This window comes from Paraburkholderia strydomiana (genome assembly GCF_031456815.1).
GTDB classification, from domain to species: domain Bacteria; phylum Pseudomonadota; class Gammaproteobacteria; order Burkholderiales; family Burkholderiaceae; genus Paraburkholderia; species Paraburkholderia caledonica.
Genome location: NZ_JAVDVL010000001.1, coordinates 627,136 through 683,369 on the forward strand (window position 1 = coordinate 627,136; position 56,234 = coordinate 683,369).

General features: G+C 63.1%; 55 protein-coding genes (2 of these 55 only partly in view). 31 read left to right on the plus strand and 24 right to left on the minus strand.

The features are described 5' to 3' along the window. The 8 genes from rpe to J2W46_RS02895 all read right to left on the minus strand — a co-directional run. Positions 1-280, minus strand: the start of a protein-coding gene (rpe, locus tag J2W46_RS02860; RefSeq protein WP_204521710.1) for a ribulose-phosphate 3-epimerase. It extends 431 nt beyond the left edge of the window; only the first 280 of its 711 coding nucleotides appear in the window; it begins with the start codon at positions 278-280; its stop codon lies off the left edge, out of view. A gap of 14 nt (positions 281-294) precedes the next feature. After that, positions 295-1,332 (minus strand): class II fructose-bisphosphate aldolase, encoded by a 1,038-nt coding sequence (fba, locus tag J2W46_RS02865; RefSeq protein WP_087753392.1) that lies wholly within the window; start codon positions 1,330-1,332, stop codon positions 295-297. A 32-nt stretch (positions 1,333-1,364) separates the two neighbouring features. Beyond that, positions 1,365-3,425, minus strand: a complete 2,061-nt coding sequence (gene tkt, locus J2W46_RS02870) for a transketolase (RefSeq protein ID WP_310351133.1) — start codon at positions 3,423-3,425, stop codon at positions 1,365-1,367. A 90-nt stretch (positions 3,426-3,515) separates the two neighbouring features. Then, positions 3,516-4,388, minus strand: coding sequence for a phosphoribulokinase (locus J2W46_RS02875; RefSeq protein WP_204521713.1), 873 nt, complete (start codon positions 4,386-4,388; stop codon positions 3,516-3,518). Between the two features lie 63 nt (positions 4,389-4,451). Continuing rightward, on the minus strand, positions 4,452-5,567 hold the full coding sequence (locus J2W46_RS02880) for a class 1 fructose-bisphosphatase (RefSeq protein ID WP_087753394.1): 1,116 nt from the start codon (positions 5,565-5,567) through the stop codon (positions 4,452-4,454). Between the two features lie 25 nt (positions 5,568-5,592). Beyond that, the gene (cbbX, locus tag J2W46_RS02885; RefSeq protein ID WP_310351135.1) at positions 5,593-6,681 is read right to left on the minus strand and encodes a CbbX protein; all 1,089 of its coding nucleotides are present in this window, start codon (positions 6,679-6,681) and stop codon (positions 5,593-5,595) included. A gap of 114 nt (positions 6,682-6,795) precedes the next feature. Further along, positions 6,796-7,224, minus strand: a complete 429-nt coding sequence (locus J2W46_RS02890) for a ribulose bisphosphate carboxylase small subunit (RefSeq protein WP_020066342.1) — start codon at positions 7,222-7,224, stop codon at positions 6,796-6,798. A 109-nt stretch (positions 7,225-7,333) separates the two neighbouring features. After that, on the minus strand, positions 7,334-8,833 hold the full coding sequence (locus tag J2W46_RS02895; RefSeq protein WP_088173950.1) for a ribulose-bisphosphate carboxylase large subunit: 1,500 nt from the start codon (positions 8,831-8,833) through the stop codon (positions 7,334-7,336). Between the two features lie 556 nt (positions 8,834-9,389). Here J2W46_RS02895 and pqqA point away from each other — a divergent pair. The 3 genes from pqqA to J2W46_RS02910 all read left to right on the plus strand — a co-directional run bounded on the left by pqqA (position 9,390) and on the right by J2W46_RS02910 (position 10,947). Continuing rightward, a complete protein-coding gene (pqqA, locus tag J2W46_RS02900) occupies positions 9,390-9,464 on the plus strand; it encodes a pyrroloquinoline quinone precursor peptide PqqA (protein ID WP_013342881.1) in 75 nt (24 codons plus the stop codon). Between the two features lie 100 nt (positions 9,465-9,564). Further along, entirely contained in the window at positions 9,565-10,149 is a 585-nt protein-coding gene (locus tag J2W46_RS02905; protein WP_020066344.1) for a DUF447 domain-containing protein, read from the plus strand. 54 nt (positions 10,150-10,203) lie between these two features. Then, the gene (locus tag J2W46_RS02910) at positions 10,204-10,947 is read left to right on the plus strand and encodes a (5-formylfuran-3-yl)methyl phosphate synthase (RefSeq protein WP_310351144.1); all 744 of its coding nucleotides are present in this window, start codon (positions 10,204-10,206) and stop codon (positions 10,945-10,947) included. A 94-nt stretch (positions 10,948-11,041) separates the two neighbouring features. Here the strand turns inward: J2W46_RS02910 and J2W46_RS02915 are convergent, their stop codons facing one another. From J2W46_RS02915 to J2W46_RS02925, 3 genes are all read right to left on the minus strand, one after another. Next, on the minus strand, positions 11,042-11,632 hold the full coding sequence (locus J2W46_RS02915) for an amino acid kinase family protein (RefSeq protein WP_020066346.1): 591 nt from the start codon (positions 11,630-11,632) through the stop codon (positions 11,042-11,044). Between the two features lie 104 nt (positions 11,633-11,736). Next, the gene (locus J2W46_RS02920; protein WP_310351146.1) at positions 11,737-12,861 is read right to left on the minus strand and encodes a hydantoinase/oxoprolinase family protein; all 1,125 of its coding nucleotides are present in this window, start codon (positions 12,859-12,861) and stop codon (positions 11,737-11,739) included. Then, a complete protein-coding gene (locus J2W46_RS02925) occupies positions 12,858-14,009 on the minus strand; it encodes an ATP-grasp domain-containing protein (protein WP_310351148.1) in 1,152 nt (383 codons plus the stop codon). Before J2W46_RS02925 ends, J2W46_RS02920 begins: the two co-directional genes overlap by 4 nt. A 13-nt stretch (positions 14,010-14,022) precedes the next feature. Here J2W46_RS02925 and J2W46_RS02930 point away from each other — a divergent pair, with 13 nt between their 5' ends. The 12 genes from J2W46_RS02930 to J2W46_RS02985 all read left to right on the plus strand — a co-directional run bounded on the left by J2W46_RS02930 (position 14,023) and on the right by J2W46_RS02985 (position 25,588). Continuing rightward, positions 14,023-14,769, plus strand: a complete 747-nt coding sequence (locus J2W46_RS02930; protein WP_204521719.1) for a HisA/HisF-related TIM barrel protein — start codon at positions 14,023-14,025, stop codon at positions 14,767-14,769. Between the two features lie 304 nt (positions 14,770-15,073). Further along, positions 15,074-16,492, plus strand: a complete 1,419-nt coding sequence (locus J2W46_RS02935) for a molybdopterin-binding domain-containing protein (RefSeq protein WP_310351151.1) — start codon at positions 15,074-15,076, stop codon at positions 16,490-16,492. Continuing rightward, entirely contained in the window at positions 16,489-18,189 is a 1,701-nt protein-coding gene (locus J2W46_RS02940) for a formylmethanofuran dehydrogenase subunit A (protein ID WP_088173957.1), read from the plus strand. The genes J2W46_RS02935 and J2W46_RS02940 overlap by 4 nt, the downstream gene beginning before the upstream one ends. Positions 18,190-18,220: 31 nt before the next feature. Then, the gene (gene fhcD, locus J2W46_RS02945; protein WP_131321015.1) at positions 18,221-19,180 is read left to right on the plus strand and encodes a formylmethanofuran--tetrahydromethanopterin N-formyltransferase; all 960 of its coding nucleotides are present in this window, start codon (positions 18,221-18,223) and stop codon (positions 19,178-19,180) included. Continuing rightward, complete coding sequence (locus J2W46_RS02950; RefSeq protein ID WP_310351154.1) at positions 19,177-20,031, plus strand: formylmethanofuran dehydrogenase subunit C; 855 nt, start codon at positions 19,177-19,179, stop codon at positions 20,029-20,031. Before fhcD ends, J2W46_RS02950 begins: the two co-directional genes overlap by 4 nt. Before the next feature lie 15 nt (positions 20,032-20,046). Then, positions 20,047-20,610, plus strand: coding sequence for a cytochrome b (locus J2W46_RS02955; RefSeq protein ID WP_020066354.1), 564 nt, complete (start codon positions 20,047-20,049; stop codon positions 20,608-20,610). A 35-nt stretch (positions 20,611-20,645) separates the two neighbouring features. Next, on the plus strand, positions 20,646-21,641 hold the full coding sequence (locus tag J2W46_RS02960; protein WP_310351157.1) for an alpha/beta fold hydrolase: 996 nt from the start codon (positions 20,646-20,648) through the stop codon (positions 21,639-21,641). Continuing rightward, a complete protein-coding gene (pqqB, locus tag J2W46_RS02965; RefSeq protein ID WP_310351160.1) occupies positions 21,638-22,558 on the plus strand; it encodes a pyrroloquinoline quinone biosynthesis protein PqqB in 921 nt (306 codons plus the stop codon). Before J2W46_RS02960 ends, pqqB begins: the two co-directional genes overlap by 4 nt. Positions 22,559-22,601: 43 nt before the next feature. Further along, positions 22,602-23,369 carry a pyrroloquinoline-quinone synthase PqqC gene (pqqC, locus tag J2W46_RS02970; protein WP_310351162.1) on the plus strand — a complete coding sequence of 256 codons (768 nt, stop codon included), beginning with the start codon at positions 22,602-22,604 and terminating at the stop codon, positions 23,367-23,369. Next, entirely contained in the window at positions 23,366-23,635 is a 270-nt protein-coding gene (gene pqqD, locus J2W46_RS02975; protein ID WP_310351163.1) for a pyrroloquinoline quinone biosynthesis peptide chaperone PqqD, read from the plus strand. Before pqqC ends, pqqD begins: the two co-directional genes overlap by 4 nt. Positions 23,636-23,639: 4 nt before the next feature. Further along, positions 23,640-24,842 carry a pyrroloquinoline quinone biosynthesis protein PqqE gene (gene pqqE, locus J2W46_RS02980; protein ID WP_288827229.1) on the plus strand — a complete coding sequence of 401 codons (1,203 nt, stop codon included), beginning with the start codon at positions 23,640-23,642 and terminating at the stop codon, positions 24,840-24,842. Positions 24,843-24,925: 83 nt separating this feature from the next. Continuing rightward, positions 24,926-25,588, plus strand: coding sequence for a response regulator (locus J2W46_RS02985; RefSeq protein WP_020066360.1), 663 nt, complete (start codon positions 24,926-24,928; stop codon positions 25,586-25,588). Here J2W46_RS02985 and J2W46_RS02990 read toward each other — a convergent pair. Then, positions 25,558-26,580, minus strand: a complete 1,023-nt coding sequence (locus J2W46_RS02990) for a histidine kinase (RefSeq protein ID WP_310351167.1) — start codon at positions 26,578-26,580, stop codon at positions 25,558-25,560. The genes J2W46_RS02985 and J2W46_RS02990 overlap by 31 nt on opposite strands. Positions 26,581-26,784: 204 nt before the next feature. On the opposite strand from J2W46_RS02990, the gene J2W46_RS02995 reads away from it, so the two are divergent. Further along, positions 26,785-29,148 (plus strand): TonB-dependent receptor, encoded by a 2,364-nt coding sequence (locus J2W46_RS02995; protein WP_310351170.1) that lies wholly within the window; start codon positions 26,785-26,787, stop codon positions 29,146-29,148. A 74-nt stretch (positions 29,149-29,222) separates the two neighbouring features. Here J2W46_RS02995 and J2W46_RS03000 read toward each other — a convergent pair whose 3' ends face one another. Continuing rightward, entirely contained in the window at positions 29,223-30,344 is a 1,122-nt protein-coding gene (locus J2W46_RS03000) for a YVTN family beta-propeller repeat protein (protein WP_310351172.1), read from the minus strand. Between the two features lie 261 nt (positions 30,345-30,605). On the opposite strand from J2W46_RS03000, the gene J2W46_RS03005 reads away from it, so the two are divergent. The 5 genes from J2W46_RS03005 (at position 30,606) to J2W46_RS03025 (ending at position 34,297) form a co-directional block, all read left to right on the plus strand. Continuing rightward, the gene (locus J2W46_RS03005) at positions 30,606-31,322 is read left to right on the plus strand and encodes a MotA/TolQ/ExbB proton channel family protein (protein ID WP_088173966.1); all 717 of its coding nucleotides are present in this window, start codon (positions 30,606-30,608) and stop codon (positions 31,320-31,322) included. 178 nt (positions 31,323-31,500) lie between these two features. After that, on the plus strand, positions 31,501-32,271 hold the full coding sequence (locus J2W46_RS03010) for an HAD family hydrolase (protein WP_310351176.1): 771 nt from the start codon (positions 31,501-31,503) through the stop codon (positions 32,269-32,271). Next, the gene (gene gph, locus J2W46_RS03015; RefSeq protein ID WP_310351179.1) at positions 32,268-32,960 is read left to right on the plus strand and encodes a phosphoglycolate phosphatase; all 693 of its coding nucleotides are present in this window, start codon (positions 32,268-32,270) and stop codon (positions 32,958-32,960) included. Before J2W46_RS03010 ends, gph begins: the two co-directional genes overlap by 4 nt. Before the next feature lie 220 nt (positions 32,961-33,180). Further along, the gene (locus tag J2W46_RS03020; protein ID WP_027804359.1) at positions 33,181-33,459 is read left to right on the plus strand and encodes a DUF1488 family protein; all 279 of its coding nucleotides are present in this window, start codon (positions 33,181-33,183) and stop codon (positions 33,457-33,459) included. A 46-nt stretch (positions 33,460-33,505) separates the two neighbouring features. After that, positions 33,506-34,297, plus strand: a complete 792-nt coding sequence (locus J2W46_RS03025; RefSeq protein ID WP_288827220.1) for a phosphate/phosphite/phosphonate ABC transporter substrate-binding protein — start codon at positions 33,506-33,508, stop codon at positions 34,295-34,297. A 40-nt stretch (positions 34,298-34,337) separates the two neighbouring features. Here J2W46_RS03025 and J2W46_RS03030 read toward each other — a convergent pair whose 3' ends face one another. The 4 genes from J2W46_RS03030 to J2W46_RS03045 form a co-directional block, all read right to left on the minus strand. Then, the gene (locus J2W46_RS03030) at positions 34,338-36,371 is read right to left on the minus strand and encodes an acetyl/propionyl/methylcrotonyl-CoA carboxylase subunit alpha (RefSeq protein ID WP_310351183.1); all 2,034 of its coding nucleotides are present in this window, start codon (positions 36,369-36,371) and stop codon (positions 34,338-34,340) included. A gap of 72 nt (positions 36,372-36,443) precedes the next feature. Beyond that, entirely contained in the window at positions 36,444-37,229 is a 786-nt protein-coding gene (locus J2W46_RS03035; RefSeq protein WP_310352016.1) for an enoyl-CoA hydratase/isomerase family protein, read from the minus strand. 28 nt (positions 37,230-37,257) lie between these two features. Beyond that, on the minus strand, positions 37,258-38,865 hold the full coding sequence (locus tag J2W46_RS03040) for a carboxyl transferase domain-containing protein (protein WP_020066372.1): 1,608 nt from the start codon (positions 38,863-38,865) through the stop codon (positions 37,258-37,260). A 97-nt stretch (positions 38,866-38,962) separates the two neighbouring features. Then, the gene (locus J2W46_RS03045) at positions 38,963-40,144 is read right to left on the minus strand and encodes an isovaleryl-CoA dehydrogenase (protein ID WP_131320556.1); all 1,182 of its coding nucleotides are present in this window, start codon (positions 40,142-40,144) and stop codon (positions 38,963-38,965) included. Positions 40,145-40,425: 281 nt separating this feature from the next. Here J2W46_RS03045 and J2W46_RS03050 point away from each other — a divergent pair, with 281 nt between their 5' ends. The 3 genes from J2W46_RS03050 (at position 40,426) to J2W46_RS03060 (ending at position 43,400) form a co-directional block, all read left to right on the plus strand. Then, on the plus strand, positions 40,426-41,181 hold the full coding sequence (locus tag J2W46_RS03050; RefSeq protein ID WP_204521735.1) for a TetR/AcrR family transcriptional regulator: 756 nt from the start codon (positions 40,426-40,428) through the stop codon (positions 41,179-41,181). 126 nt (positions 41,182-41,307) lie between these two features. Then, positions 41,308-42,165 (plus strand): DUF72 domain-containing protein, encoded by an 858-nt coding sequence (locus J2W46_RS03055; RefSeq protein WP_310351189.1) that lies wholly within the window; start codon positions 41,308-41,310, stop codon positions 42,163-42,165. Between the two features lie 116 nt (positions 42,166-42,281). Beyond that, the gene (locus J2W46_RS03060; RefSeq protein WP_027775961.1) at positions 42,282-43,400 is read left to right on the plus strand and encodes a 3-deoxy-7-phosphoheptulonate synthase; all 1,119 of its coding nucleotides are present in this window, start codon (positions 42,282-42,284) and stop codon (positions 43,398-43,400) included. Positions 43,401-43,571: 171 nt separating this feature from the next. On the opposite strand, the gene J2W46_RS03065 is transcribed toward J2W46_RS03060, so the two are convergent. Next, on the minus strand, positions 43,572-43,850 hold the full coding sequence (locus J2W46_RS03065; protein WP_006049832.1) for an HU family DNA-binding protein: 279 nt from the start codon (positions 43,848-43,850) through the stop codon (positions 43,572-43,574). A gap of 351 nt (positions 43,851-44,201) precedes the next feature. On the opposite strand from J2W46_RS03065, the gene J2W46_RS03070 reads away from it, so the two are divergent. Both J2W46_RS03070 and J2W46_RS03075 read left to right on the plus strand, forming a co-directional pair. After that, positions 44,202-44,585, plus strand: coding sequence for a hypothetical protein (locus J2W46_RS03070; RefSeq protein ID WP_088173973.1), 384 nt, complete (start codon positions 44,202-44,204; stop codon positions 44,583-44,585). 200 nt (positions 44,586-44,785) lie between these two features. Then, a complete protein-coding gene (locus tag J2W46_RS03075) occupies positions 44,786-46,759 on the plus strand; it encodes a putative bifunctional diguanylate cyclase/phosphodiesterase (protein ID WP_310351192.1) in 1,974 nt (657 codons plus the stop codon). 46 nt (positions 46,760-46,805) lie between these two features. Here the strand turns inward: J2W46_RS03075 and J2W46_RS03080 are convergent, their stop codons facing one another. Beyond that, positions 46,806-47,534 (minus strand): DUF899 family protein, encoded by a 729-nt coding sequence (locus J2W46_RS03080; RefSeq protein WP_310351194.1) that lies wholly within the window; start codon positions 47,532-47,534, stop codon positions 46,806-46,808. A 261-nt stretch (positions 47,535-47,795) separates the two neighbouring features. On the opposite strand from J2W46_RS03080, the gene J2W46_RS03085 reads away from it, so the two are divergent. Continuing rightward, positions 47,796-48,728, plus strand: coding sequence for a LysR substrate-binding domain-containing protein (locus J2W46_RS03085; protein WP_310351195.1), 933 nt, complete (start codon positions 47,796-47,798; stop codon positions 48,726-48,728). Positions 48,729-48,811: 83 nt separating this feature from the next. Continuing rightward, the gene (locus J2W46_RS03090; protein WP_310351196.1) at positions 48,812-50,062 is read left to right on the plus strand and encodes an MFS transporter; all 1,251 of its coding nucleotides are present in this window, start codon (positions 48,812-48,814) and stop codon (positions 50,060-50,062) included. Between the two features lie 23 nt (positions 50,063-50,085). Here the strand turns inward: J2W46_RS03090 and J2W46_RS03095 are convergent, their stop codons facing one another. Continuing rightward, positions 50,086-50,703, minus strand: a complete 618-nt coding sequence (locus J2W46_RS03095; RefSeq protein WP_310351199.1) for a peroxidase-related enzyme — start codon at positions 50,701-50,703, stop codon at positions 50,086-50,088. A gap of 168 nt (positions 50,704-50,871) precedes the next feature. Between J2W46_RS03095 and J2W46_RS03100 the strand changes: the two genes are divergently transcribed. Both J2W46_RS03100 and J2W46_RS03105 read left to right on the plus strand, forming a co-directional pair. Beyond that, positions 50,872-51,834 carry a LysR family transcriptional regulator gene (locus J2W46_RS03100; RefSeq protein WP_310351201.1) on the plus strand — a complete coding sequence of 321 codons (963 nt, stop codon included), beginning with the start codon at positions 50,872-50,874 and terminating at the stop codon, positions 51,832-51,834. A 102-nt stretch (positions 51,835-51,936) separates the two neighbouring features. Next, a complete protein-coding gene (locus J2W46_RS03105; protein WP_204521744.1) occupies positions 51,937-52,380 on the plus strand; it encodes a cupin domain-containing protein in 444 nt (147 codons plus the stop codon). 110 nt (positions 52,381-52,490) lie between these two features. Here J2W46_RS03105 and J2W46_RS03110 read toward each other — a convergent pair whose 3' ends face one another. After that, on the minus strand, positions 52,491-52,673 hold the full coding sequence (locus J2W46_RS03110; protein ID WP_033379476.1) for a hypothetical protein: 183 nt from the start codon (positions 52,671-52,673) through the stop codon (positions 52,491-52,493). Between the two features lie 419 nt (positions 52,674-53,092). Further along, complete coding sequence (locus J2W46_RS03115; RefSeq protein WP_087753423.1) at positions 53,093-53,707, minus strand: TetR/AcrR family transcriptional regulator; 615 nt, start codon at positions 53,705-53,707, stop codon at positions 53,093-53,095. An 83-nt stretch (positions 53,708-53,790) separates the two neighbouring features. On the opposite strand from J2W46_RS03115, the gene J2W46_RS03120 reads away from it, so the two are divergent. After that, positions 53,791-54,942: an MBL fold metallo-hydrolase gene (locus J2W46_RS03120; RefSeq protein ID WP_310351207.1), complete on the plus strand. Its 1,152-nt coding sequence runs from the start codon at positions 53,791-53,793 to the stop codon at positions 54,940-54,942. 42 nt (positions 54,943-54,984) lie between these two features. Here the strand turns inward: J2W46_RS03120 and J2W46_RS03125 are convergent, their stop codons facing one another. Both J2W46_RS03125 and J2W46_RS03130 read right to left on the minus strand, forming a co-directional pair. After that, the gene (locus J2W46_RS03125) at positions 54,985-56,070 is read right to left on the minus strand and encodes a porin (protein WP_374726800.1); all 1,086 of its coding nucleotides are present in this window, start codon (positions 56,068-56,070) and stop codon (positions 54,985-54,987) included. Between the two features lie 123 nt (positions 56,071-56,193). After that, positions 56,194-56,234 carry the 3' end of a dicarboxylate/amino acid:cation symporter gene (locus J2W46_RS03130; RefSeq protein ID WP_020066389.1) on the minus strand. Its footprint extends 1,261 nt past the window's final position, so 41 of the gene's 1,302 nt are visible here — the last part of the coding sequence; the start codon falls outside the window, past its right edge; its stop codon occupies positions 56,194-56,196.

Below are 56,234 nucleotides of genomic sequence, written 5' to 3' on the forward strand. Positions count from 1 at the left end.
CTTCCGGATGAAAACTGATCGTGTTCGCACCAGCTTCCGCAAAGCTGATGACGAGCGGATCGACCGGCATGGTCATCAGATGCACGTCGATCGGCACGCGCGTATGCGGCTGGATCGCCGCGCAAACCAGCGGCCCGACCGTGAGATTCGGCACGTAATGGTTGTCCATTACGTCGAGATGAATCCAGTCGGCGCCCGCTGCGGTGACGTCGCGAATCTCTTCGGCGAGACGCGCAAAGTCGGCAGACAGCAGCGAAGGAGCAATCAGAAAATCACGCATGCCGGTCTCCTTGCTCAGTGATATCGGCGCGCCATCGCGTCGAGCGGCAACGGCTTGATGCGCGGCGCCTGCCCCGCGCAGCCGAATGCCTCGAAGCGCTCCACGCAAACACCGCGCGCAGCCGCCGTTGCGGCCTTCAACGCGGCGCGCGGATCGAACTCGGCCCGCGCATTCGCCAGAGACTTGCGCATTGCGCCGCTCATTGCGAGCCGGATGTCGGTGTCGATATTCACCTTGCGCACTCCATGCGCAATCCCGCGCTGGATTTCTTCGACCGGTACGCCGTACGTGGTAGGAATCTCGCCGCCGTATTCACGGATTATCGCGAGCCATTCCTGTGGCACCGACGACGAACCGTGCATCACGAGATGCGTGTTCGGAATCCGCTCGTGAATTTCGACGATCCGGCCGATGGCGAGAATATCGCCGGTCGGTTCCCGGCTGAATTTATAGGCGCCGTGCGAGGTGCCGATGGCAATCGCCAATGCGTCGACGCCAGTGGATTCCACGAAAATCTGCGCCTCGCGCGGATCGGTGAGCAGATCGTCGCGCGTGAGCTGCCCTTGCGCACCGACGCCGTCTTCCTCGCCGGCCATGCCGGTTTCCAACGACCCGAGACAACCGAGTTCTCCTTCGACGGAAACACCCACCGCATGCGCTGCGTCCACTACGCGCCGGCTCACGTCGACGTTGTAGTCATAGGTTGCGGGTGTTTTCTGATCGGGCAGCAACGAGCCGTCCATCATCACGGATGTAAAGCCCGAACGGATTGCCTGCTGACACACCGCCGGACTCGCGCCGTGGTCCTGATGCAGCACGAGCGGAATGTCCGGATGCGCTTCGAGAGCGGCCAGCACGAGGTGGCGCAGATAAGGCTCGCCCGCATACTTGCGCGCGCCCGCCGACGCCTGCAATATCACCGGACTCGCGGTTTCTTCCGCAGCCTGCATGATCGCGTGAATCTGCTCCATGTTGTTGACGTTGAACGCGGGCACGCCGTAGCCGTGCTCGGCCGCGTGATCCAATAGTTGACGCAGTGCTATGAAGGCCATTGCAAACTCCTCGAAGACGAATCGGATTCTGTTCACCTAGCGTGCAGCACGACGCGACGGGCTTCGTCCACGACAGCCTGCGCGGTCAACTGGAAATGGTCGAACAGATCGGCGGCCGGGGCGGATTCGCCAAAGGTGTCGATACCTACCACGCCCCCTTCCAGACCCACGTACTGACGCCAGAACGCGCGCACGCCCGCTTCCACTGCGACGCGCGGCACGCCGGGAGGCAACACTGCATCGCGCCATGTATCGGACTGCCGGTCGAACACGCTCGTCGACGGCATCGACACGACGCGCGCAGCGATACCCAAGGCAGCGAGCGGCGCGAGCGCATCGAGCGCGAGCGAAACTTCGGAGCCCGTAGCGATCAGTATCAGCCGCGATTCCATGTGCGGATGCGCGGACTTCGACGCATCGTGCCAGTCCCGCAGCACATAACCGCCCCGCTCGATCGCGTCGATCTGCTCGCTCTCCCGTGCAACAAACGGCAGGTTCTGCCGGCTCAGCAGCAGGCACGACGGTCCCTCGCGCTCTACCGCGCTCGCCCACGCGCGCGCCGTCTCTACCGTGTCGCACGGACGCCAGACGTCGAGTCCGGGAATCAGCCGCAAGCTCGCTGCGTGTTCAACCGACTGATGAGTCGGCCCGTCTTCTCCAAGGCCGATCGAGTCGTGCGTGAACACGAAGATCGAGCGCGTCTTCATCAGCGCGGCCATGCGGAGCGCGTTGCGCGAGTAGTCGGAAAACGTGAGGAAAGTTCCGCCAAATGCTATTTGCCCGCGATGCAACGCGATACCGTTGATCGCCGCGCTCATGCCGAACTCGCGCACCCCGTAGTGCAGATAGTTGCCGCCTTGCAGGCCGGCTTCGTCGGTGTGAATGTCCACGGCGGCAGGCCAGTTGGTGAGATTCGAGCCGCTCAGATCGGCCGAGCCGCCCAGCAATTCCGGCAACGCGCGGGCGAGGACGGCGATGCTCTGCTGCGACGCCTTGCGCGTCGCGATGGATTGAGCCGCACTGTCAGCGTCGCGCAGCATCGCGCGAACCGTATCGCGCCAATGTGCAGGGAGCGCGCCTCGCGTTCTGCGCTCGAATTCGGCAGCTTCGTGCGGATAGTGCTCGCGATAAGCATCGAAGCGGCGCTTCCAGTCGGCCTCCGCGGCCTCGCCGCGCCCGCTCGCATCCCACTGCGCGCGGATCTCTTGCGGTGTCGCAAAGGGCGGATGCGGCCAGCCCAGTGCGCGCCGCGTTTTCTCGGCCTCTTCAGCGCCGAGCGGTGCGCCGTGCACGTCGTGCGTGCCCGCTTTTGACGGAGACCCTTTGCCTATCACCGTCCTACAACAGATCAACGTGGGCTTGCCAGCCGCGCGCGCGTCTTGCAGCGCGAGGTCGACAGCGTCGACGTCATGGCCGTCCACGTCGCGCACCACGTTCCAGCCGTATGCGGCGAAACGCGCGGGCGTGTCGTCGCTGAACCACTGCGCGACATGTCCGTCGATCGAGATGCCGTTGTCGTCGTAAAGCACCGTGAGCTTGCCGAGTTTCAGCGTTCCCGCGAGCGACGCCGCTTCGTGCGAGATACCTTCCATCAGGCAGCCGTCGCCGGCAAACACATACGTGCGATGATCGACGATCGTGTGACCGGGCCGATTGAATTCGCGCGCGAGCAGTGCCTCGGCGAGCGCCATGCCGACCGCGTTTGCGAGGCCCTGTCCGAGCGGGCCGGTCGTCGTCTCGACACCCGGCGTTACGCCAACCTCGGGGTGCCCCGGCGTCCTGCTATGCAATTGACGGAAGCGCTTGAGTTCCTCAATTGCAAGGTCGTAGCCCGTGAGATGCAGCAGCCCGTACAACAGCATCGAGCCATGTCCGTTCGACAGCACGAAGCGGTCGCGATCGGGCCATGCCGGATTGCGCGGATTGTGTTTCAAATGCCGGTCCCATAGCGCGACGGCGATCTCTGCCATGCCAAGCGGCATGCCGGGGTGGCCTGACTTTGCCGCTTCGACGGCGTCGATCGCGAGCATGCGCAGCGCGTTGGCCATCACGCGGGTCTCGGGATATGCAATGGATTGTGCGACGGCACTCATCGAATGTCTCCTTCAAAACCTGCACTGAATGTCTCGCTGCAAAGCCGGAGCGTGGAAGGCTCAGGCCCTTGCGGCTCATGCACCTTCGACTCATGCCCTCGATCGCCGGTCGATCAGCTGCAGAATCATCGGCGTGAAGATGAGTTGCATGGCGAGCCCCATCTTGCCGCCCGGAACGACGATCACGTTGGGGCGCGACATGAAGGAATCGTGCAGCATCGTCAGCAGGTACTGGAAGTCGATACCTTTGGGCCGCGCGAACCGGATCACGACAAAGCTCTCGTCGGGCTGAGGAATTTCGCGCGCGATAAACGGGTTCGACGTATCCACGGTCGGCACACGCTGAAAATTCACGTGCGTGCGCGAGAATTGCGGACATATGTAGTTCACGTAATCAGGCATACGCCGCAGGATCGTATCGACCACCGCCTCGTGCGAATAACCGCGCATGGTCTGATCGCGATGCAGTTTCTGAATCCATTCGAGATTGATGATCGGCACGACGCCGATCAGAAGATCCGCATGCCGCGCGATGTCGATACGATCGGTCACTGCCGCGCCGTGCAAGCCCTCGTAGAACATCAGATTCGTGCCGGGCTGCACGTCTTCCCACGGTGTAAATGTCCCGGCATCCTGCTTGTAGAGCCGCACTTCAGTTTCGTCGTGCACGTAGTGGCGAAACTTGCCGGTGCCGTTCTCGCCATAGCTCGCGAACAGCGCCTCCAGTTCTTCGAGCAAATTCGCTTCTGGTCCGAAATGGCTGAAGTTCGGTACGCCGTCGCGCTCGTGCTGCTTCATCGCTTCGCGCATGCCGTTGCGGTCGTAACGATGAAACGCGTCGCCTTCCACGATCTGCGCGTTGATCTTCTCGCGCCTGAAAATATGGGTGAAGCTCTTCATCACGGTCGTGGTGCCGGCGCCGCTCGAACCGGTCACCGCGATGATCGGGTGTTTGATTGACATGCGTTTGTCTCCGGATAGTAGTGTTCTGTTCGGCCGGTTCTGACTAGCCTGGGCGGCTCGCGCTCAGGCGGTGAAACCCGGCAGAAAAAGCGAGCGGCGGCCAAAGAGCGGCGACGTGAACGGCCGATCTTCGCCACGGTCGTATTCGCCGTGATAGCGGCCAATGCGCTCCACTTCGTTGCGCGAGCCGAGAATCACCGGTACGCGCCCATGCAGCGCATGCGGCACCACGTCGAGAATGCGCTCGCGGCCGGTGATGGAAAGGCCGCCAGCCTGCTCGACCAGAAAGCTCATCGGGTTGGCCTCATACAAGAGCCGCAGGCGTCCTTCCATGACCGGCGTTTTCGAGTCGCGCGGATACATGAACACGCCACCGCGCATCAGGATGCGATGCACCTCCGCGACCATCGAGGCAATCCAGCGCATGTTGAAGTCCTCCGTACGGCAACCCGTGCGGCCGTCCTTGCATTCCTGCACGTAGCGGCGCACGGGCGGCTCCCAGAAGCGTTCGTTCGACGCATTGATCGCGAACTCGGCGGTGTTCTCCGGAATGCGAATGTTCGAGTGCGTCAGCACGAAATTGCCGATCTCGCGCTCCAGCGTAAAACCATGCGTGCCGTTGCCGACCGAGAGCACGAGCATCGTCGAAGGGCCGTAAATCGCGTAGCCCGCCGCGACCTGCTCGCGGCCCGGCCTGAGAAACGCGGATTCGCCGACTGGTCGATCCATGTCGGCGGAACGCTCATCCACATTGCGCAGCACCGAAAAAATCGAACCGACCACGCCGTTGATGTCGATATTCGACGAGCCGTCGAGCGGATCGAACGCGAGCAGATAGTCGCCGCGTGGGTAACCTTGCGGAATGGTGTAGACGCTCTCCATTTCTTCGGAGGCCATCGCGGCAAGCAGCCCGTCCCACTCGCACTGCTGCACGAAGATTTCGTTGGTGGCGACGTCGAGCTTCTTCTGCTCCTCGCCATGTGTGTTGATGCTTTGCGCCGATCCGTAATTACCGCCGAGCGCCCCCTTGGTCAGCATCGCGGAGATCGACTTGATGGCCGCGGCTACGTCGATCAGCAGCGCGGATAGCCCCGCGTTCTGTGCCGTTCCCGCCGTGCAAGGCTGGCGGTCGAGCGTGTCGATGAGAAACTTCGAAAGGGTCGTGCGTCCGTCTTGCATGGCGATCTCCTGAGGTTGTTCTGTTTCAGCCTGGCGGGGCCGTCACGGCTCGCGACGCAGCGGCGCCCGACGCAGCGGCGCCCGGCTCATCCGCGCCCGACGGAAGAAAAGGCCCGGACGGCTCGGCGTTTTGCGCGAGCGGCTCGGCGAATACGCGGCTTGCGCGAATGTCTTCGGTCGTGATGAGTGTCAACGCGGCCGCGTCGATCGGCGCGCCGCCCTGCATCGCCGCGGCGAAAAGACGATTCGCCTGGCGCAGCCGCGAGCGGTCCAGCGCGTTGCGCACCGAGCGCGCATTGGCGAAATTCGGCTGACGGGTGCGCCGCGCGAGGTAATCCGCGAAAGCGCGCCGTGAATCGGCGTCGAAGCGGTAATTCAAGGTCGAGAGCATGCGCTCGGCAATGTCGAGCAGTTCGGCGTCGCCGTAATCGGGAAACGTGATGTGATGCGCAATGCGCGAGCGAAAACCCGGATTGCTTTCGAAGAACACTTCCATGCGCGACGCGTAGCCGGCGAGGATCACCACCAGATCGTCGCGCTGGTTTTCCATTGTCTGCAGCAGAATTTCTATGGCTTCCTGTCCGTAGTCCCGTTCGTTTTCGGGGCGATACAGGTAATACGCTTCGTCGATGAACAGCACGCCGCCCATCGCGCGCTTCAGCACATCGCGCGTTTTCGGCGCGGTATGGCCAATGTACTGGCCGACCAGATCGTCGCGCGTGACGGAGACGAGATGATTGCGGCGAATGTAGCCAAGCCGATGCAGCACCTCGGCCATGCGTAGTGCCACCGTCGTTTTGCCGGTGCCGGGATTGCCAGAGAAGCACATATGCAGCGTCGGCGCGCCGCTCGCGAGACCGAGCGATTCGCGCGCCCGTTCGACGAGCAGATGCGCGGCGATCTCGCGAATGCGCGTTTTCACCGGCGCGAGGCCGACGAGATCGCGGTCGAGTTCCGCGAGCACGTCGCCGATGCCGGAATCACGATAGAGCGCGGCGAGGTCGATATGCGGCGGCAACCCACGGCTCGCGTGCTTTGCCGCGTGGTCGTCCGGTGCGTCGTGCCCGGCTGCGGACGACGGTGCGTCGGCGTCAATAACGGCAGCTTCGGTCATGCTTTCTCCCTCCGGTCATCGCGCTTTAGTCGCGCTTTGGCCACGCATTGGCCACGCTTTCGCGGCACCTCCGCGGCACCTCCGCGGCACCTCATTACGCTCCCGTCGCCGCTATCAGCGCGCCGGGCCGTAGCGCTCGCCCGATGGCCTGTCGCTCGCGTAGCCCGACAACCCATATCGCTGCACACGCCCGGGTCCATCACTACGCGTAAGCCGGAAACCCGGCTCGTCATCGGGCCGGTTGACGATGAACGACAGCCGCATCGTCTCGAATCCGCGTACCGAGTCGAACGCGTTGACCTTGATGTAGTGCTGCGGCCGCGCGGCGCGGCACGCCTTCACTTCCTGCAGCACGCCGGCCGCATCGTGCAGGTCGAACATCGGCAGACCCCACATTTCCCAATACGTGTTGCGCGGATGCGGGTCATCGGTGAATTCGACGGAGCAGGCCCAGCCCTGGCCGAGCGCGTAGTCGATCTGCAAACCGATCTCTTCGTCCGTGAGTTCCGGCAAGAAAGAAAACGTGCCTTGTGTAATGCGCATGACGTACCTCGCGATTGATTGACTGCAACGTTCAGACGGCGCACACGGTCTCCCGCGCAGTGCGTCGGCACTGCTGCGAACCTGCACCAGGAGTCTTTCGATGCGCCGCTTATGCCGCGGTCGGCGTGGCGGCGAAATCCGGTGAATCGGTCGATGCGTAGTTGAAACTCACGTCGCGCCAGGTATCGAGCGCCTGCTTCAGCGGCCCGCACCAGCGCGCCGCGGCCTCCAGAATGTCCGGGCCTTCGTCACGAATATCGCGTCCTTCGTTACGCGCTTTCACCATCGCCTCGAGCGCGACCCGATTGGCGACGGCGCCCGCCTGAATGCCGCCAGGGTGCCCGATGGTGCCGCCGCCGAACTGCAGGATCGCGTCGTCGCCGAACAGGTCGAGCAGTTGATGCATCTGTCCCGCGTGAATGCCGCCCGAGGCCACCGGCATTACCTTGCGCAAGCCGGCCCACGGCTGCTCGAAGAATATGCCGCGCGACAGGTCGACTTCGTTGCGCGCCTCGCGGCACACGTTGTAAAAGCCCTGCACGGTCAGTGGATCGCCTTCGAGCTTGCCCACCGCCGTGCCCGCATGCGCATGGTCGACACCGGCCATGCGCAGCCACTTCGCGATCACGCGAAACGAAATGCCGTGATTGCGCTGACGCGTGTATGTGCTGTGCCCCGCCCGATGCAGATGCAGAATCATGTCGTTTCTGCGAGCCCAGCGCGACATCGACTGAATCGCGGTCCAGCCGATCACGAGGTCGATCATCACGATGCATGAACCCAGTTCCTTCGCAAATTCGGCGCGCTCATACATTTCCTCCATCGTGCCCGCCGTTACGTTCAGGTAGTGGCCCTTGACCTCGCCGGTCTCCGCTTGCGCGCGGTTCACCGCCTCCATGGAAAACAGAAAGCGGTCCCGCCAGTGCATGAAAGCCTGCGAGTTGATGTTCTCGTCGTCCTTCAGAAAATCGAGGCCGCCGCGCAAACCTTCGTACACGACGCGGCCATAGTTCTTGCCCGACAAACCGAGTTTGGGCTTGACAGTGGCGCCCAGCAGCGGACGGCCATACTTGTCGAGCCGCTCGCGTTCGACGACGATTCCCGTCGGCGGTCCCTGGAAGGTCTTCAGATAAGCAACAGGTATGCGCATGTCTTCGAGCCGCAGCGCTTTCAGCGGTTTGAAGCCGAATACGTTGCCAATGATCGACGCCGTCAGGTTCGCGATCGACCCTTCTTCGAACAGGTCGAGTTCATACGCGATGTACGCAAAGTACTGCGGCTCGGCCGCGTTCGACGCGGGCACCGGATCGACCCGATACGCCTTTGCGCGGTACATGTCGCACGCGGTCAACCGGTCGGTCCACACAACGGTCCATGTTGCCGTCGACGATTCGCCAGCCACGGCCGCCGCAGCCTCTTCCGGCTCGACGCCCGGTTGCGGCGTGATGCGAAAGAGTGCGATCACGTCCGTGTCTTTCGGCGTGTAATCCGGTTGCCAGTAGCCCATCTCGCGATACTTCATGACGCCGGCGGCATAGCGCTCGCGCGCATTGCCCGCATCGCGCGGCTTGTGCAGGGACTCGATCACCGGTTGACTGAAATCGTTCATGACGTATCCTCGATTGTGAACAGGCGCGCTGCCGGAAGAAAGAAGCGCTTGAGTGCACTGTAGGCAAGGACGTCATTGTTGAGAATTCACGATTTTATTTGGCAGACTTAATCGATCCGTTATCAATCGCATATCGTGGAGCGCGCTTTCGGCAAGTGCGAAGAAAGGAACCTGTTACCCACTCGTATGCAACCTGCTTCGGTGAGATCGCGGCGTAAGCATGAGGCCGGCTCCGCGCTCCTGAATGGCCACCGAAAGTGTGAAGTTGCATGCGCGCCGTATGTGACACGCGCATCAGGGTCTTTCGTGCGCGGTGGAACACTTTGCTGCATTATCGGAACAGTGCGCCGCGCCAGAAGCTCGTGCGGCGCCCATGCCGCGCGGGCCTGCCCGCCGCCGTTATTCGGCGAACGCTGTATTGCGGCGCGGCATAGGCTGCTCCAGTCTTCGTTGCCGGTCCGGCACGGAGCTTGCGTAGTCGATTACGCCAATGCAGTCCGGCAGTGTGTCGGGCCGACGGCGCAACGCTGTATCAACTCGATGGAGGAAGCACCTTATGCAATGGACGACTCCGAGCTACACCGATATGCGTTTTGGTTTCGAAATCACGATGTATATCGCTACGCGTTAAAGCCCGCATGGGCCGCGTGATGCGGCCCCTCTACGGATCGATTGTTAATCGTTAGCTGAACGGGCGGCCTAGAGCGCTGCCAGGACACGCGTTCCCATCCATGATTCACGAAACGATCGTCACTACGGCAGCGTGCGATGGCCGTCCTCATGTCGCGCCGATGGGAGCCCGTTACGAGGGCGAGTTCGTCATTCTCTCGCCGTTCCGTCCGTCCGTGACGCTCGACAATATCGTCGCCTCGCGCGCGGCGGTCCTCAATTTCACTACGGATGTCCGCATCTTTGCCGGCTGCGTCACGCATTGCGCGACCGATTGGCCGACGCTCGCCGCAAGCCATGTGGCGAGCGTGCGGCTCGCCGAGTCGCTTGCGCATGCCGAACTCGAACTCGATGAATTGCGTGACGACAACGAGCGCCCGGTACTGCGCATGAAATGCGTGTACCGCGAAACGCATGCGCCGTTCGCCGGTTTCAACCGCGCGCAGGCCGCCGTGGTGGAAGGCGCAATTCTCGTGAGCCGGCTCTTCATGCTGCCGGCCGACAAGGTCGATCGCGAAATGGCGTATCTGCAGATCGCCATCGACAAAACAGCCGGCGACGCCGAACGCACCGCGTGGGGCTGGCTCACCGCCGCGATCGCGCGGCACCGCGAACGTCTTGCATCGCCGGGTGGCCAGGCCGCCTGACACGTATTAGTTGCGTACCACTCGCGTTTTTCCCGCTTTTTTCGGAGAACACCGATGACCGCATTGCTTGCGAGCGTCCGCTCGTACGACGAAGCATTGGATGCCGCCCGCGCAGGCGCCGACCTGATCGACCTGAAGGAACCGCATGCGGGCGCGCTGGGCGGGCTCGATATCGGCGACATCGCGCGGATCGTGCGCGAGCTTCGCGCCCGTTATCCGGTCAAGCCGATTAGCGCGACGATCGGCGATTTGCCCGCGGATGCGCTGGATGAAATCGCCGCGCGCGTGATCGAAGTAAGCGACACGGGCGTCGATTACGTGAAAGTAGGTGTGACGCCTGGACCGGCCGCTCGCCGTTGCCTCGAACAACTGGCGAACCTGCCGGCGGCTGTCGTGCCGGTGTTGCTTTGCGATGGCGGCATGAACGGCGAGTTGGCCGCGCACGCGGCGTCGCTCGGTTTTGTCGGCGTGATGTTCGACACTTCCGCCAAAGACGGCAGCACGCTGTTCGATCATGTGGACACCGACACGCTCGGGCGATGGCTGCGACTCACGCGCGAACGAGGCGGAATGTGCGGCGTTGCCGGTTCGCTCGGCTGGGCGCAGCTGGAGCAGATTCGCGCGCTCGCGCCTGATGTGGCGGGTTTTCGGACCGCGTTGTGCGTCGACGGCAGGCGCTCGCGGCTCGATCCGCAGCGCGTTGCGCAATGGGCGGACGCATTGCATCGCGGCTCAGGCGATGTTGGCGCGGCCGGTATGGCGGCGGATCGGGCTGCGGCCGACGCGGTCCGCGTGTAGCACGCTGCATGGGCGGCATGACTGAATGCGCTCTATGCCCTAACCTCGGCTCGGCTAGATTGGCAAGCTCAACCGCCTCTGCGAGGCAGTTGAGTCAGATCACCGGCGTATTCAGCAACCGGTCGCGCATCAGTTCGACATTGTCCTTATTGAACAGCTCGACGACGTAGTTCGCCTCGTTCACGTAATCGACAAAGCTTCGATCTACCACGCCCGCGGCTGCAAGCGTCTCGAGCCGTTCGTTTCCCAAGATCGGGCAGGACTTCACGACGATCAGCCGCTCGGCGTTCAGCATCGTCGAGAGCCACGCGGCGAGGCTGTCGGAAGTTGTGTCCCAGTTGCTCATCGCGTCGGGCGTGTCGCGCATCAGCGCAGTCGGCACCCACACCGCGACGTGGCCGTCGCGCAGCGCGCGACGGATCTTCGCCTCGCTCGATGCGAGCACGAGTTCGGGCAAGACTCCTTGCATGAGGAGCGCGTATTGCGTCATGGCCAGCAAACACATGTTGTGCGCGGCGAGGTCGTCGAAGCTCCACTCGCTTTGATACTGCCGCACCTTGTCCGCGAAATCGCCGCCGCCCGGAACGATGACGACGCGCCCGCCCCCCACTTCGCATAGCTCGATGAGCCATTGGCGCAGCGCCGGCTCATGACTCAGGCTGCCCCCGATCTTGACCACCCACATGATCGTTGTCCTCGTTTGCGATTAACCTCGTTTGCTTGTCCGCTTGCCTGCTGGCCCGCCTGTTTGCTCTTTGCGCCCGCCTCCTCCGGATGTCTCGTGTGGGTTCATGCGGCGCGTGTAGCCGCATCGACGCTTCGAACGCCGCCGCCGGCCTGCGCATAGTGCATCGCCGCGAGTAGCCCTACCGCCACGCTCGGCGCACACGTCGCTATCCAGTCCGCCTGATCGGCCGCGCCTCCCGCGAGCGCGCCGAAATCCATATAGCCGCGCGCCTCTTCACGCGCGAGCGCCGCCGCCAGAAAGCGTCCGCAACCAGCGCCCACGAGCGGTGCGGCGGCAAGCTCGGGATGCGCCGCCGTCACGCGCGTCAGGTTGGCGCCGATCTCGCGCAGCTGCAGCTCGCGCCAACGCTGCGCGAACGCGCGCCATTCGGCGGGGCTCGCTTCATGCGCGTCGCGGCCGATCATCCGCGCGAGCCGCCTTCTGCTCGCGAGTTCGTCTTTCGGGCCGTTGTCGGCGCTCGGGTAAAGGTCGTATTGCGCCGCGAGTTCGCCGGTGAGGCGATAGACGTCTGCGGTGGTCGCGAACCATTCGTTCATCACGTTGACCGCCGCCCCGCCGAACTCGATGCGCTGCGCGATCCCGCACAACGGCGTGCGCACGACGCCCTGATAGACGAGTTCACCGGTCGCGAGCCGCCCGGCATCCGTCGATGCGCGCGCAACGACTCGCCCGTTCGCAAGCGGAATGATGTCGGTCGTCGTGCTGCCGATGTCGATCAGCAATGCATTCGGTATGCGCGTCGCTATCCAGCGAGCGGTCGCCAGCCAGTTCGCCGACGCGACGCTGCGCCAGCCGGCCGCGCAGGTCTGCGCCGTCAACCAGCCAGACTCGCCCGCATAGAAAGCGACGCGTGGCCCGAGCCGCTGCGCGAGCGCCGCTGCGATTGCCCGCACGCCTTGTGCGCGGTCCTCGAAAAGATCGACCATCTCGCCCGTCATCGTCACGGCGTGCCGCGCCGCGTAGGTTTTCGCGACCGGCCAGCGTTCGAACACGAGGTCGATGGTGCGTTCGAGATGTTCGAGCCCTTGCCACAACGGGCAAGCCCACTGCGCGACCTCGAGCACGACGCCGCTCGCATCGTTCATCGACACCTTGACGTGCGCGCCGCCGACGTCCCAGCCGAACACCGGCGCGGCGCTCACGGAGTTCATGCGCGGCGCGTTCATGGTCGAACTCTGCAAAGAGGCCGGGCGTCGTGGGCCCGCGCCGCCGCGGCCGTAGGTCGGTCGCCTGTTGCCGATTCGCCCGGCCCGCGCGATTCACCTGATTGGCCGGCTTCACGGGTTTCACCGGTTTCACCGGTGTCATCGGTTTTGCCCGGCTGAACGCGCACGCCATGCGCCACCAGCAAAGCCGCCGCGAGATTGCCCCCCAGTGCGGCGGAAAGGCTTGCATAAGCCACAGTGAGGCGCGGATTGACTTCGATGACGACCGGCCCACGCGACGGATGCCACACCACGTCGATGCCCGCAAAGCCGCGCAGCCCGGGCATCGCCGTCGCGACGCGTTTCGCAAGCTCGCGCAGCGCCTCGCCCTGCTCGCCCGCCGTGTCGATCTGATTGACCGCCACACCGTCGAATTCGACGATGCGCGCATGCTTCCCATGCGCCTTGCCTTCGCTCAGGCCAATCTGCTGCCGGTTGATGCTGACCAGTTCGACGCGCTCGCCATCGCAGATCAGAGAAAGACTGAGCGGCTCGCCGTCGACCCACTCCTGCAACACCGGGTTGCGCCCTTGCGCCGCGCGTGCGTCGAATTCGGCGCAAGCCTGCGCGAAATCGTCGAACAGGAATGTGTCGAGTCCGCCCGCGCCATCGTCGGGTTTGACGACCCATTTGTTGCCTGTGTGGGTCACCGCCTGGCCGGGTTCGATGGCCGGCGTGGTCGCGATGCCATGCGCCGCCAGACAGGCCGCCGTCGCGCTCTTGCTCGACGCGACGCGAATCGCCTCTTTCGCACAGCCGAGCCAGCGCGCCGCGCCGACCGCGTCGTACAGATGCAGCAGCAAGCCGTCGCATTCCGGCGCGATGATGCATGCGTAGTCGTGCTCGCGGGCCACGCGCGCGACGAAGGCCGTCATCGATTCACCGGGCGCGGCCATACAATGAGCCAACGCGGGATCGACGGTCTCGAAGCGCGAACTCGCGAAGCTGACCTGAACGCCGTCGAGTTCGCGCAGGTCCGCGACCAGCGCGTCGCGCATCACGCGGCCTTCTACGATCAGCGCGCTCAGGTCGGCGAGGCTGCCAGCTCCAGCAAGCGCGGGGTCGATGCCGCCGCCGGTGAGATACTCGAAGACAAAGATCTTGGTCAAAGGATGCGCCCCTATGCAGGTGATACCGGTTCTGGATCTGCTCGACGGCCACGTCGTTCGCGCCGTGCGCGGCGAACGGACTGCCTATCTGCCGATACGCTCGTCGCTGACGGCCACCAGCGAACCGCTTGCCGTCGCCCGCGCGCTGCTTGCTGCGAGCGGCGCGCGCACGCTCTATATCGCCGACCTTGGCGCCATCCTCCAACGGGGCGCTCACATTCAAACGCTCACTGCTCTGCGTGCGGCGCTGCCGGGCATCGACATCTGGCTCGACGCTGGCTACGCGGACTACGCTTCGATGCTCGCGCTCTTCGACCGTATCGACGCTGGCAGCAAGCCCGCGACCCACGATCTGGCGACGCTCGTGCCGGTGTTCGGCACCGAATCGCTGCAAGACCCGCAAGCCCTGCACGCCGCCGAAACCGCCGGGCTCTCGCCGCTACTCTCACTCGACCATCGCGCCGGTCAACTGCTGACAGCCGCAACACCTTCCGACATCTCGACACTCACGCCCGCGTCGTGGCCGCGAAGAGTGATCGCGATGACACTCGATCAGGTTGGCAGCTACGACGGCCCCGATCTCGCCACTTTCGAGCGTGTTCGCGCCACTGCTCCAGCCCATACAGACGTGATCGGCGCGGGCGGGATTCGCCATCGCGACGACATCGAGGCGGCGGCTCGCACCGGCGCAAGCGCGTGGCTCGTGGCCTCTGCGCTGCACGACGGCCACGTCGGCATGCCGCTCGCCGCATCCACGTAGGCGAGCAAAACAAGTTCCATGCCAATCGGTGAACGGGGTGTGGCGGTAAACAAACGGCAAGCTTTGTCGAGCTTTAAAGAGCCGCGCGTGACACTCTGCTCCAGAACGACACACAACCTGTGCGGTGCGTCAGACTTGCGCGGCCTGTGGTGACAAGGTCGCGAGCCCTCGGCCCTTGGTCGTGTCTCGCCCAGTCTCCGCGATCCAGCTAACGAGGGCTTGCATAGGCAGCCGGAGCGCTACGTGCCGCCGCTTACACTGTGCAGTCCAACGCATCGGCATGGAGCTTGCTAAATGTCGCCCCATGCACCTCTCGCCCACTGACCCGTCGACGACCATGCCTTCAGGCGCGGCCCACGTGCCCGCCGCGTCGATCACACGCGACTGGACCTGCCCGTTCTGTCCGCTGCTATGCGACGACCTTGCGATCGAATCGCGTGGCGACGCAACGCTCGCCGTGCAGAACACCGACTGCCCTCGCCTCTTGCAAGCGCTCGCGTGCTACGGCGCTGCCGATGAGCAGTGCGGTGCGAGCGTTGACGGACACGACGTGGAACTGGACGCAGCGCTTGCCAATGCAGCAAGGATTCTGTCGTCGGCCCGGCGTCCGCTGTTCGGCGGATTGACGACCGATGTGGCCGGCGCGCGTGCGTTGTACACGCTTGCTGCAGGCTGCGGCGCGATCCTCGACCATCAGCATGGCGATGCGATGAGCGCGGCCACGCTCGCCTTGCAGGACCGCGGCTCGTTTTTCACGACGCTTTCCGAAGTGCGCTCCCGCGCCGATCTGCTGATATTTTTCGGCTGTCAGCCGTCGCGCCGCTATCCGCGCTTCTTCGCCCGCACGATTGAAGGAACCGACACGGCGCGCGAACTGGTGTTCGTCGGCTGCGAGTCCGATCCGGCGGCAAGCCGCCTTGCAAACACGCGAGTCGAGTCGATCCTGCCGGACGCCGATCCGTTCGATACGCTCGCGCTGTGGTCCACCATCAGCGACGCGCGTGCGCCAAACGCATTCCCTGAAGACATTGCAGATGCCCAGAACTCGAAGCAGTCGCTCGACGTGTTGCAGGCGCTACAAGCTCGCATCGCGGCGGCGCGCTACACCGTATTCGTTTATGAACCCGCTTCGTTGCCCGGCCCGCATGCGGCACTGTTGATCGAAGCGCTGAACCGGATCGTCAAGGCGTCGAATCTGAAGTCGCGCGCGGGCGGCCTCGCGCTCGGCGGCGACGACGGCGCGCTGAGCGTCAACCAGACGGTCACGTGGCTGTCGGGGCTGCCGCTTCGCACGCGGGTCTCGAAGCCGGCACGCACCGCCGGCACGGCACCGCTCGATCACGATCCGTATCGCTATCGCACCGAAAGGCTGCTCGCGGATGGCGAAATCGACGCGCTGCTGTGGGTCGCCAGTTTCGCGCCGCCCGCATGGCCCGAAGCATTGTCTCAAAACCTGCCGACGATCGTGCTCGGCCACCCCGCTCTCGCGCAGACCGCGGCGGCGCGTGGCAAGGGCACCGTGTTCATTCCGGTCGCCACACCTGGCGTCGATAGCGGCGGGCATCTGTTCCGGGTCGACAGTTCGGTGGTGATGCCGCTCGCCGCCGCGCGCGGCGCGCCGCTTGCCACGGTCGCGACAGTGGCGGCGCAGCTTGCCGCGCGGATACCCACCAGCTTCCCGGCGCCTGGTCGCGCACCTTCCGCCGCGCAGGTGCGGCCATGACGCTGATCCGGCTCAAGGGCGGCACGGTTTTCGATCCAGCCAACGGCGTCGACGGCGAGCGCCGCGACCTGGCCATTCGCGACGGTCGCATCGTCGATGTACCTGCCAACGTCCCCGCCGACAACGAATACGACGCCACCGGCATGATCGTAATGGCGGGCGGCATCGACATGCATTCGCATATTGGCGGCGGCAAGACGAACCTGTCGCGCCTTCTGCTGCCCGAGGATCACCGCGACGACCCCGTGCGCGACGCAGCCTATGAGTCCGTGCAGGACGCGAACGGCCGCTATCTGAGGCTGCCTTCGTGCGGCGTCTGCGCGCCCGGCACGCTGGCAACCGGCTACCGTTACGCGGAAATGGGCTACACCGCAGCGTTCGAGCCAGCGATGATGCCGTCGAACGCGCGGCACACGCATCTGGAAATGGGCGACACGCCGATCATCGATCACGGCGCCTACGTGATGCTTGGCAACGACGAACTGTTCCTGCAGATGCTCGCCGCGCGCGACGACTTCGAGCGCCTGCGCGACTATGTCGGCTGGACGATCCATTCCAGCAAGGCGCTGGGCGTCAAGGTCGTGAACCCCGGCGGCATTTCCGCCTTCAAGTTCAACCAGCGCGCGTTGAATGTCGACGAACCGCACGTGCATTACGGCATCACGCCGCGCGACGTCCTGCACACGTTGACGCGCGCGCTGACCGAGTTGCGCGTGCCGCATCCGCTGCATGTGCATGCGAGCAATCTCGGCGTGCCCGGCAACATCGATTCGACCATCGCCACGATGGATGCCGCCGACGGTCTTCCCGTGCACCTCACTCATATTCAGTTTCACAGCTATGGCGTGGAAGGACCGCTGAAATTCTCGTCGGGCGCGCGCCAGATCGCGGAGGCCGTGAACGCGCGGCCGAACGTGTCGATCGACGTCGGCCAGATTATCTTCGGCCAGACCGTGACGGCCTCCGGCGACACGATGATGCAGTTCCGCAATGCGCCGCTCGCCCGGCCGCACAAGTGGGTGGTGGGCGATATCGAATGCGATGCCGGTTGCGGCGTGGTGCCGTTCCGCTATCGCGAGCAGAGCTACGTGAATGCATTGCAGTGGATCATCGGGCTGGAGATTTTTCTTCTCGTGGACGACCCGTGGCGCGTCGCCATGACCACCGATCATCCCAACGGCGGCCCCTTCACGAGCTATCCGCATCTGATCCGTCTCTTGATGGACAAATCGTTTCGCGACGAACAACTGGCGAAGCTCCATGCCGACGCGCAAGTGGCGAGTGCGTTACCGCAACTGACACGCGAGTTCTCGCTGTACGAGATCGCAATCATCACGCGTGCGGGACCGGCGCGCCTGCTCGGCTTGCGCGACCGCGGCCATCTCGGCGTGGGCGCCGCGGCGGACATTGCCGTCTATCGCGACGACCCGGACCGTGAACGGATGTTCACGTCGCCCGCTTACGTGTTCAAGGACGGCGAGCTGGTGGCGCGCGACGGCACGCTCGTCGCGACGCCGACGGGCGGCATCCACTTCGTGTCGCCGGAATTCGACCGGGGCATCGAGAAGCGGATACGCGCCTACAGCGAAAAAAATCTCGCGAGCAACTTCGCGCATGCGGCAATCAGCGACGACGAAATCTGCAACTGCTGCCGCGGCGGCAAGCTGCTGCCGGTCGAATGCTTTGCGCACGGTTGACATGGCTGACCTGAACAGCGACCCGCACACGATGAGCGACACGGCGACCCTGCAAATCAACGGCACCACGATCGACGCCACCTTCGCGGAAGCATTTCCGATGAAGGCGACGCGGCTCGTGATCACCGCGCATACGCCGGCGTGGGCAATGAACGCGGCGCGCTCGCTGACGGGTTTTGCAACCTCGGTGATCGGCTGCGGCTGCGAGGCCGGCATCGAACGCACGCTCGAAGGCGACGAAACACCAGATGGACGGCCGGGCGCCGCCGTGCTGCTGTTCGCCGTGTCGTCGAAGGAACTGGCCAAGCAGATCGAACGGCGTGTCGGGCAATGCGTGCTCACTTGCCCGACCACTGCCGTGTATCGCGGCATCGATCCAGAAACGAGCCGAGCGCCGCTTTCCGATCTCGCACCGCTCGGCAAGAACCTGCGTTTTTTCGGCGACGGCTGGCAGATCTCCAAGATGCTGGGCGACACGCGCTACTGGCGAGTGCCGGTGATGGACGGCGAATTCGTCTGCGAGGAAACCGCGCCCACCGTGAAGGCCGTGGGCGGCGGCAATCTGATTCTTCTCGCACGCGATATCGACGCGGCGCTGGCCGCTGCCGAAGCGGCCGTCGCCGCGATGCGCATGTTGCCGAACGTGATCATGCCGTTTCCAGGCGGCGTCGTGCGTTCGGGTTCGAAGGTCGGCTCGAAGTACAAAGGCGCCACCGCGTCCACGAACGACGCGTTCTGTCCGACACTCGCGGGCCTCTCGGCGCGCAGCGAACTAAGCGCGGAAGTAGGCTGTGTGCTCGAAATCGTGATCGACGGGCTCACCGAAGCGGACGTCGGCGCGGCGATGACGGCGGGCATCGTCGCAGCCGCCGGACTGGGGCGCGCGGCGGGGCTGCTGCGCGTGTCGGCGGGCAATTACGGCGGCAAGCTCGGTCCCTACCACTTCCATCTTCACCAACTGGCGGCCGGTCTCGGCGGGAGCGGCGCATGACTGTCGTGACCACGTTGCGCGTCAGGACGGCGCCGGTTTTTCGCGTCGACGCCTCGGCGTTGCTGCCGGCATCGCTCGCGGCGCTGTCCATCGCGGACGTCGAGCGCATCGTGCTGCCCGCAGGCAACGATAGTTGCGCCGTCGGCGATGTATTCGACGTCTCGCGCAGCGGCGATGCGGCTGCGTCGGACGAAGCGGGCCAGGGTGGCGCCGACTGCGCCCTGATGATCGAAGACGCCGTACCGTGGCTCGACCGCATCGGCGCGCGAATGACGCAAGGCCACCTCATCGTGAGCGGTTCGACAGGCGATCAATGCGGCTTGCAGATGGCCGGCGGCGTGTTGCGGATCGACGGCGACGCGGGCCATTTCACCGCCTGCGAAATGCACGGCGGACGGCTGACGGTGGCGGGCAATTGCGGCGATTTCGCGGCGGGCGCGCTCGCCGGCGACATGGAAGGCATGACGGGCGGCACGCTGACGATTCACGGTAACGCGGGCGCGCGGCTCGCCGACCGCATGCGTCGCGGGCTCGTGCTGGTGGGCGGCAATGCGGGCGATTTCGCAGCGTCGCGGCTCGTCGCGGGCACCATCGGCATCGCCGGTCAACTGGGCGCACACTATGCGTATGGGATGAGGCGCGGAACCCTGCTGCTCGCCCAGCGTCCCACCAGTGTGCCGCCCACCTTCACCGACGGCGGCCGTGGTTTCGACGTATTCTGGTCTCTGCTCGTGCGCAGTCTCGCCAGCGAGATTGCGCCTTTCTCACAGTGGCGCGCGGCCCGTCTGCCGCGCCGCTATGCAGGCGACGTCGCCGTCGACGGACGGGGCGAAATCCTCGTGGTGGGCTAACCAAAGGAGGCAGACATGACGACCGCGCATTCTTCTTCCGCGCCCTCACGCGCCAGCGCCGCACCGCGCTACGCCGGCTCGATGATCGCACTGCATTGGCTGATCGCCTTCGGCATCATCGGCCTGCTCGCGCTCGGGCTGTATATGGTTGGACTGCCGAAGGGCCTGCCCGTCAAGGCGACGCTTCTGAACCTTCACAAGTCCATCGGACTGACGGTTTTCCTGCTGGTGCTTCTACGCATCGTGGCGCGTGTGGCCTTTCACCGGCCGCCCCTGCCGCCGATGCGACCGTGGCAACGCGCCGCCGCGCGCACTACGCAGGGCCTTTTATACGTGGCAATGGTGGCAATGCCCGTGTCGGGCTATCTGGGCTCGTCGTTCAACCGCTATGGAACGCGCTTCTGGGGTATCCCGCTGCCCAAGTGGGGCTGGGACGACGCGGGGCTGCGCGAACTGTTCTTCGGCATTCACGAAGCGACCGCCTATGTGCTGATCGCGCTGATCGCGTTGCATGTAGCGGGCGCGCTCAAGCATCAATGGATCGACCGTGACAATCTGCTCGCGAGGATGTTGCCATGAGGCGGCCGCGCTCAGCCACGCAAATGCACACACGTATGCGTCCGCAAACGGCGCCGACTGTGCACGCGCTGCGCACGCGCGACGCTCAGCGCGTGTCGTTCACGGTGACCGGAGCCGCGGACGGCGTGCCCGTCGTCGTGTTGCACGGTGGTCCCGGCAGCGGTAGCCAGCCCGACGCAACGCGGCTCTTCGACTTGACGCGCTTCAAAGTCGTGCTGATCGATCAGCGCGGCACCGGTCGCTCGACGCCGCGCGGCGGCGTGCGCCACAACCGCACGGACCTGCTCATCGAAGATATTGAGGCGGTACGTGTACGGCTCGGCATAGAGCGGTGGGGCGTGTTCGGCGGCTCGTGGGGCGCGGCACTCGCGCTCGCGTATGCGGGGCGGCATCCGCAATCGGTGACGGGCGTGGTGCTACGCGGCCTCTTTCTCACATCGGCGCGCGAGGTTCGCGGTCTCTTTGTCACGTCGCGCAGACGCGCGCCGCATGCATGGGCGAAGCTGTGTGCCGCCGCCCGTTGCACGCAGCCTGCCGGATTGCTCGCGCGCTGCGCCGCGCGCTTGCGGCGCGGCGGCGCGAGTGACGCGAGTGACGCGCAACAGCGAGCGCTCGCGCTCGCGTGGCGTGGCTATGAAAACGCAGTGCTTGCCAGTGCAAGCACGCGACGCAAGCTCGTGCCAGCCAGAATCTCACACAAGGAAAGCCGCAAGCTGGTCGATAAATATCGCATTCAGGCCCATTACCTGACGCATCGCTGCTGGCTCGGAGCGACACGACTGCTGTCGCTTGCGCGCGTCGCCGCCGCAGCGGGTGTGCCGCTTGCCGCCGTGCATGGCTCGCGCGATCCGGTGTGTCCACCGGACAATCTGCGCCGGCTCGCGCGGGCGGTGCCCGCCGCACACGTCGAGTGCGTGCGCGCAGGCCACCTGGCGAGCGATCCCGCCTTGCGCGAACGCGTGGCTGATGCGCTCGCGGCCATGTTTCTTCCATCTACTCACGAGGGGCGCACGCTGCGCCGCGCGGCATGAAAATCAAGGTACTGGGCTCGTCGGCGGGCGGCGGCTTTCCGCAGTGGAACTGCAACTGCCGCAATTGCGACGGCGTGCGGCGCGGCACGCTGAAAGCGACGCGCCGCACTCAATCGTCGATTGCGATCAGCGCGAACGGCGAGGACTGGCTGCTCGTCAATGCGTCGCCCGATCTGCTCACGCAAATTGCCGCAAACCCCGAACTGCAACCGGCTCGACGCGCGCGCGACAGCGGCATCGCCGCGGTGCTCGTCATCGACGCGCAGATCGATCACGTCACCGGCCTGTTGATGCTGCGCGAACGCGACACGCCGCTGCCGCTCTATGCGACCGATGCCGTCTGGCAAGACCTGACGAGCGGCTTTCCGATCGCGCCGATGCTCTCGCACTACTGCGGCGTCGAACACTGCCGCATCGCTTTGGACGGCGCGCCGCTCGCCGTCGACGCGTTACCCGGCGTGCAGATCCACGCGTTGCCGCTCACCAGCAAGGCGCCGCCCTACTCGCCGCATCGCAACGCACCGGAGCGCGGCGACAACATCGGGCTCGTCATCACCAACCGGCAGACAGGCAAGCGCGTGTTCTACGCACCGGGCCTCGGCGCGATCGAAGCACACGTGCTCGATGCGATGCGCGACGCGGGTCTGCTGCTCGTCGACGGCACGCTGTGGACCGCCGATGAAATGATCCGGCTCGGTCTCTCGAAGAAAACCGCGGCGGATATGGGTCATCTGCAGCAATCCGGTCCTGGTGGCATGATCGAAGTACTGGACTCGCTTGGCGAGCAGCAGGTCCGCAAGGTACTGATCCACATCAACAACACGAATCCGATTCTCGTCGAGGACGGCGCCGAGCGCCGTATCCTCATGGAGCACGGCATTGAAGTTGCGTACGACGGCATGACGTTCGAACTATGAAGCGTGCGCAGCAAGCACTGACTGCGCACGAACCGGAGATCGCATGAACGCGAAAGACACCTTGAGTGCAGCACCGAGCAACGCCGCCCAGAGCGGCGAAAAGTCTGGCGGCGAAAAGCCCGGCGGCGAAGCCTGGACGCGCGAGGAATTCGAAGCGCAGTTACGCGCGAAGGGCACGGCGTATCACATTCACCATCCGTTCAATGTGAAGATGAATAGCGGCGGCTGCTCGCGCGAACAGATTCGCGGCTGGGTCGCGAACCGTTTCTATTACCAGATCAATATTCCGCTGAAAGACGCAGCGGTGCTCTCCAATTGCCCGGATCGCGAGACGCGCCGCCGCTGGGTGCTGCGCATTCTCGATCACGACGGCTATGGCGACGAGGAAGGCGGCATAGAAACATGGGCACGACTTGGCGACGCGGTCGGCCTGTCGCGCGAGGAACTGTGGTCGCTCAAGCATGTGACGCCGGGCGTGCGCTTTGCCGTCGACGCGTACGTGAATTTCGCACGCCGCGCACCATGGCAGGAATCGGTGTGTTCGTCTCTGACGGAAATGTTCGCGCCGCAAGTGCATCGCGACCGGCTCGCAAGCTGGCCCGAACACTATCCGTGGATCGAAGCGTCCGGCCTCGCGTATTTCCGCTCACGCATCACGCTCGCGCAGCGCGACGTGGAGCACGGTCTCCAGGTCACGCTCGATCATTTCACACGTCGCGAACAGCAGGAAGGTGCGCTCGAGATTTTGCAATTCAAGCTCGACATTCTGTGGACCATGCTGGACTCGATCGAAAAGGCGTTTCCACAATGAACGACATGTCCAACTCGGAACGTCCCGCCCTCAACAAGCTGTTTCGCCTGCAATGGGAACCGGCGCAAGACGCTCACGTGCTGCTCTATCCGGAAGGGATGGTGAAGCTCAACCAGAGCGCGGCGGAAATTCTCAAACGGTGCGACGGCACGCGCGACATGAGCGCGCTGATTGCCGATCTCGAGCAGGCGTTCAACGCCACCGGACTCGGTCCCGAAGTGCGCGCATTCGTCGCTGAAGCGCATTCACGTGGATGGCTGGAGTAGCGCGATGACCGATCTTTCACAACCCGTTGCCGACGCACGGTCTCAAGCCGTGCCGGAGGGCGTCGCGCCGCCGCTGTGGCTGCTCGCGGAGTTGACCTACCGCTGCCCGCTGCATTGCGCGTTCTGCTACAACCCGGTCGACTACACCGATCACAGTCGCGAACTCAGCACCGAGCAATGGATCGGCGTGCTGCGCGACGCGCGCGCGCTCGGCGCCGCGCAACTCGGATTTTCGGGCGGCGAACCGCTGGTGCGCGACGATCTGGAAGTGCTGGTCGAGGAAGCACGGCGGCTTGGGTTCTACACGAATCTGATCACGTCCGGCATCGGTTTGACCGACAAGCGCCTCGGCGATCTGAAGGCAGCCGGTCTCGATCACATTCAACTGTCGTTTCAGGATTCGACGCAGGAACTCAACGACTTTCTAAGCAGCACACGCACGTTCGATCTGAAACAGCGGGTTGCCGCGTCGATCAAACGGCACGGCTTTCCAATGGTGCTGAACTGCGTGCTGCATCGCTACAACCTGCCGCACGTCGACAAGATCATCGAGATGGCGCTTGCGATGGGCGCCGAATATCTGGAACTCGCGAACACGCAGTACTACGGCTGGGCGCATCACAATCAGGCTCAACTGATGCCGACACGCGAGCAGCTCGACGAAGCAGAAGTCGTGGTGGAACGTTATCGACGCACGCATGGCGACCGGTGCAAAATTTTCTTCGTCGTGCCCGACTACTTCGAACGACGCCCGAAGCGTTGCATGAACGGCTGGGGCGCGGTCTTCCTTGGCGTAGCGCCCGACGGCGCAGCGCTGCCGTGCCACGCCGCGCGCGGTCTGCCGGGACTCGTGCTGCCGAACGTCAAAGAGACGCCGCTGCGCGAGATCTGGTACCACAGCGACGCGTTCAACCGCTTTCGCGGTCTGCAGTGGATGAAAGAACCGTGCCGCAGTTGCGAGGAGAAGGAGCGCGATCTCGGCGGCTGTCGCTGCCAGGCGTATCTGCTCACTGGCGACGCAGCCAATGCCGACCCGGTTTGCGACAAGTCGCCGTCGCATGAAAAAGTGGTGAACGTCACGCGCCTGGCGGCATCGGCCAGCGCGCCGCGTGAGCAACCGATCCTGTTTCGTAACGACGCAAACTCGCGCAAGCTTCTGGCTGCGCAAGCGGCGGATAAGCCGCATGACGGCGGCCATCACGAGTAAGTGGCAAGGGACAGTGCTGCAGGGTACCGGAGTAACGCGCTGAAGCGCGAACTCTGATCGACCGCGTTGCATGGAGGCTGAACATGGCAGGGGCGGACATTTCAGTGTTGCTCGTCGACGATCACGCCGTGGTGCGCGAAGGCTACCGGCGTCTGCTCGAAGTGAATGCCGACGTGCACGTGTGCGGCGAGGCGGCCGACGCCACCCTCGCCTATCAGCGCTTCTGTGCGCTGCGGCCCGATGTCGTGGTGATGGACGTGTCGCTGCCGGGAGCAAGCGGCATCGAGGCGATGCGGCGCATGCTCGCGCGCGAGCCCGATGCCCGAGTGCTGATTTTCAGCGTGCATGAAGAAGCGATTTTCGTGCGCCGCGCGCTGGATGCCGGCGCGCTCGGCTATGTGACCAAGGCCAGCGCACCCGATGTGCTCGTGGAAGCGGTTCGCACGATCGCGAGACGCGCGAGCTATCTGAGCCCTGACGTCTCGCAGGCGCTCGCACTGCGCAATGCCTTCAGCGAGGGCCCGCCTGGGCGGCAGTTATCCGCGCGTGAATTCGAAGTGCTGCGTCTGCTCGTGCAGGGTTACACGCTGCCGAGCATCGCCGAAAAACTCGGTCTTAGCCAGAAGACGGTGGCCAATCATCAGTCGGTGATCCGGCAGAAGTTCGGTGCCGACAACGGCGTTCAACTCGCGCAAATGGCAAGCCGCCTCGGACTTCAGTTCACCGGTTCGGCGAGTCCCGCCTGAGCGGGCACGCGCGCGCAAAACAGGAAGCCGCCTTCGGGCTTGCTCGCCACATGAAATTCGCCGCCGAGCGCCTCGACGCGCTCGCGCATGCCGATCAGGCCCAGGCCGTCGCGCGGTGCATCCAGATCGACACCGGGGCCGTCGTCGGCCATGGTCACGACGATTTCGTCGATCGGTTCGTTCGCCCTCGCAGTGTTTTCTGACATGTGTGCTTCGCGCGGCGCGCGCACCATGAACACCTCCACGCGTGAGTTGCGAGCGAACTTAGACACGTTCGTCAGCCCTTCCTGCACGAGCCGGTAAAGCGTGATCGTCAACGCGTCGCTAAGGCCCGAGTAATCGCCTTCTATTGTCAGCGAGAACGACGCATCTGGCAGCCGCTCGCGCCAGCCGTCGATGCAATGTTCAAGTGCACTCGGCAAGCCGAATTCATCCAGACCGATAGGCCGCAGCCGCCGGATCATGCCGCCTATTTGCCGGTACACATGGCTCGCGCTCTGCATCAGACCGAGCGATATCCGATGAACCTCCGGTTCGCGTGCCGCTGAAAGATCGCGAATGCGCGCCGCGTCGAGTGAAATGGCGTTCAGGTATTGGCCGAGTTCATCGTGCAGTTCCCGCGCGAGATGGCGGCGCTCGATCTCCTGCGCCTGCAACGCCTGATTGCCGAGACGCCGGTTGTCGGCCAGCAGACGTTCGGCCTGTTCTTCCAGCGCGCGGCTATAGGCAAGCTCGCGGCGCGTCTCGCGATAGCGCCGCCACGCGAACCAGGCGAGGCCCAAAGAGAGCACGCACAGCGTGCCCGGCAATTCGTCGAGCTGGAAGCGCTCCAGACCTCGCGTCCAGCGATACGCGTGCTCGCTGACATCGAACACCGAACTCAACACCGCAGCGAGCGTGGTCAGCGCGAGCACACATGCGAGATCGCGCGGAACCGTCGAATGCGATGGCTCGCGGCGGGCTGACGAAGGTTTGGAGGAATCGCTCGACATCACGTTTGCATTCTACTCAGGCCCGTCGGACACGAACTCTGGTTGCAACGAGTTAGGGAACGCTTCCTCGCGATTTCGGGAAAAGCTCCCGAGCTTCCGCGCGATGGCGCATGCGAAGCTTTGCACACCTTGAAAGAAAGCGCTACGCATGCCGCAACGCGGCTGCGCCACGAAGAAAGCGTCGCCCCGGCAGGAGACAGAATAATGAATATCACATCACGCGTGCGCCGTCCCAATCCCGTGCTCAATCTGCGGCGACGCGCCGGCCTGACGCTGGGATTCGGCAGCGCGCTCGCGAGCATTTCGGTCGGCGCGTGGGCTGACGGGCAACCGGCGGCCGAGGTGTCGGCATCGGCAGCGACATCGGCAAAAGTTGTCGAGACGGGTGCGGACGGCCAGACGACCACGCTCGCTCCGGTCGTGGTGGTCGGCACCACGCCGCTTCTCGGCATCGGCACACCGCTCGCTCAGGTGCCGGCCAATGTGCAAACGGTCCACGCGCAAGACATCGCGCAACAGCACCGCAGCACGCTCACCGATTACTTCGCGAAGAATCTGCCGAGCGTCGATATCGCCGATGCGCAGGGCAATCCGTATCAGATGAACGTCAACTATCGCGGCTTCACCGCGTCGCCATTGCTCGGCACACCGCAAGGCATTTCGGTGTTCGTCGACGGCGTGCGCGTGAACGAGCCGTTCGGCGACGTGGTCAACTGGGACGTGCTGCCGCAGCAAGCCATCGACACGATTCAACTGATTCCGGGTTCCAATCCGACCTATGGCCTGAACACGCTCGGCGGAGCGCTTGCTATCACCACGAAGAACGGCAAGACGAGCCCCGGCGGGGAGGCCGAAGTGGCGCTCGGCTCGTGGGGCCGCAAGAGCGCGCAAATCGAGCAAGGCGGCACGATCGGACAGAACCTCGACTACTACGTGACCGGCAACGTGGCCAACGACAACGGCTGGGCCGAACAGAATGCAAGCCGCGTGCGCCAGATCTTCGGCAAGCTGCGTTATACCGATGCGGACACCACGCTGTCGCTGTCGGCAGGTGGCGCGGACAACGATCTGCACGGCACGCAGACTATTCCGCGTTCGTTTCTTGGTAACCCGAAGCAGCCGTACACCTATCCCGACCAGAACCTCAACACGGCGGGCTACCTGACGCTCTCCGGCGAACACTACTTCAGCGACAACGTGGAACTGAGCGGCAATGCGTACTACCGGCATTTCCGCAACAGCAACCTGAGCAGCAACACCAATCCGAACTTCGGCTCCATCGGGGACGACGGCGACCTCGACACCACGCAGGCGACCAACGAAAAATCGGTGGTCTCGACCGAGAGCTACGGCGCGAGCCTGCAGCTCACGTTGCTCGGCAAACTCGGCGGCATGGAGAATCAGTTTGTCGCCGGCGTGTCGGCGGACATTGCAAATTCGCGTTACACGGAATCGTCGCAAGACGCGGTGTTCACCGACTCACGCGCGACGCTCGGCATCGGCGATTTCACGCAGCAGACCGCGGCGAAAACGCATAACGGCAACTACGGCATCTACATGCAAGACACGCTGTCGCTGACGAAGCAATGGTCGCTGACGCTTGCGGGCCGCTACAACTGGGCCGATGCCACCATCGGCGACTCGAGCGGCCTTCAGCCGCAGCTGAACGGACACCATACGTTTTCCCGTTTCAATCCGGCAGTCGGCATCAACTGGAATCCGACTTCGACGTTCACGGCCTATGCCACCTACAACGAAGGCATGCGTTCGCCCACGGCGATCGAACTCGCCTGCGCAGATCCCGCCGCGCCCTGCTCGCTGCCGAACGACTTCGTGTCCGACCCGGCGCTGCAACCGGTGATTTCGAAGACCTTCGAGTTCGGCGCGCGCGGACGGGTCGGTCAGGCGACGACATGGAGTGCGGCCGTATATAGAACGACGCTCGATAACGACATAGAATTCATCAGCAGCAACGGGGCCGCGAGCAATCGTGGCTTCTTTCAGAACGTCGGACGTACGCGCCGGCAAGGCTTCGAGCTTTCCGGGCGCAGCCAGCTAGGTCCACTCGCCGTGACGGCGAGCTACAGCTATATCGACGCAACCTACCGGTCGGCCTGGACCGAGAGCAGCCCGAGCAATTCGAGCGCGGACGCGAATGGCAACATTGTCGTGAAGCCGGGCGACCATCTTCCCGGAATCCCGGCGAACACGGTCAAGCTGCAGCTCGACTATGCAGCCACCGTGAAGTGGAAGGTTGGCGCGAACCTCACGTGGCGCGGCGGCATCTATGCACAGGGCGACGAAAACAACCAGGACGTGAACGGCAAGATCGCCGGCTATCTGCTGATCGATCTGGATACGTCGTACCAGGTGACCAAACAGTTGCAGGTCTTCGCGAACATCACGAACCTGCTCGACAAGCGGTATGCGAGCTTCGGCACGCTAGGCGAGAACTTCTTCAACGGCTCCAACCATACGTTCGATGGCGCGAACCCGAGCAACGAGCAGTTCGTCGGGCCAGGCGCGCCGCGCGGGTTCTGGGTCGGCCTGCGCTATGCGTGGAAGTGACGCGATGCGACACGATGCATACGCGAGGCGATGACACATGATGGACCTGTCATCGCCCCGCGAATGACGGGCAGTCAGCGCGATTCGATCGAGCCGTCGCTATGCGGATAGGTAACGATTCCCCATGCGAGCGGCAACTGGCCGATCTGCGTAATCGGCTGATAGCTGCGCGCATCGAGCACATAGACGGCGTCCGAGCGCCCGCAGGCCACCAGCAGTTTCGTGCCGTCCGGCGTAAAGCTGAAGTGCCAGCAGCGTTGTCCCACCGGAACGTCGGCGAGATGCTCGTAGCTGTGGCCGTCGAACACCTGGACCGTCTTGTCGCGCGCCGCGGCGACGAAGAGCCTCTTGCCCTCCGGACCGTATGCCACGCCGTATGGACCCAGCTTGGTATCCACGGACCGGACGACCTTGAACGTGTGCGCGTCGATGACGACCAGCTTGCTCAACGACTCGAGCGTGACCACGTATTCCTTGCCGTCCGGCGACAGGCGGATGCCGCGCGGACGCCCGCCCGCCGCGAGCTTCACGGTTCTGAGCGGTGCTCCGGTGCGCGCGTGATAGACGGAAACCGTGTCGTCGCCTTCGTTCGTGACGAGCATGCTCTTGCCGTCGCGCGAAAACTCGATGCCCTCGGTTTCGTGACCGCTCGTCACCGAACGCACCACGCGCCAGGTCTTCATATCGACGATCGCGATCTCGGCGGGCGGCTTGTTCGCATCGTCATCGTCGTCGGCATGCGGTTTGTTGCCTGACTCGTTAGCCGGCTTGCCGGGCTGCGGGTTCGCGGCGGGTGGTCCGCCGTCTTCGCCCGGCTCGTATGTGACGTACGCATAGCCGTTGTGCACACGCACAAACTCCGGATTCTTGCCGATTTTCACGCGCTGCACGACTTCCCCGGAAGCCGTATCGATGACGGCGAGGTCGCCGGTATTCTTGTTGGCCACCAGGAGGCGCGATCCGTCCGCATTCAGGCTCAGCCCGCGCGGACCCGCTTCGCCGACAGGAAACGTCTTCGTTAGCGTCATCTTGTCGAGGTCGATCACACCGACACCGGCCTTCTCGCTCGTCACATAAGCCGTTGGCGCCGCGGCTAGCGCCGGGACGGCCGCGAATGCGGCAAAGACAGCCGCGGCAGCCGCAGCTAAAACGATGGGACGTCCCCCTGTTGTTATACGAACGCGTGTCTCCAGCATATTTTTTACTCCGTTGTAAAAGCGGTGTGCCGCGCAAGCCCGGCATTCAAGCAAAGTAGTTCATTAAAGGAACGTTTGGCAACGCAGAGGGACAGGAAATTTTCCCGAATTGACTTAGCAACTGCAGTAGCCGTTCTAAAACGCCGCTCCGCAGCGGAGAATGAATGCGCAGACATCGACGATGCAACGCACGTCGCCTGCCTCTAGTCCGCTAGTTGCCTGCGTTTCGCTTTTCATGCGAAGCGACTTGAAGGAAACGATATGCAGCACTATGGTGTCGCGAATGTCTGGCAGAGCGGCGATCTCGTCACACGCGCGATCCTCGGCACGCTTTTCATCATGTCCATCGTGTCGTGGACGGTCATCGTCGTCAAACTGTGGCACGTTATGCGCATCAAGCGTGTGACCGGCCGCACCGACGCATTGTTCTGGCAAGCGGACAGCTTCGAACACGGGCTCGAAGACCTGGGCGGCCTCGATAGTTATAGTGGCGACGCATCGGCGGCAGTGCTGCGCGACAATCCTCTTCTGGCGCTTGCTGTGGCAGCCGCGGAAGCCGCGGCGCATCACCGGCAAAACAGGCCGCATCTGCAAGACCGCATCGGCGTGTCGGACTGGATTGCGCGCCGTCTGCAGGGCACCATCGACGACATCATCGCCCATATGCAAAGCGGTCTCGCCGTGCTGGCGTCGATCGGCAGCACCGCGCCGTTCGTCGGCCTCTTCGGTACCGTGTGGGGCATTTACCATGCGCTGATCGTGATCGGCGAAACCGGACAGGCATCGATCGATCATGTTGCCGGACCGGTCGGCGAGTCGCTCATCATGACTGCGTTCGGGCTCTTTGTCGCAATACCCGCGGTGCTCGGGTACAACGGCCTCACGCGCGCGAACAAGTCGATCGTCACCCGGCTCAAGCGCTTTGCGCATGGACTGCACGCGTACTTCGTCACCGGCCTGCAACTGCCGCGCGCGTGACGCGATAGCGCGGAAGCCTGTACTCTCGCGGCGCGCTCGCAGCGTTAAAAGCCGCTAAAGGATCGGTTATCGCGGTCCAAAGAAACTCTGAGTTCAAATTGCCGTGCCGCTCCGCTATCGTGACTGCACACCGGCGACATGCATGACGCCGCTCTGCAAACATGAAGAGGACTGGCTCATGCAAGCCTTGATCTTCGATGTGGACGGCACGCTTGCCGATACCGAAAGCGCGCACCTGCACGCGTTCAATGCGGCATTCGCGGAAGCCGGTCTCGACTGGCACTGGGACGAAGCGCTCTACTCGCGTCTTCTCGCGGTAGCGGGCGGCAAGGAGCGTCTGCTGCATTACTGGCGCATCGCCGACCCGCAAGAAGCCGAGGGCTCGGGCGTGAGCCGCGTCATCGACACGGTGCACGCGATCAAGACCCGTCATTACGCGGCCCGCGTGCGCAACGGCGGGTTGCCGTTGCGGCCCGGCATTGTGCGGCTGATCGACGAAGCCGCCGACGCCTCCATTCCCGTGGCAATCGCGACGACCACCACGCCGGCTAATCTCGATGCGCTTCTACAAGGTCCGTTCGGCACCGATTGGCGGAGCCGTTTCGCTGCGATCTGCGACGCGAGCACCACGCAGAAAAAGAAGCCTGCGCCCGATGTCTACCTCGACGCGCTTCGGCAACTCGGTCTGCCAGGCGCGGCTTGCATGGCGTTCGAAGACTCCGCCAACGGTCTGCGGGCCGCGCGCGTGGCGCTGATACCGACTGTCGTAACACCGACCGCATACACATCGCAGGATTCCTTCGACGGCGCGTTAGCCGTGCTGCCTCATCTCGGCGATCCTCATACGCCGATTCCATCCGGAACGGCAGGCGAGCGGCCCGCATGGGTGGACCTCGACACGTTGCGCCGCTGGCACCGCAATGCGTTGAACGAGGCCGCTGCGGCATGAGCGCGCAACCTGTTTTATCGCCGCAAGCGCGAACACGTGCCGTGCTGATCGACCTCGACGGCACGATGGTTCACACCGCGCCGGATATCGTCGAAGCGGCGAGCCGCATGCTCGCCGACTTCGGTCGGGCGCCGTTGCCATTCGACACGGTCAGCAGCTTTATCGGCAAAGGTGTTCCGAACCTCGTTCGACGCACGCTCGAGGCGGCGGCGCTGGACCGGCAAGTAGCTATGAGCGACGGGCTGGCGACTTTTCATCGGCACTATGAACAGACCAATGGCAAGCATGGCCATGTGTTTGCGCACGTCGCCGCCGGTCTCGGCGAGCTTCGACAGCTCGGCTACCGGCTTGCATGCGTCACCAACAAACCCGAGGCGCTTGCAGCGCCGTTGCTGCTGATGACAGGCCTTGCGGATCATCTCGACCTGCTGGTCGCAGGCGATTCGATCGAGCGCATGAAGCCCGATCCCGAACCGCTGTTGCACGCTTGCCGATTGCTGGGCGTAGATGTGGAGTGCAGCGTGCTGGTCGGCGATTCTCCGGTTGACGTGAGCGCGGCGCGAGCCGCCGGCATGCCGGTGTTCATCGTGAGCTACGGGTATGGCGGCCCGGATGGCCCCGTGGCGTTGCAATGCGATGCGCTGATCGATTCGTTTGCGAAACTGCCTGCTCTGCTTCTTCCGCGCTAAAACCTGCGACGGACACCGGCAAGCGCCCACGCTTGCGAATCGGTAGCCGTTGTAGTCCCACCTCGCGTGCCGGAGTGGTATCCATCATCTTTGCCTGGGCCTCAGCAGCACGTGTCCGCACCGCTGGCCGATTTCACCGCGAATGCTGGCTCTCCCACATACCGCCGGCTTACAGGTTGTCATGCTGACAACTCAGGCGCGCGCGCGAAAGGAGGTCGCCATGTCGGTTTATGTAGATGAAGGGTTCCGGCCCTGTGTCACGGAGTGCGCGACGGTCGCGTTCAGGGTGTGCCGCGACGACCGGGCGCAGATTTTCGAAGTGAGCGCGGATGCGTTGATCGCCTTTTGCGGCGCGGCAAGCGCGCGAAAGAAGGACTTACTGCTCGCATTCGAAGGCGCGCAAAACGAGATTCTCACCGTGGCCGCACAAAGGTGGACCTTCACGCCGAGCGAGCCCGTTCGGCTGGGTGTCGACGAATTCCGTATGATCTTGCATTAGTATGACCACGCATTAGTCAGCAAAATAGGTAAGCAAGACTCGCGTCATGACCTGGATCGCCGCCCTGCCGATGTACAACGTCACGCCCTCGCTCGAGACCGAGTGGCGCGGGTGGCTTTCCGACGTCTTGCGCATGGTCAAGCCCGCGTGCCGCATCGTCGAACCCGATGAAGAATTGCACGGCTTCTGGCGCCGGCCCAATCTGTTGATGTCTCAAACCTGCGGCTATCCGTTGATGCACGGCTTGCACGAACAGGTGCAGTTGATCGCCACGCCGCGCTTCGACGCGCCTGGTTGCGAAGGCGCGCATTACGCGAGCGTGCTCGTCACGCGCTCGGACGCGCCGTTCGATACGCTCGCGTCGCTGCGAGGCGCACGCGCCGCCTACAACCAGGACGATTCGAACAGCGGCATGAATGCGCTACGCCACGCGGTCGCGCCGCACTCGCACGAGGGTGCGTTCTTTCGCGCTGCGGTCCGCACCGGTTCGCATGTCGGCTCGCTGCGTGCCGTCGCGGAGAACCGGGCGGATGTCGCCGCGATAGATTGTGTGACGTTCGCTTTTGTCTGCGATGAAATGCCGGAACTCGCACGGCGAGTCAGGCGCATAGGCATGACAGCGGCTTCGCCGGGTCTGCCTTTAATCGCCTCGGACACGGTGCCCGCCGCAACGGTGGAAGCGTTGCGCGAGGCGCTTAACGAAGCGCTCGCACTGCGGCCCGATCGCGCAAGACGCCTGCGTTTGCAGGGCTTTTCCACGTTGCCGCTCGACGACTATAAACGCATTGCGCAACTGGAAAACGAGGCGCGCGCGGCCGGGTATACGCGCCTCGGCTAAGGTTTCGTTGCGGCTTTTACGCAGCCGGAAATGATCGCGCCTATTGCACGTCCAGCACCAGAAGCTGTGCACCGTCGGCCACCTGATCGCCGACCGCATACAGCACTTCAGACACCGTGCCTGCTGCCGGTGCGCCGATCGTGTGCTCCATTTTCATCGCTTCCATCACGATTAGCGGCGTGCCTTTCTCCACCACCGCGCCCGGCTCGACCAGGACCGCGATGACCTTGCCGGGCATCGGCGCGGTCAACCGTCCTTCGCCATGTTCGGCGTCCGCGGCATGTGCGAGCAGGTTCTGCCACTCGAAGGCCAGCGCGTGACCAAGACAGAACACATGGAACGTATCGCCGTCGATGAACACACGGCCCGTGGCGCGCGCATCGCCTATCGTCGCGCGGTATTCATGCAAGCCCGCGCCGCTGGACCATGAGAAAGCTTCGCGCACGCCGTCGTGTTCGAGCGTTTGCGTCGCGCCGTCGCGTGCAAAAGCGACGGTGAACGGGCTGCCGGTTTCCCCGCTGCTTTCGATAGCGAGCCAGCCCAGCGTTTGTGTGAAGCCGCTGTTCAGGCGCCAGTGCGATAGCGCATCCCACGGCGACGCGCCGTGCGCGGTGCCGCCCTCGCGCGTGAGCAGCGCGGCGCACGCGAGCGCGAGTGCTTCCTTGAACGGCTTCTTTACAGGCGCGAACAACGCCTCGTGATGCCGCTCGATCAGGCCCGTATCGAGGTCCCCCGTTGCGAACGGCTCGCTCTCGACAATGCGTTGCAGGAACTCGACGTTGGTGTGCGGACCGACCACCTCACACGCATGCAGCGCACGGCTCATTCGCGCGAGCGCTTCCTCTCGCGTCGCGCCGTGTACGATCAGCTTCGCGATCATCGGATCGTAGAACGGCGTGATCGTATCGCCCTCGCGCACACCGCTGTCGATGCGCACGGGCGCCTTGCGGCTTTCGCCCGCGCCAGCATGGATCGTGAATTCCACGCCTTCAGGCATGCGCAAATGCTTGAGCGTGCCGGTCGAAGGCAGAAACCCGCGCGCCGGATGTTCGGCGTAAATGCGCGCCTCGATTGCGTGGCCGTCAATCTTCAACTGGTCCTGCGTGAGCGGCAGCGGTTGGCCGGCGGCGACGCGCAGTTGCCATTCCACCAGGTCCTGACCGGTGATCATTTCCGTCACCGGGTGCTCGACCTGCAAGCGGGTGTTCATCTCCATGAAATAGAAGTCGCCTGTAGCCGTCATGATGAATTCAACGGTACCGGCACCGACGTAGTTCACGGCGCGCGCGGCGGCCACTGCGGCCTCGCCCATTTCGCGCTTGATTTGCGCTGACAGTCCCGGCGCGGGCGCTTCTTCCAGTACCTTCTGATGACGCCGCTGCACCGAGCAGTCGCGGTCGAACAGATAAACCGCGCCGCCGTGACGATCCGCGAAGACCTGCACTTCGACGTGACGCGGCCGCGTCAGATACTTTTCGATCAGCACTCGATCGTTGCCGAAACTGCTTGCCGCCTCGCGCTTGCACGAAGCGAGCGCCGCGAGGAAGTCTTCGCTGCGCTCGACAACACGCATGCCCTTGCCGCCACCGCCCGCACTCGCCTTGAGCAGCACCGGATAGCCGATCGCATCCGCCTCGCGATGCAATGGTTCGGGGTTCTGATCATCGCCGTGATAACCGGGAACGAGCGGCACCGCCGCCGCGTGCATCAACGCCTTCGCCGCGGCTTTCGAGCCCATCGCGGCGATCGCTTCGACCGGCGGTCCAATGAATACGATGCCGGCGGCTTCGCATGCATGCGCGAAGTCTTCGTTCTCCGACAGGAAGCCATAGCCGGGGTGCACGGCCTGTGCGCCGGTTGCGCGCGCCGCCTCGATAATGCGCGCTACGCGCAAATAACTTTCCGCCGCGGTCGCGCCGCCGATATGCACGGCTTCGTCGCAGGCGCTGACGTGCTTTGCATCGGCGTCCGCGTCTGAATAAACGGCCACACTCGCAATGCCGAGCCGCTTGCAGGTCGCCGCGACGCGGCACGCGATCTCGCCCCGGTTTGCAATCAGGATCTTGTTGAACATGAGTTGTCTCGATCTCGGGATATTCTTCTGGTGAAGGCCTGCGGGCGCCTCGGAATGTCAGTAAGCCGCGCTTCAATCACGCCAGGCAGGCGTGCGCTTTTCAAGGAACGACGCGACGCCTTCGCGGCCTTCCGCGCCGGCTCGCGTGCGCGCGATGCGCGCGGCGGTATCTTCGATCAGTGCATCGTTCAACTCGCGGCCCGCCATGTCCTGCACGAGCCGCTTGCAATTGCGCACCGCTTGCGGACCGTTCGCGCACAGGGTTTGCGCGATCTGCTGCACGGCGGCATCCAGTTGCCCGGCGCTGACCGCTTCGCCGACGAACCCGAGGCGCAGCGCCGTCGCGCAGTCGAACTGCTCAGCGGTGATGAAATAGCGGCGCGACGCCTGCTCGCCCAACGCGCGAACCACGTAGGGCGCGATAGTCGCCGGAATGAGCCCTAGCCGCGCTTCCGACAGGCAGAAGCGAGCGCTTTCCACCGCCACCACGATGTCGCACGCCGAGATGAGTCCCATGCCGCCCGCATAGGCGTCGCCATTTACACGAGCGATTACCGGCTTGCTGCAGCGATAGATGGACGACAGCATGTTCGCGAGCAGCATCGCGTCGGCGCGGTTCTCCTCGTCGGAGTAGGCGGCCATCTTCTTCATCCAGTTCAGATCGGCGCCTGCGCAAAAAGCCTTGCCGTTCGCGGCCAGCACGACCGCGCGCACGTCGTCGCGCGCGTCCAATGCCGTGAAGGCCGATGTCAGTTCGGCGATCATTGTTTCGTTGAACGCGTTGCGCACGTCCGGACGATTCAGCGTAACGGTTGCAACGTGCCCGGCGAATTCGACATTCAGTGTTTCATAGTGCATCGTGGCGGCTCCCATGCGTCGTGCTGCGTCACATCCGGAACACGCCGAAGCGCGTATCTTCGATCGGCGCATTCATCGCAGCCGACAGACCGAGACCGAGCACGTCGCGTGTTTGCGCCGGGTCGATGACGCCGTCGTCCCAAAGACGCGCGCTCGCATAGTACGGATGGCCCTGATGCTCGTATTGCTCGCGAATCGGCTGTTTGAAGGCCTCTTCTTCGTCGGCGCTCCATGAGCCGCCTCTGCCTTCGATACCGTCGCGCCTGACCGTGGCCAGGACCGACGCCGCCTGCTCGCCGCCCATTACCGAAATGCGCGCGTTCGGCCACATCCACAGAAAACGCGGCGAGAACGCGCGACCGCACATGCCGTAATTGCCCGCGCCGAAAGAGCCGCCAATGATCACCGTGAACTTCGGCACTTTCGCCGTGGCCACCGCCGTTACCATCTTTGCGCCGTTACGTGCGATGCCTTCGTTCTCGTACTTGCGGCCCACCATGAAGCCTGTGATGTTCTGCAGAAATACGAGCGGGATCTTGCGCTGGCAGCACAGTTCGATAAAGTGCGTGCCCTTCAGCGCGGACTCGGAAAACAGAATGCCGTTGTTTGCAATGATGCCGACCGGATGGCCCCAGATATGCGCGAAGCCGCACACAAGCGTCGTGCCGTAACGTGCCTTGAATTCGTCGAATGCAGAGTCGTCGACAATGCGCGCGATCACCTCGCGAATATCGAACGGCTTTCTCGTATCCACCGGAATCACGCCGTACATGCTCTTCACGTCGTAGCGCGGCGGCTTCGGCTCCTGCAACATGAGCGCCACGTGCTTCGTGCGGTTCAGATTGCCGACGATGCTGCGCGCAATCGCCAATGCATGCGCGTCGTTTTGCGCGAGATGATCGACCACGCCGGACAGACGTGTATGCACGTCGCCGCCGCCGAGGTCTTCCGCGCTGACCACTTCGCCGGTTGCGGCTTTCACGAGCGGCGGACCGCCGAGAAAAATGGTCCCCTGGTTCTTCACGATGATCGATTCATCGCTCATGGCCGGGACATAGGCGCCGCCTGCGGTGCATGAGCCCATTACCACCGCAATCTGCGGAATACCCGCTGCAGACAGATTTGCCTGGTTGTAGAAGATGCGGCCAAAGTGGTCGCGGTCGGGAAACACGTCGTCCTGATTCGGCAGGTTCGCGCCGCCCGAGTCGACGAGATACACGCACGGCAAGTGGTTTTCCGCCGCGATTTCCTGCGCACGCACGTGCTTCTTGACCGTGACCGGATAGTACGTGCCGCCTTTGACCGTCGCATCGTTGCAAACGATCACGCACTCGTGGCCCGCAATCCGTCCGATACCGGTGATCACGCCGGCGCCCGGCGCGTCGTCGTTATACATGCCGTAAGCTGCGAGTTGCGAGAACTCCAGAAACGGGGTGCCCGGATCGAGCAGCTTTTCGATGCGCTCGCGCGGCAGCAATTTGCCGCGCCCTGTGTGCTTTTCGCGTGCGGCCTGCCCGCCGCCCAGCGCGAGCTGTTCGACCTTCGCACGAAGATCGGCGACCAGCGCCTCGAGCGCCGCCGCGTTCGCGCGGAAGTCGTCGGAGCGCGGGTTCAGCTTGGATTCGATGATCGGCATTGCGTGGCTTCTCCTGTGTCGATCGGAGAATCGGAGTCGGCGCTTTAGCGCTTACTGCGATCTCATGCCGCTTGTTTGGAAGTTGGCGCGTGGGCGCTTACGCAGTCTCGGCAAACAGTTCGCGGCCAATCAGCATGCGGCGGATTTCGCTCGTGCCCGCGCCGATTTCATACAGCTTCGCGTCGCGCCACAAACGCCCAACCGGATACTCGTTGATATAGCCGTTGCCGCCGAGAATCTGGATCGCTTCGCCCGCCATCCATGTCGCTTTTTCGGCCGTGTAGAGGATCACGCCCGCGCAATCCTTGCGGACCTGGCGCACGTGCCCGGCGCCGAGCGTGTCCAGTTGACGGCCAACCGCGTAGAGATACGCGCGGCACGCCTGCAGCGTGGTGTAGAGATCGGCAACCTTGCCTTGAATCAGCTGGAATTCGCCGATCGATTGACCGAACTGCTTGCGGTCGTGAATGTACGGCACGACCGCATCCATCACCGCGACCATGATGCCCGTGGGGCCGCCCGCGAGCACCGCACGCTCGTAGTCGAGGCCGCTCATGAGTACTTTCACGCCGCCGTTCAATTGTCCGAGAATGTTTTCCTCAGGCACTTCCACGTCCTGGAAGACGAGCTCGCCCGTGTGCGAGCCGCGCATGCCGAGCTTGTCGAGCTTTTGCGCAACCGAGAAACCCTTCATGCCTTTCTCAACGATAAACGCGGTAATGCCACGCGAATTCGCTTCGACATCGGTCTTCGCGTAGACGACCAGCGTATCGCAGTCCGGGCCGTTGGTAATCCACATTTTCGTGCCGTTCAGCACATAGCGGTCGCCCTTCCTGTCGGCGCGCAGCTTCATGCTGACCACGTCCGAACCCGCATTGGGCTCGCTCATTGCAAGCGCGCCGACGTGTTCGCCCGACACGAGTTTCGGCAAGTACTTCTGCTTTTGCGCCTCGGTGCCGTTGCGATGAATCTGGTTCACGCACAGATTCGAATGCGCGCCGTATGAAAGACCGACCGAAGCGGACGCGCGCGAGATCTCCTCCATTGCGACCATGTGCGCGGTGTAGCCCATGTTGGCACCGCCATATTCCTCCGAGACCGTCATGCCGAGCACGCCGAGATCGCCGAATTTGCGCCACAGGTCCATCGGGAACTGGTCCGTGCGATCGATCTCAGCCGCGCGCGGCGCGATTTCTTTCGCAGCGAATCCCGCGATGCTGTCACGCAGCATTTCGATTTCTTCCCCGAGCGGGAATTGCAATCCGGGCAGGTTGCTCATTGCGGTGTCTCCAGAGTTCATTGGCGGCCGGACAACGATGCCGGCGAATCCGATCGCGGCCAGGCGGACGGCGGCCGGCTGCTGGGCCGCGTCTCTCGCCATACCTGAGGCGCGCGACGTTCAAGACGCATTTCACGCTAGATTTACGTAAGCGTCAATAGGTATTTCTGAGTATCACTCAGAAACCCATCGGATCGGTTCATGGCCGCTGATGCTGTGATAGCATGGGCTCAAAGCGGCGTTTTCAGCCGAACCCTTCCAGCAAATTGACTTCGACTCATATGACGGTTGCTCTCAAGGCCGAATTGCCCGCATCGCGCCGCCAGCCGGCCGGGCGCAAGTCGCAGCAGCGGGTCAAAGAGATTCTTCAGGCGGGCCGCGACGTGTTCTCCGAGAAGGGCTACGAACGCGCCACGACCGCCGAGATCGCCCAACGCCTGGGCGTTTCCGAGGCGACCGTCTTCAGCTACTTTCGCGGCAAGCGCGAGTTGTGCGCGCGCGTTATCGGCGACTGGTACGACGAGATCATCGACGCAATCGAATCCGGACTGCCGCGCGACGGCACGGTGCGCCAGCAGTTCGCGTTTATCGTGCGGACGCATTTGCGGCTGATGCTCGTGAACGGCACCGACCTCTGCGCGCTGGTGTTGTCGGAAGGACGCGCGCGTCATCATGAGTTGAGCGAGGCGCTGACCGAGTTGCAGCGCCGCTATACCGCGCCGCTAATGCGCGTTCTGGCTCAAGGCCAGGAAAGCGGCCAGATTCGCGCGGACATGCCTTTGCGCTTGTTGCGCTCCATGGTGTTCGGGCCAATGGAACATGTGTTGTGGGACGCGACGCTCGCGAACCGGCACACCGACATCGAAGCAACCGCGGATCAGTTGATCGACGTACTGTGGGCCGCGTTGACACCGCCCGATCTCGCGGTGAATGCATTGCAACAGTTCAGGGCGGAAGTGGCGGAAGCAAACCGTCGTTTCGAGGAAGCCACGCGTGAGGCCGCTGCGCGCAACGTCGATCCGGCAAGCGGCGAATAGCGTCTGGCGTTTCGGTTTCTGTTTCCCCTACTATTCGTAGTTCTCGCGAGTTCTGTCTGGTGGCAAAAAAGACGCTAATCTACCGGTCTCACGGTAGATGAAGCGCAGCCAAAAGGAGAACACCAGGTGGCAGATCTCAAGCCCGCGAAAGCCGCAAAATCTTCAACGAGCGCAAAGACTACGAAAGCTGCGAAGGCCGGCAACGTCAGGATCGGCATAGGAGGCTGGACCTATGCGCCGTGGCGCGGCACGTTCTACCCTGAAGATCTCACGCAAAGCCGCGAACTCGAGTACGCGAGCCGGCATCTCAGTTCAATCGAAATCAACGGCACCTTTTACGGTTTGCAAAAGCCGGCGAGCTATGAAAAGTGGTATCAGGAAACGCCGGACGACTTCGTCTTTTCGCTGAAGGCGCCGCGTTACTCGACCAACCGCAAAGTACTCGCAGAGGCCGGCGAGACCATCGAACGTTTCTTCGCAAGCGGCGTGCTGCTTCTCAAACAGAAGCTCGGGCCCATCAACTGGCAATTCGCGCCGACCAAGAAGTTCGACAGCGAAGATTTCGAGGCCTTCCTCAAACTGCTGCCGGCGAGCATCGAAGGCATAAAGCTTAGGCATGCAATCGAAGTGCGCAACGACAGCTTCAAGACACCTGAATTCATCTCGCTTGCGCGTAAATACAAGGTCGCAGTCGTGCTGGCCGGCGACAGCGAGTACCCGCAGATCGCGGATATCACCGCGCCGTTCGTCTACGCCCGCATCATGGGTACGACCGATAAACAGGCGAAGGGCTACGCGACGAAAGCACTCGACGCATGGGTCGAACGTGCTCGGCAACTGGCTGCGGGCATGACGCCCGCCGATCTGGAAACGTGCGCCGAGCCGCCCGCAACAGCGGTTCCACGCGATGTTTATCTCTACGTGATCAGTGGCTTCAAGGAACGCAATCCGGCCGCTGCAATGGCGTTGATCGAGCGGCTTTGAGCGGCGCCGTTTCGGCGGCGGCATGCGAGTGTCATAATCCCGGCAGCGAACCACACGCAACGACACTACATTCAAGGCCGCGAGGCCACCTCACATCGAAAGTCCGGGAGAATACCTTGAGCGCCATCGACAATCCTCTGCACGACCGGGAAGTCGGCTCGGCCGACGCCACGCAGGACACTACGCGCATTGACGACGTTCGCATCGGCGCGGTCCGCCCGCTGATTTCCCCTGCGCTATTGCAGGACGAATTGCCCGTGCCCGCCACCGTGCAATCGCTCGTGGAAAAGACACGCGCGGAAATCGCAGACGTCCTGCACGAACGCGACGACCGGCTGGTGATGATCGTCGGGCCCTGCTCGATCCATGACCATGACCAGGCGATCGAATACGCACACAAGCTGAAGGCTGCGGCCGACGCGTACAAAGACGACCTGCTGATCGTGATGCGCGTGTACTTCGAAAAGCCGCGCACTACGGTGGGCTGGAAAGGCTATATCAACGATCCGCGTCTGGACGGCAGCTTCCGTATCAACGAAGGCCTGCGTCGCGCGCGGCAATTGCTGCTCGACATTAACGGCCTGGGCTTGCCTACCGCCACCGAATTCCTCGATCTGCTCAGTCCGCAATACATTGCCGATCTGATCGCGTGGGGCGCAATCGGTGCACGTACAACGGAAAGCCAGAGTCATCGTCAACTCGCTTCGGGGCTCAGTTGTCCGATCGGTTTCAAGAACGGCACAGACGGCGGTGTACAGATCGCCGCTGACGCGATCGTGGCCGCGCGTGCCAGCCACGCGTTCATGGGCATGACCAAGATGGGCATGGCAGCCATCTTCGAAACGCGCGGCAACGACGACGCCCATGTGATTCTGCGCGGCGGCAAGAAAGGGCCGAACTACGACAGCGCGTCGGTCGCCGCGAGCTGTGCCGCACTCAAGTCAGCCGGTCTGCGCGAACAGGTGATGATCGACTGCTCGCACGCGAATTCGGGCAAATCGCATTTGCGTCAACTGGACGTGGTGCAGGACGTAGCGCAACAACTTTCTGCGCAGGAGCGCCGCATAATCGGCGTCATGCTTGAAAGTCATCTGGAAGAAGGCCGTCAGGATCTGAAGGCGGGAGAGCCGTTGCGTTACGGCGTGTCGATTACAGATGCTTGCGTAAGCTGGGCGCAAACCGAACCGGTGCTCGAGACACTTGCCGACGCGACACGCAAGCGCCGCGCGAGCTGATCGCGGACACGCCTGATAACTGCATGCGGCAAGCAGGCACACGCGCCGCGCCATCCGCCGATGGATTCGTCCTACCGGGGCTGGGCAGCGCGTGATTCCTCACACCCGAGGCATCACTCGCGCCGCGCCATGACAGCGCATTGCGGATGCTCCGGCGTGAAGCGCGTTGCATTACGACGCGTTGACGGCTTCCTTGAACGCCTTGCCTGCGGTGAACTTCACCGTCTTGGCAGCAGCGATCTGGATCTCGGCGCCCGTCGACGGATTGCGGCCCACGCGTGCTGCGCGCGCGCCGGTCGAGAAAGAACCGAAACCGACCAGTTGCACCGTATCGCCACCAACAACGGCTTTGGTCACCGCTTCAACGATAGCGTCGATGGTTTGGCCGGTGGCCGCTTTGCTTTCGCCCGTTGCTGCGGCGACTGCATCAATCAGTTCCTGTTTGTTCATAGCACTTCCCGTATGGTAATCATGGAACCGGCGCTACATCTGTCGCGCCGGGACCGACACACTAACGCATAGGCGCGCTTTCGCGCAAACCCTGCGTGTAAGCCTTGTATCACCCGCCCACAGCCGATTTGACGAATTTGTGCGGCAAAGTGCCCTAAGAATCGCGTGCTTACGTGTATTGCCCGCTTGGCCGGCATCGGTCGCGTATCACAATCCGTTGCAATTTCAGTGCTTTAGCGCGACGCAAAAGGGTCGTGGACAAGTTTTTGCTTTGGCGGAGTACTCCATCGGCTACCGTGATTCGGGCAGCGCCGAGCGGGTTTTGAGTTTGCAATTGGGAGAAAGAAAAAAATGAATTTTCGCCATATAGCAACATGTGCACTCGTCGGCGCGCTCTCATGCACGACCGTCTCAGCCGAAGAAAACAGCTGCGCGACGTTGGCAGGAACGACGAATTCAACCTCGCTCCAGCCGTTCCGGGTGCGCGACGGCGAACCCGTCGACCTGATCAGCGGCGCAAAAACAGTGCACGGCAAGCTGCTCGTATTCGGCGAAAACGGCGTGTTTCGCGCTTATTGGCAAGCGGAAAACGGCGCCGAAAAATATGTGCTGGCGAATGCCGGCGACAATGCAGTGCGCCTCATATCCACTCCTCCGCAAGGTAGTCCGGCCGCGCAAGGCGAACCGGGCATCACCCTCGGACCATTGCAAGTACTGTCCTGTCCCAAGCTTTGAAGCCCGCCTCAAGGTCAAAGTTACCCGCCATGAACCCGAAGCGCCTGCCGCCTAAGGTCGCGCAGGTCTTAATTACCGGACCACGGCGAATGCTGGACGACGCATCCGATGCATCCAGCGCACTCACGCGCACTCAAGGTCTGATCAGTATGTGCCGATATACCAGGCTGCGTATGCGGCGCAAACGTTAAGGGACAGGAATGGTTGGACTAGCCACTTTGAGGCAGGCATTTTCCGGGGCGGACACAGACCCCGATCTCGTGCGTTCGCAGCTCCAGGCGGTCGGCCGCCAGATTCCGCTTCTTTACTTCATCCTGTTCGTCAATACGCTGGCAGTCACGGTCACGCACGTGCATAGTGCGCCGGCATGGCTTTCGATCTACGCGCCGGGCGCGCTGTGCACGTTGTGCGTCGTGCGATGCATACGGTGGTGGCGCGCGCGGCATCGCGTGCGGACGCATGAAAAAGCCGTGCCCGAGGTACGCAAGCTCGTCTGGCTCTCGAGCTCATTCGGCATTGCCTTTACCACCTGGTCGCTGTTGCTGCTGCCGTACGGCACTGCGTACGAGCAGGCGCAGGTTGCGTTCTACATGGCGACTACCGTGGTCGGCTGCGTGTTCTGCCTGATGCACTTGCGCGTGGCCGCCCTGCTGCTTCTGTCCATAGTGATCCTAAGTTTTTCGACGTTTCTCGTCTTCACGGGATCGCCGGTGTTCATCGCGATGGCGATCGATATGACGCTCGTCGGACTTGCACTCGCTTTTATCATCGAGCTGTATCACCGGACATTCTCCGGCGTCGTATATGCGCAGCGCGAATTGCAGGCGAGCCAGGAGAAAACTCAAAGGCTCAGCGACGAGAACTTTCGCCTTGCGAGCATCGACAGCCTGACCGACCTGCCCAACCGCCGCAGCTTCTTCGCTTCGCTGCGGGCGTTGTCCGAGCAGGCGCTTGCCACTGGCGACGGCTTCAATGTCGGCCTCATCGATCTGGACGGCTTCAAGCAGGTCAACGACATCTACGGTCACGCAAGCGGCGACCTCGTGTTGCAGGAAGTCGGCTTGCGACTGCTCGCGCTGGCCGAGCCCGGCATCTTCTTCGCACGGCTTGGCGGCGACGAATTCGGCGTGCTCGCCCAACACACGCAGTCGAATGAAACGCTATTCGAACTGGGCCAGCGCATTTGCGACTCGCTGAGTCAACCGTATCGTGTGGCAGGCAATATTGCGGAACTGTCGGGCACGATCGGCTGGGCCGCGTTCCCGGATGCGGGCAAAACCGTTACCCAGGTATTCGAGCGCGCGGACGCGGCGCTTTATGTCGGCAAGGAAAGCCGGCGCGGCACGGCGGTGATCTTCTCGACCGAGCACGAAACACGTATCCGGCGTTCGAGCCTCGTTACGCAGGAGCTGCGTCACGCTGAACTGGAGTCGGAACTCTTTCTGGAGTTTCAGCCGATTTCCGATGTCGTCACGATGCGAACCATCGGTCTCGAAGCACTGGGGCGGTGGCACAACCCAAGACTCGGCGCGGTCAAGCCGGAAGAGTTCATCCGGATCGCGGAACGAACCGAGATCATTCTGCGCATCACTGAGGTGCTGCTACACAAGGCGCTCGCCGAGGTGCCGCATTGGCCGAGCGAGCTCTATCTGTCGTTCAATCTCTCTGCAATCGACATTTCGACGTCCGCACGCGCGCGCCGCCTGATCGACATTGTCGCGGCAAGCGGCGTGCCGCCACATCGCGTGTCGTTCGAGATCACCGAAACTGCGCTCACTCGCGATTTCGAGCAAGCGCGCTCCGCCCTCACGATGATCAAGCAGGCCGGTTGCCGCGTTTCTCTCGACGACTTCGGCACCGGCTATTCGAGTCTCAGTTACGTGCACCGTCTGCCCTTCGATTCGATCAAGATCGACCGCAGTTTCATGACCGACGTGGATTCGAACAGCGCATCGAAGAAGATCGTCAAATCGGTGCTCGACCTGTGCAAGAACCTTGGACTCGAATGCGTGGTTGAAGGACTCGAAACTTCGTCACAGGCGGAAGTAGTCAAGGCACTGGGCGCTCGCGCAGTGCAAGGCTACCTGTTCAGCCGGCCCATGCGTTCGGGCGCGGTCTCGGGCTATTTGCAGGCAGCACGGGAGCAACGCCACGTGGAAGACGGGGCCGCGTAATCGCAATGGCCGCAAAAGGACGCCGCGCGGCGCAGCGCAACCCGAGCTAACGCAGCGCGGTGTTGTACTCGAGTTTCGGGTACCAGTCGCTGCCCCGACCGCCGGGCGTCATGTCGAGCACGGTCCAAAGAGGCATCACGTCGGGTGCGCCGCGCGGGTCCTGCCCGGGGTCGGCCGTCCACGGACCCATCTCCGCTGCCCAGAAGTGCCGTACCGTACCGCCGGACCGCGTGAATACGTTGAACGCGGGAACGTCGTCGCCATCCGGATCTTCGCCCGCATAGTCGCGATTGAATGTATTGCCTGCCGACGAATACAACCGCAAATGACGCCAGCCTCGCTCTTTCGCGAAGGCGACGAGCTTCTCTACCGGCGAGCGGCCGATCACCGCGAACGCGACACGTTGCAGCATGTCGGGCATTTCGCCGTCGTAGGCGCTCAGAAGCGACGTACACATCGGGCAAGGCCGCTCGCGCCTGGGACCGAACATCCAGTTATATGTGACGAGCGTATCGTGCCTGCCGAACATGTCGGAAAGCGTAACTGGGCCGCTCTCGCCTTCAAAACGATAGTCTTCCGGTACGATGCCGCCCGGCGGCAACGAGCGACGCTGCGCGGCAACACGTTCGATATGACGGCGCAGTTCTATTTCTTCGGCGAGCAGATCGTTGCGCGCGCGGCGATATTCCGCGCTTTCGCCAGGAAAGCGCCGCGGCGAGTCCGCCAGTTCGCGGGCCGGCTTGAGGGCCGGTGCTGCTTGGTTCAATTCGGTCATGTGCAATCTCCCTGTCGAGGAAAAGGACCAATGGGGAGCGTGCGTTCAGCGCCCCCATCCATATACACGACGATGGAGGCCACGGCGAATCGACAGCCGGCGAGAACATTTCCACATTGCATTTTCCACACCGCATTTGCGCAAGCCTTTGCGCACCGCAACGAAACCGTACGCGTTGTGACCGGCGCGACGCGGTATGCTGTCGCGAAACAGCAGCCACGTGGCCCTGCCCGCGCTGCGCCGCCAGGGGAGATGCAAAACATGCCGCTTCGTCTACCGCCTTTGCCAGCGCTTCGCTTTTTCGAAGCGGCCGGCAGGCATCAAAGTTTCAAGCTCGCCGCCGCGGAACTGAATGTCACGCCGAGTGCGGTCAGTCACGGAATCGTCGGTCTGGAGCAAACGCTAGGCGTTGAACTCTTCGTGCGCGAGCCTCGTGGCATTTCGCTCACTGCCAGCGGCGCGGACTATCTGTCATACGTTTCAGAAGCGTTTTCGCTGATTGCTATCGGCACGCAGCGTCTGCCGAACTACCGCGCGAACCGCCCCATCGCCCTGAGTTGCGCCCCGACCTTTGCGTCCCGCTGGTTGCTGCCGCGCCTGCAGAATTTCAGGGCACGCTGGCCACACGTGAATGTGACTGTCGATACATCGCACCGCCAGGTCGGCTTTCCTGTGGACGGATTCGATTTCGCGGTCCGCATGAGCCGGGCGCCTGTCGCAGGCACGGCGTGGACCCGGCTCTTTGGAGAGCAACTCGTTCCTGTATGCAGCCCCGCGTATCTGGAGTCGCTTCGCGACGCGCACGGCACGCCGCTGTTGGGCAAGGCCACGTTGATTCACGTGAACGCCGCGAGCGAAGACTGGCAGACGTGGCTCGAAACCACCGGCATGGAAGGCGTCGATCCCAGCGACGGCTTGCATGTCGACACGATCCAGCTCGCCTTTGAAGCTGCAAGCATGGGGCTAGGCGTTGCGCTCGGCCGCAGGCCGTTGGTGGATCGCGACCTCGTAAGCGGCGCGCTCGTCGAGGCGGCGTCCAGTACGATCGCTTCGTCCACCGCCTACTGGCTCGTCAGCGCGGAGGACGCGCAACGTCGGCCGGAACTACTCGACTTCAGGCAATGGATGCTCGCAGAAGCCGGGCAGTCTTCGTGCGACTTAAGCGTTAGCGCGCCCACTCAATCACACAGGTGAACGGCGCTCACCTGTCGTCAAAAACTTTTCTTTTGCTGCTTGCGACGCTCGCTGCGACCATTGTGTCGAAGGAGATCAGAACCATGTCGACCGCCAACAGCAAACACATCGCGCCCGCGTTCAATCACACGACATTCGTCATTCTCGCCGCCGCGCTCATTCTCAGCGCGGCAATGGGGATCCGGCAAACGTTCGGGCTATTCATAGGGCCGTTTTCTTTCGATCGAGGTTTGCCCGTCACGCTGATCGCGTTCGCAATTGCGCTGCACAACCTCGTGTGGGGCTTCGCGCAACCGTTCGCGGGCGCGGCAGCGGACCGCTATGGTTCCGCGCCGGTGGTCGCATTCGGCGCGACGACTTTCGCGGCGGGCCTCGGCCTCGCGGCCGTCGCGCCGAGCGGGCCGATGTTGATCGTCGGCATGGGCTTGCTGGTGGGCATTGGCGTGAGCTGCACCACGTTCGGCGTCGTGTTGCCGGCGATCGGCCGGGTGGCATCGGCGGAAAAGCGCAGCATGGCGATGGGCCTTGTCAGCGCAGGAGGGTCCGCCGGGCAGGTACTGATGGTCCCGCTCGTTCAGGGGATCAGGCTCAACGCGGGCATTGCCACGTCGCTATTCGTACTGGCTTTCCTGATGCTGATGGTGGCTCCGCTCGGCATCGTACTGGACCGGCGTGCACGAACCGGGGCACCGCTTTCTGAGCCGCCGCTGGCGCCGCTGCGCAGCGTGCTTGCTCAAGCCGCGCAGCATCGCGGATACCGGTTGCTCACACTCGGGTTCTTTACCTGTGGATTTCAGCTTGCGTTCATCGCGACGCATTTGCCCGGCTATCTGTCGCTATGCCACATGCCCATCGGACTCGGCGCGACCGCCCTTGCATTGATCGGCTTGTTCAACATGATCGGCAGTTGGGCTTGCGGCTGGTTAGGGGGCCGGTTCCGGCAGCATTACGTGCTTGGCTGGCTCTACCTGATTCGCAGCGTGACGATCGGCGCATTCTTTCTGCTACCGAAAAGTGCGCTGACCGTAGTCGTATTTGCGGCCGTCATGGGCCTCACCTGGCTCGGCACTGTTCCGCTGACGAGCGGCCTCGTTGCGAAAGTATTCGGTACACGCCATCTCGGGAGCCTGTTCGGCCTTTGCTTTCTGAGCCATCAGATCGGATCGTTTCTCGGCGCGTGGCTGGGCGGCGTGGTCTTCGACCTGACAGGCTCGTACTCGCTGCTGTGGCAAGCGACCGTAGCAAGCGGTCTTGTCGCCGCACTGCTGCACTTTCCGATCGACGACACCGCGCTGCACACGCCCGCACTGCGTTCAGAACCGGCGAGCGCATGAGCACTGCATAAGCAGTTATCGGTCTATTTCTGCGGTGAATTCTGCGGTGAATCGGAAGCGGCTTTCGGCACGCGCCCCATCAGGTAGAACTCGTCGTTGGGACGCATTGAAATGACATTGGCCATGCGGTTCGACAAGCCAAAAAACGCGGTAATCGCGGCAATGTCCCAGATGTCTTCGTCCGTGAATCCATGTTCTCGCAACGTCTGGAAATCGGCATCGTCGACGCTACCCGATTCGCGGCACACCTTCAACGCAAAGTCGAGCATGGCTTTCTGCCGCGCGGTAATGTCCGCCTTGCGGTGGTTCACGGCAACCTGATCCGCGAGCAGCGGCGCCTTTTCATAAATGCGCAAGATCGCGCCGTGTGCAACCACGCAATAGAGGCAATCGTTCACTGCGCTGGTGGCGACCACGATCATCTCGCGTTCGCCTTTGGTAAGGCCGCCCTCTTTCAGCATCAATGCATCGTGATACGCAAAGAACGCACGAAACTCATCGGGCCGATGCGCAAGCGTCAGAAATACATTGGGCACGAACCCGGCTTTTTGCTGTACTTCGAGAATGCGTGCGCTGATGTCGTCGGGCCATTCGCTCGGATCGGGCACCGGGTAGCGGCTGATTGGCTGAAGATTGGCCATGCTATGTCTCCGTTATAGTGCTTTATGTCATGACGATTGTAGCGCTCGCGCGCATCAGCATGGGCGCAGCGCGAGCAGCCCGTTTCGCATAACCGCGCCCACGCTCTTCCAGAAGTAGCTGCAATCCGGTATTTTCCATCGATTCATATTCGATGAGCGCGCGGATTCATGGACCGTCTTGAAGCAATGTCGATTCTGGTAGCCGCGGCTGAGACCGGCAGTTTCTCCGCGGCGAGCCGCAAGCTGCTTATGCCGCTGCCCACCGTCAGCCGCAAAGTCGCTGAGCTGGAGGCGCATCTGAACGCGCGTCTCCTTGTACGCTCCACGCGCAAGCTCACACTGACCGAAGCGGGCGTCGCCTACCTCGCCGCGTGCAAGCAGATTCTCGAGCAGGTCAGCGAAGCGGAAAGCGCCGCAGCGGGCGAGTACAGCACGCCGCGCGGCGAACTCGTCGTGACGGCGCCCATCGTATTTGGGCGGCTGCATATGCTGCCCATCGTCAGTGATTTTCTCGCGACGTTTGCGGAGATAACAGTGCGGCTCGTGCTCGCCGACCGCAACCTGCATCTGTTGGACGACCATATCGACGTTGCGTTGCGCATCGGCAAGCTTCCCGACAGCAGCATGGTCGCTACGCAGATCGGCACGGTGACCCGCGTGGCTTGCGCGAGTCCGCACTACCTCGCGCAGGCGGGCGAGCCTGAAACACCCGCCGATCTGATGCGCTTTTCGTGCGTGAATTTCGATTCGCTGCCTTCAGGCGACGTGTGGGACTTCGCCACGAGCAGCGGCCCGCACGAAGCCGTTCCGATTCACGCGCGGCTCTCGGTGAATACAGCGGAGGCGGCCATCGACGCCGCCATTGCCGGTGTCGGTGTGACCAACGTGCTGTCGTATCAGGCGGCGCGAGCTGTCGACGAAGGCAAGCTGAAACTGGTGCTGCGCAGCTTCGAACCGGAGCCCATACCCGTGAGCATCATGCATGCGGGGCAAGGAAAATTGCCGCTGAAGACGCGCAGTTTCATTGATTTCGCGGTGCCGCGTTTGCGCGCGGCTTTGGCGCGAGACAGAGACATGTTGAGCGCGAAAGCCGTGCCGCGCAGCAGGCAGAAACGCGCATCGCGAACCTGATCAGCGCTCAGCTTCAGGTTCGAAAGCAACGCATCTATCGCGTAGACTTCACTTCACAACGCGGACCACGACGAACCTTCCCGCTGTTGCCAAGGAGCCGCCATGTCAAACGTTTTGCACGACGCACAGCAAACCGTCGTCAGGGTTCGCCCGGACGAGGCGATCACGACAAGCCAGCGCTTGCCGTACTTTGTCGGCATTTCTCGAGGCACGGCTGGGGCAGCGGGTTTGTCGATGTACATGGTCGTCGTGCCGCCCGGCGGCCATGCGGAACCGCATTGTCACGCCGACTATGAAACGGCGATTTACATGCTCGAAGGACGAGTCGAAACACGGTACGGTCCCGGTTTGCGCGAGTCGGTCATTACCGAAGCCGGCGATTTCCTTTTTATTCCTCCGGGCATGCCGCATCAGCCGTTCAATCTTGACGACACAGTCGCAGCAAGAGCGATAGTCGCCCGCAATCAGCCGGACGAGCACGAACGCGTCGTGCCGTATGACCCTGCCGGCGATGCAGAGCGCGCGCCGCTTCTGCCAGACGCATGACCGCGTGGCATCGGAGCCATGCAATGCGCGACGGGCCACACGCCGGCCCCATTGCGAAGGGTCGCGCGAAAATGCCGCGATATCGCGAAGCGAACGCTTGCGGTGCGGACTTACTGGCTCGCGGCCGATGCACCGCCCATGGGTGCCGCCGTGCCGCTGCTCATGGCCGCCGGCCCGCCTGTGCCCGCGGTTCCGGCCGTATCGTTCGAGCCCGAGCGCTTGCACCCCACGGTGCCGCCTGCCAGCGCCGCGATCAACACGGCGGTCATTACCTTTCTCAGCACTGGTTCCATCATCCTCTCCTCACGAGTCGGGCGCGTCGCGCGTTTCATCGTCGGCAAAAAGCGCAACCACTTTGATGAAATGTGCGGGCGTCGGTCACTGCAAGCGCGAACGCAAAAGAACCTGACCACGATCCGCATGCGAACGCGACACGGTGATAAAACGCGACCGTTTGCTGCCCTGGTACAACTTGCAATCACATGTAAAAAACGGGCAGCGTTCAAGTGCCATGCGCGTCGCCGCATCCATTGGTTTCACTGCACGACTGCCCGCGCATGCTCGCACAGGCCGTCACATTGCTTAGGAGTTCGCAGTTCGGGGAAGAGACGGCCGCGCATATTAGTCACACATGCATGACTTGCGCCCGTTCTGAGAAGTTAAAGACGCTGTTTAAAGACGCACGAAACGCATTCCTCAACAGGATCGGCATTCACGCATAGCGCGCGAGGAACATATCGGCCGTTGAGTCCGCGATTGCCTGCTGTCCGGCACTGTCGAGCGGCGGCTGCCCCATTGTCACCTGCGGCCAGAAAGCGAATGCTTTCACGAGACCCTGCAGTTGGTGCGCGGCAAACACGGGATCTGAAATCCGCAGACGTTTGTCGGCGGCTGCCGCGCGGATCCACACAGTCAGGTCTTCCTCGCGCTCGCCGAGGCGCGCCACCATATCGCGCGCGCGTTCCGGAGAATGGATGCCGGCGGCAATGGCCACGCGCGCCAGCGCCACGAAGGCCTCGTCGTTCATCAGCCGGAGCTTGCGCATCAACAGTTCGATCAGCTGCTCGCGCAGAGGCGCGGCCGCCCGATAAGCGAACGCCTCACCCGAGTGGCTCGCGTCCCACAACTGCCGCAATATCTCCGCGAAGAGTGCTTCCTTGCTGGGGAAATGGTTGTAGACGGTCCGCTTCGAGACGTTTGCGCGCGCGGCGATGCGATCCATGCTGGTCGCGTCGAAGCCGGCCGCGAGGAATTCTTCGATAGCCGCGGAAACCACGGCGACGCGCTTGCGGTCGGTCAGGCGTTGATGAGTGAGGCTCGGGTCCATGCGGAAATTTTACACCGAGTGGTTTACTTTTCGAGATTATAAATTACACTACCCAGTCTACTTTCCACGTCAGGACGTCACACATGACAGCGCTCATCGATTCGATCGGCCGTGTTCTCGGCTTCACCGCTGCGAAGCGCGGGCGCGAGCTTTCCGGCTTGTCGCCGCAGCACGACGGCGAGCGCTTTCGCAACGTCAAGCCGCGTCCCGTCGAAGGATTCGGCAAAACCGTGCGCATTGCGTGGAATGTGCTGCTGAACAAGCCGCAGGGAACCGTTCCGGCCGGCGCATTGCCTGTCGACACGTTGACGCGGGAGCAACTCGATGCAGCGCCCGACCGTAGCCTGTACCGGCTCGGTCATTCAACGGTGCTGCTGAAGCTGCGCGGACGATTCTGGCTGACCGATCCGGTGTTCGCCGAACGTGCATCGCCGTTCCAGCGTCTCGGCCCGAAGCGTTTCCATGCGCCGCCCATCGCGCTTGCCGATTTGCCGCCGCTTGCCGGCGTGATTCTTTCGCACGATCACTACGATCACCTGGATCGGGAAACGGTGTGCGCGCTGGCCGCTACGACGAAGGTGTTCGTCACGCCGCTCGGCGTGGGCGACCGGCTGATCGACTGGGGCATTGACGCGAGCAAGGTGCGCCAACTCGACTGGTGGCAAAGCGTTGAAATTGACGGCATCGCATTCACGGCGACGCCGGCCCAGCATTTCTCGGGACGCAGCCTGTTCGACGGCAACAGCACGCTGTGGGCGTCGTGGGTCATCGTCGACGAAGATCTGCGCGTGTTTTTCAGCGGCGACACCGGCTACTTCGACGGCTTCAGGACCATCGGCGAACGCCTGGGCCCCTTCAACGTGACGCTAGTCGAAACGGGCGCGTACGACGCGCAATGGCCTTACGTCCACATGCAACCCGAAGACACCGTACAGGCGCATATCGACTTGCGCGGCCAGTTGCTTGTGCCGATTCATAACGGCACGTTCGATCTGGCGATGCACAAATGGTACGAGCCATTCGAACGGGTGCTCGGGCTTGCCGCCGCGCGTGGCATCGCACTTTCCACCCCGCGCATGGGCCAGCGGTTAGATCTCGCCGCGCCGCATCGAGGCGAGCGTTGGTGGCGCAATGTCGTTGAGCCGGTTAAGGCGCCGCAGCCATCGCAGGGCTTTCTCGCGCGTTCATTCGCACGCCTGTTCTCATGCAACCGCGCGGGCCGGGCGAACTCCTGAGGCAGCGCACGGAGGTCCATTCAACGGACTTCCGCAGCCTCTTCAGAAGGTATGCTGGATGCCCACGCCATACGTGCTACCGGAAGGATTGGCCGTGAGCTTGTCGTACGAATACACCGTGTACACGTAGGTGCGTTTAGAAAGAATATATTCGTAGGCGAGACTTCCCGTGTTGCGCACATCGCTGCGGTCTCTCGGCGCGCTGTGTTTGGTGCGCGCCCACTCGGCGAGAATCACGTTGGACGGCGTGAGCGGAACGGAAACACCCAGTTCATAAGTATGCGAGCCGGTTTCGACGTTGTTGTTGCTGGTCATTTGCGCGGCGCCGTAGACCTTCATGAACTTCGCGTCGTACGCGGCGCCGGCGAGATAAAGATACTGTCCCGTTGACGGCGCGACCGCCGCCGTCCGCACGCGCTGCGCAGAAAACACCGCAGTCAGCGGTCCATTCGCATACGTCAAATGCAGGCCGACGTTGTCGCGCCCCTGGTGGCCCGTCGTGCTGCTCACGCTATAAATCGCCGTGCCCGTCAATCCGCCGTAATTCGGCGATACGTACTCGATTGCGTTTTGCCAGACGGTGTCGCCGATCACCGTATTGTTGTAGCTCGCCGTATACGACTGCACGATCAATGGCGAGAAGACCACGGAAGAGCCGAACGGATTAACGAATTGCTGGTTGATGTACGTTGGGTTAGTTTGCTCGCCGAACTTGAACGTACCGTATGCGCCGGTGAGTCCAACGTAGGCGTTGCGCGAAAAGAGCCCGTCGGTCGTATTGCGTCCCATCTGCCCGGTGTTCGGCCGGAAAAAACTTTCGAGGCTGAAGATGACCGCGTTACCGCCGCCTATATCTTCACGGCCGCGGATGCCCCAGAACGATGTGGTCATTCCGCCACCGCCCATTTGCACCGTGCTTGCGCGGGCCGTACTGACTTTCGCGCTGTCGATATACATGCCGATCAAGCCGTACATCTGAACCGACGAAGTCGATAACGACGCAGCGCCCGCCGCCGCTTGCGAAGAATCGGCGTTCGCTGTGCCGCTCACTAGCGCGAGCAGCGCCGATGCAATGCATGTTGCTTTAAAGCGTGCCCCGTGGCGCATGCCGTTTGTTGTTGTGCACATGGTTACGTCTCCAGTCCAGTTTGTATTTTTTGAGCGCAAGCTGCCCCTGTTGCGTGCGCGTAGGCGCACGCAACCAGAACGATCTCTATTGTTTTGCAGCGGCTAGGTGGTCAAAGCATGCGGTCAATCCGCCCGTCGACGCGACATGCCTGCATTCAGCTTCG

What these genes read in the sequence shown, in the direction of transcription:
- fba (WP_087753392.1), bottom strand. Translation starts at nt 1,332, where the DNA reads ATGGCCTTCATAGCACTGCGTCAACTATTGGATCACGCGGCCGAGCAC.
- tkt (WP_310351133.1), bottom strand. Translation starts at nt 3,425, where the DNA reads ATGAGTGCCGTCGCACAATCCATTGCATATCCCGAGACCCGCGTGATG.
- J2W46_RS02875 (WP_204521713.1), bottom strand. Translation starts at nt 4,388, where the DNA reads ATGTCAATCAAACACCCGATCATCGCGGTGACCGGTTCGAGCGGCGCC.
- J2W46_RS02880 (WP_087753394.1), bottom strand. Translation starts at nt 5,567, where the DNA reads ATGCAAGACGGACGCACGACCCTTTCGAAGTTTCTCATCGACACGCTC.
- cbbX (WP_310351135.1), bottom strand. Translation starts at nt 6,681, where the DNA reads ATGACCGAAGCTGCCGTTATTGACGCCGACGCACCGTCGTCCGCAGCC.
- J2W46_RS02890 (WP_020066342.1), bottom strand. Translation starts at nt 7,224, where the DNA reads ATGCGCATTACACAAGGCACGTTTTCTTTCTTGCCGGAACTCACGGAC.
- J2W46_RS02895 (WP_088173950.1), bottom strand. Translation starts at nt 8,833, where the DNA reads ATGAACGATTTCAGTCAACCGGTGATCGAGTCCCTGCACAAGCCGCGC.
- J2W46_RS02905 (WP_020066344.1), top strand. Translation starts at nt 9,565, where the DNA reads ATGATTCACGAAACGATCGTCACTACGGCAGCGTGCGATGGCCGTCCT.
- J2W46_RS02910 (WP_310351144.1), top strand. Translation starts at nt 10,204, where the DNA reads ATGACCGCATTGCTTGCGAGCGTCCGCTCGTACGACGAAGCATTGGAT.
- J2W46_RS02915 (WP_020066346.1), bottom strand. Translation starts at nt 11,632, where the DNA reads ATGTGGGTGGTCAAGATCGGGGGCAGCCTGAGTCATGAGCCGGCGCTG.
- J2W46_RS02920 (WP_310351146.1), bottom strand. Translation starts at nt 12,861, where the DNA reads ATGAACGCGCCGCGCATGAACTCCGTGAGCGCCGCGCCGGTGTTCGGC.
- J2W46_RS02930 (WP_204521719.1), top strand. Translation starts at nt 14,023, where the DNA reads ATGCAGGTGATACCGGTTCTGGATCTGCTCGACGGCCACGTCGTTCGC.
- J2W46_RS02935 (WP_310351151.1), top strand. Translation starts at nt 15,074, where the DNA reads ATGCACCTCTCGCCCACTGACCCGTCGACGACCATGCCTTCAGGCGCG.
- J2W46_RS02940 (WP_088173957.1), top strand. Translation starts at nt 16,489, where the DNA reads ATGACGCTGATCCGGCTCAAGGGCGGCACGGTTTTCGATCCAGCCAAC.
- fhcD (WP_131321015.1), top strand. Translation starts at nt 18,221, where the DNA reads ATGAGCGACACGGCGACCCTGCAAATCAACGGCACCACGATCGACGCC.
- J2W46_RS02950 (WP_310351154.1), top strand. Translation starts at nt 19,177, where the DNA reads ATGACTGTCGTGACCACGTTGCGCGTCAGGACGGCGCCGGTTTTTCGC.
- J2W46_RS02955 (WP_020066354.1), top strand. Translation starts at nt 20,047, where the DNA reads ATGACGACCGCGCATTCTTCTTCCGCGCCCTCACGCGCCAGCGCCGCA.
- J2W46_RS02960 (WP_310351157.1), top strand. Translation starts at nt 20,646, where the DNA reads ATGCGTCCGCAAACGGCGCCGACTGTGCACGCGCTGCGCACGCGCGAC.
- pqqB (WP_310351160.1), top strand. Translation starts at nt 21,638, where the DNA reads ATGAAAATCAAGGTACTGGGCTCGTCGGCGGGCGGCGGCTTTCCGCAG.
- pqqC (WP_310351162.1), top strand. Translation starts at nt 22,602, where the DNA reads ATGAACGCGAAAGACACCTTGAGTGCAGCACCGAGCAACGCCGCCCAG.
- pqqD (WP_310351163.1), top strand. Translation starts at nt 23,366, where the DNA reads ATGAACGACATGTCCAACTCGGAACGTCCCGCCCTCAACAAGCTGTTT.
- pqqE (WP_288827229.1), top strand. Translation starts at nt 23,640, where the DNA reads ATGACCGATCTTTCACAACCCGTTGCCGACGCACGGTCTCAAGCCGTG.
- J2W46_RS02985 (WP_020066360.1), top strand. Translation starts at nt 24,926, where the DNA reads ATGGCAGGGGCGGACATTTCAGTGTTGCTCGTCGACGATCACGCCGTG.
- J2W46_RS02990 (WP_310351167.1), bottom strand. Translation starts at nt 26,580, where the DNA reads ATGTCGAGCGATTCCTCCAAACCTTCGTCAGCCCGCCGCGAGCCATCG.
- J2W46_RS02995 (WP_310351170.1), top strand. Translation starts at nt 26,785, where the DNA reads ATGAATATCACATCACGCGTGCGCCGTCCCAATCCCGTGCTCAATCTG.
- J2W46_RS03000 (WP_310351172.1), bottom strand. Translation starts at nt 30,344, where the DNA reads ATGCTGGAGACACGCGTTCGTATAACAACAGGGGGACGTCCCATCGTT.
- J2W46_RS03005 (WP_088173966.1), top strand. Translation starts at nt 30,606, where the DNA reads ATGCAGCACTATGGTGTCGCGAATGTCTGGCAGAGCGGCGATCTCGTC.
- J2W46_RS03010 (WP_310351176.1), top strand. Translation starts at nt 31,501, where the DNA reads ATGCAAGCCTTGATCTTCGATGTGGACGGCACGCTTGCCGATACCGAA.
- gph (WP_310351179.1), top strand. Translation starts at nt 32,268, where the DNA reads ATGAGCGCGCAACCTGTTTTATCGCCGCAAGCGCGAACACGTGCCGTG.
- J2W46_RS03020 (WP_027804359.1), top strand. Translation starts at nt 33,181, where the DNA reads ATGTCGGTTTATGTAGATGAAGGGTTCCGGCCCTGTGTCACGGAGTGC.
- J2W46_RS03025 (WP_288827220.1), top strand. Translation starts at nt 33,506, where the DNA reads ATGACCTGGATCGCCGCCCTGCCGATGTACAACGTCACGCCCTCGCTC.
- J2W46_RS03030 (WP_310351183.1), bottom strand. Translation starts at nt 36,371, where the DNA reads ATGTTCAACAAGATCCTGATTGCAAACCGGGGCGAGATCGCGTGCCGC.
- J2W46_RS03035 (WP_310352016.1), bottom strand. Translation starts at nt 37,229, where the DNA reads ATGCACTATGAAACACTGAATGTCGAATTCGCCGGGCACGTTGCAACC.
- J2W46_RS03040 (WP_020066372.1), bottom strand. Translation starts at nt 38,865, where the DNA reads ATGCCGATCATCGAATCCAAGCTGAACCCGCGCTCCGACGACTTCCGC.
- J2W46_RS03045 (WP_131320556.1), bottom strand. Translation starts at nt 40,144, where the DNA reads ATGAGCAACCTGCCCGGATTGCAATTCCCGCTCGGGGAAGAAATCGAA.
- J2W46_RS03050 (WP_204521735.1), top strand. Translation starts at nt 40,426, where the DNA reads ATGACGGTTGCTCTCAAGGCCGAATTGCCCGCATCGCGCCGCCAGCCG.
- J2W46_RS03065 (WP_006049832.1), bottom strand. Translation starts at nt 43,850, where the DNA reads ATGAACAAACAGGAACTGATTGATGCAGTCGCCGCAGCAACGGGCGAA.
- J2W46_RS03070 (WP_088173973.1), top strand. Translation starts at nt 44,202, where the DNA reads ATGAATTTTCGCCATATAGCAACATGTGCACTCGTCGGCGCGCTCTCA.
- J2W46_RS03075 (WP_310351192.1), top strand. Translation starts at nt 44,786, where the DNA reads ATGGTTGGACTAGCCACTTTGAGGCAGGCATTTTCCGGGGCGGACACA.
- J2W46_RS03080 (WP_310351194.1), bottom strand. Translation starts at nt 47,534, where the DNA reads ATGACCGAATTGAACCAAGCAGCACCGGCCCTCAAGCCGGCCCGCGAA.
- J2W46_RS03085 (WP_310351195.1), top strand. Translation starts at nt 47,796, where the DNA reads ATGCCGCTTCGTCTACCGCCTTTGCCAGCGCTTCGCTTTTTCGAAGCG.
- J2W46_RS03090 (WP_310351196.1), top strand. Translation starts at nt 48,812, where the DNA reads ATGTCGACCGCCAACAGCAAACACATCGCGCCCGCGTTCAATCACACG.
- J2W46_RS03095 (WP_310351199.1), bottom strand. Translation starts at nt 50,703, where the DNA reads ATGGCCAATCTTCAGCCAATCAGCCGCTACCCGGTGCCCGATCCGAGC.
- J2W46_RS03100 (WP_310351201.1), top strand. Translation starts at nt 50,872, where the DNA reads ATGGACCGTCTTGAAGCAATGTCGATTCTGGTAGCCGCGGCTGAGACC.
- J2W46_RS03105 (WP_204521744.1), top strand. Translation starts at nt 51,937, where the DNA reads ATGTCAAACGTTTTGCACGACGCACAGCAAACCGTCGTCAGGGTTCGC.
- J2W46_RS03110 (WP_033379476.1), bottom strand. Translation starts at nt 52,673, where the DNA reads ATGGAACCAGTGCTGAGAAAGGTAATGACCGCCGTGTTGATCGCGGCG.
- J2W46_RS03115 (WP_087753423.1), bottom strand. Translation starts at nt 53,707, where the DNA reads ATGGACCCGAGCCTCACTCATCAACGCCTGACCGACCGCAAGCGCGTC.
- J2W46_RS03120 (WP_310351207.1), top strand. Translation starts at nt 53,791, where the DNA reads ATGACAGCGCTCATCGATTCGATCGGCCGTGTTCTCGGCTTCACCGCT.
- J2W46_RS03125 (WP_374726800.1), bottom strand. Translation starts at nt 56,070, where the DNA reads ATGTGCACAACAACAAACGGCATGCGCCACGGGGCACGCTTTAAAGCA.